A 57,671-nucleotide genomic window follows, 5' to 3' on the forward strand; every position below is an offset into this window, starting at 1 on the left:
GCAATGTGGTCGGCGGAATGACGCTCGAGCAGACGCTGACCTCGCGGGATTCCATCAACGGCCAGCTGCGTGGTGTCCTCGACGAGGCCACCGGCCGCTGGGGGCTGCGCGTGGCGCGCGTCGAACTCAAGAGCATCATGCCGCCGCCGTCGATTCAGGAATCGATGGAGAAGCAGATGAAGGCCGACCGTGAGAAGCGGGCGACCATTCTCGCCGCGGAAGGCCAGCGCGAGTCGTCGATCAAGACCGCCGAGGGCAGCAAACAGAGCCAGATCCTGGCCGCTGAGGGCGCCAAGCAGGCAGCCATTCTCGCCGCTGAGGGTGACCGACAGTCCCGCATCATGCGTGCCCAGGGTGAGCGCGCGGCCGTATACCTCAAGGCGCAGGGCGAGGCGAAGGCCATCGAGAAGACTTTCGCGGCCATCAAGGCAGGCCGGCCGACGCCGGAGGTGCTGGCTTACCAGTATCTGCAGCAGATCCCCGAGATGGCCAAGGGGGAGGCCAGCAAGGTGTGGGTGGTACCCACCGACTTCGGATCGGCGCTGCAGGGCTTCGCGAAATCCTTTGGCGCACAAGGTGCTGACGGCGTCTTCCGCTACGAGCCGCCGCGTGACGAGGCCCCGGTGCAGGTCGACGAGTCCGAGACCGAGGACTGGTTCTCGCTGTCCTCGGATCCCAAGGTGGCCCAGGCGGTCGCCGAGGCCGAGGCCGTCGCTCGCAAACCGGTGGAGCCGCAGGTCCCCGCCCGGGCGGCGCGGGAGCTGTCGTATGACGCCGCGCCGGAATCACCGCAGTGATGAATGTCAGTGCAGTAGTAGATAACCGACGCCGGACATGCCGGCCGCCCACAGCACCGACGCGAACGTGCCCATGATGAACTGCTCGCTCGCCTGTGGCGCGCGCAGTTCGGGGTAGCGGGCGAGGCTCTTGACCGCCAGGATCACCGCCAGCCCTTCCGGCCAACCGGCCAACAGGGTGCCTGCGACGGCGGCCCGCTCGAGGTAGCCGATCACCCGGCCGCCGCGCAGCGGACCGTCGGACGGCGTCGGGTTCTGCCCGATGACGCCACCTGTGCGCAGCACCAGCCGCACCACGAAGCCACCTCCGGTCACGGCCGCTGCGGTGGCGGCGCAGACGGTGACCACCCGGCCTGTCCCGGCCGCTGGTCCGCCGGCGACTCCCAGCAGGGCCGACGCTCCGGACAGCAGGAGCATCGCCGCCACGGTGCCGGCGTCGACCACGACCCCGGATCGGGGGTGCGCACCGAGCGCGAGCCGGTGACGGGTGCCTGCCGACACAGCAGGGAGCAGCGCGGTCGCCGCGAGCAGCGCGATCGCGACGCCGATCATGTCGTTGTCTCGTTCGCGGTCGCGAGCAGATCGGCCAGTAGCGCGTAGCCGTCGTCCTCGATGTCCCAGCGGGCGCTGCGCAGTCGCTGTGACATCGCCTGTGGGCTGATGCCCAACTGCTGTGCGGCCTCGGATTGGGTGATGCCCGATCGCATGAGCGTGACCGCTTCGGTGCCCTGTTCGCTGCGCTGGGTGATGACGTCGGCGACTAGCCGGGCGGCGGTCTGGGCGTGGGTGCACCGCCGGGTATCGGCGCCGCGCACCGCCAGCGGGATGCGCTGGGACTTGGCGGCATCTACGGCCTCGCGCGCGAACTCGAAGGCAGGCCCACGTCCCGCACGCGTCGACTCCGGCAGCGGTTGTTCGACGACGCCGACCCCGACGCCGACGCTCCAGTGGCCGTCGGTGGACAGCTGGACGCAGAGGCGCGCCACTACGGTGGGGTCGTCGAGGACGGCCTGGATCTCGTCGCCGGCCGTCCGTTCGAAGGGGCGGACGGTGGCGGTGTCGGCGAGTGTGTCGAGTACGGCATCGACGCGATCGATGTCGCGTCGACTGCCGCGCTGATCAACAGTCATCACAAACATGATGAGAGCACCTCCCACTGACAAGACCTTCAAATTCAAGGTAACAGGCTTGTCTTTGTCAAATCAAGCTTTGAGACTTGATTGTCGCGGCGATGGTCAAGTCAAGAGACTTGATGTTCCCCAGGTAAGGTGCTGGGCTTGACTGCCGACTCGGCGGCGTCGGACACCGGCAGCCGCGCATCGAGCAACAGACCGATGACCCCGACCGCGAACAAGCCGGCGCTGAACAGCAACAGCTTGGGATCGCGCTGCCCGGTCAACGCATCGCCCAGGAACACCACCGCAGCGGTGCCCGGGGCCATGCCCACCACACTGGCCAGAAGATAGGGAATGGTCCGCACCGACGACAGCCCCGAGCAATAGTTCGTCACCGAGAACGGACACGCGGCGATCAGCCGGAGCGATCCGACGGCCAGCCAGCCGCGACGTTCCAGTCGGTATTCGACGGCCCGGACCACAGGTTTGTTCAGGTAGGGCCGCACCCGCTTCCGGCCCAGCTCACGGACCAGCCAGAATGCGGCGACCGCGGCGATCGTGGACGCGATCATCGCGCCGGTGAATCCGACCGCGGGCCCGAACAGGACTCCCGACATGACGGTGAACGCCGATCGCGGGAAAGGTGCGACGGTGATGAGGGCGTAGGCGGCGAAGAACGCCCACGCGAACCCCGGGCCCAGGGCCACGCCCCAGTTGCGGACGCTGGCCACCGACGGGATCGGCATCAGGTAGGAGCAGATGAGAACGCCCGCGACGATGGCGCAGAACAGCAGTGCCCGACGCAGCACCCGCGAGTCCACGCGGCGGCGTGTCGTCGGGGAGGTCTCGGTAGGCGTCGCGGGCACTCGGACACTCTACCTGCGCCGAGTAGACCGTCAGTGCAGCAAACCGGCCGGTGTGAGCGTCCGTAGGAGTGCAACCGTGTTGTCCCGCTTGGGTCGGACCCCGGCGGAGAACCGAATCGTCAGAGCCGCGTCGACCTGACTCCGACGGCCCATCCCGAACCAGTTCCGGGTGGGCAACGATGCCTCGAATGCGGCCACACGCGGTGAGGGTGCCGGCACGAACACCAGGTCGCGGATGGTGGCGTTCGACGATCGTGTGGTGCGCTGATGGATCATGAGCATCTCGGCCCAGGTCCAGGAGCGGAACCTTTCGTCACGGATGCGCATGAAGGTGACGCCGAACCGGTCGATCCGGGCGATGGCTCCGGTGGCCAGAACTCGACGGCCGAACGCGATACTCGCCCAGGTCAGGAGGATGCCGAGGGTCAGGAACACGAGACCGCCGACCACCATGGTGCCGCCGAGCAGTACCGACAGGCCCGCCAGCGTGAACATCAGTGCCATCAGGCCATTGAGCACCAGAATGACGACCGCACCGAATGTGCGGTGCTGCGTGACCTCGATGCCCGTCGACGCCCAGTGGTCGAACCCGCTCTGGTAGTACGTCACAGGTGCATGCTATTCAGTCGGCGGACAGCCACACCGCCATCCCGTAGACAGGTTCACTCATAACCGCGTGACCACTCGCATAGGGGCCAGCACACGGAGTTGGGCGACGGTCTCGTCGAGATCGGGGCGCATCCCCGCAGTGAACTTGATCATCGTGGCACGGCCGAGTTGGGTTTGCCGCATGAAGCGGCTTCTGCCAGGGCCGGCCGATCCCGATGCGCTCAAGGCGGCTGTGCGATCAGACGCGACAAGGTGGAACAGCAGGTAGCGTGACGGCGTCGCCTCGAGCCGCGTTGTCTGCGATTCGACGTAGGCGATCTCCGTCCATGACCAGTGGCAGAATTGCGGGTCTCGGATCCGCCCGAAGGTGACCCCAGTGAAGTCGATCCGCGCGATCAGCGTGCGCGTGAAGAGGTCACGTCCGATCTGGACAGTCCCCGCGATACCGATCACGGCGAGGATGAACACGTATCCGCCAACGGAAATTGCACCGTTGGCCAGCGCCCTCAGTCCAAAAGACAACATCAAGACCGTGACCAGTGCGCAACCGATGAACTGCAGGAAGGCTACGACGGTCAGGGTTTGTCGGATCTCGATGACATCGTGCACGGCGTAGGACGGTATCGGGTCGGCAGCCGATACGTATCACCCGCACCAGAACCCGCACGGTGAATCATTTCGATGACAGACAATGGACAGCGTCGGGTCGTGGTGAGTCACTTCACAACCATGACCGCACGCTAGGTACCGAGCGAGCGTTCGGCTAGGCTGACACGACGAACTCGGCCCATATGCTTTGCCCCACACCCTGGGCATCACGGAGGTGCGACACACACATGCCGCAGACCACACAACCGGACGCGGTCCCCGGCGATCGGTCGCTGGACGAGGCCTACGCGGCCTGGTCCGACGCCGCCGCCGCGGTGCTGGCGAAGGCCCGACGGGTCTCCGCCGACGAGCTGCCAGACACCGCAGAGGCGCTGCTGTCCACCGACACCCTCGACGGCCTCACCGTCCGGCCGCTCTACACGCGCTGTGACGAGACCGAGGAGCCGGGGCTGCCCGGCACCTTCCCATTCGTCCGAGGCGCCGACCCGGAACGCGACGTCACCATGGGCTGGCGCGTCACCGAGCGGTTCGGCGACGACGACGCCACCGCCGCCGACACCAATCAGGCGATCCTGTCCGCCCTGGACAACGGGGCCAGCGGACTCTGGCTGGCCATCGGTGCCGGCCTGGCCGCCGACGACCTCGCGACCGTCCTCAAGGGCGTCTATCTCGACCTTGTCCCGGTGACCCTGGACGCCGGCGCCGACGGCATCGCCGCCGCCCGCGCGCTCCTCGCCGTGCGCGCCAATGCGGACGCGGCTCCGCAGGCCGCGGCACCCACCGCCGCGACGCTGACGTCTTTCGGCTTCTCCCCGCTGACCGCTGCCTTCGCGGAGCGTCCGACTGTCGACGCCGCCGAAGCTACCGCGCTGGCGACCGACCTGCCGGCCGGGGTGCGGGCCTTCCGCGTCGACGGCACCCACTTCGCCTCCGCCGGCGCCGACAACGCCTCCGAACTCGGACTGGTCACCGCGGCCGCCGTTGCGCACCTGCGTGATCTCACCGCCGCCGGCCTGTCCGCATCGGATGCGTTGGGGCAGATCACGTTTGCCCTCGCCGCCGGCGACGACCAGTTCGGCTCCATCGCCAAGTTCCGGGCCCTGCGCAAGATCTGGGCGCGGGTAGCCGAAGTCGTCGGCGCGCCCGAGGCCGGTGCCGCGGTCACCCACGGTGTCACCGACCTCGCCATGACCAGCCAGCGTGACCCGTGGGTCAACATGCTGCGCACCACGATCGCCGCGTTCGGCGCCGGTGTCGGCGGTGCCGACCAGGTGACCGTGCTCGGTTTCGACGCCGCGCTGCCCGTCGATCGGCGCACCTCGAGTGCGACGTTCTCCCGGCGCATCGCCCGTAACACCCAGCTGCTGCTGCTCGAGGAGTCCAACATCGGTCGTGTCCTCGACCCGGCGGGGGGCTCCTGGTTCGTCGAGTCACTGACCGACGACCTCGCCGCCGCCGGCTGGGCGGTCTTCACCGAGATCGAGACGGCCGGCGGTTACCGCGCTGCGCTCGACGCCGGCTGGATCGCCGACCGGGTCGGTGCCGCACTGGCCCGCCGCGACGATTCGGTCGCTCATCGTCGTACCTCGGTCACCGGCGTCAACGAGTTCCCCAACCTCGATGAACGTCCGCTCGGGGCCGGCGTCGCCGACACCACCGACCTGCCGCTGGGTGGACCCAAGCTCGCTCGCGTCGGCCGCGCCTACGAAGAACTGCGCGACCGTTCGGATGCGGTCCTGGCCGCCGACGGTCGTCGTCCCAGTGTCCTGCTGTTGCCGCTGGGATCGGTTGCCGAACACAACGGGCGCACCACCTTCATTGCGAATCTGCTTGCTGCCGGCGGTATCTCGGCGGTCAACCCGGGTCCGCTCGCGGCTGACGGTATCGCCGCCGCGGTGAGCGAGGCGGATACCTCGATCGCAGTGCTCTGCGGCACCAAGGCGCGCTACGCCGAGGACGGCCCGGCCGCGCTCGCCGCGGCCCGCGCCGCCGGACTCGACCGCGTGCTGTTGGCCGGACCGGACAAGGAATGGCCCGCGGGGGACGACACCCCGGACGGCTCGCTGCGCGTCGGTATCGACGCGGTGAGCACCCTGACCGACCTTCTCGACCATCTGGCCCCGGCGGGAGTTTCGAAATGACCCAGACCGAACCCACCCAGACCGGCTCGATCCCGAGCTTCGCCGACGTCGAGCTGGATCTGACGACGCCCCGGGCGCCGTCGACCACCTCGGCCGACGCCACCGACGACAGCGTGTGGAACACGCCAGAACAGATCGACGTCCGGCCGATCTACACCCGTGCCGACCGCGACGCCGTCGCCGAGGGCGGCGAACATCCGTATCCGCTCGACTCCGTCCCGGGTGAGGCGCCGTTCATCCGCGGCCCGTACCCGACGATGTATGTCAACCAGCCGTGGACGATTCGGCAGTACGCCGGCTTCTCCACCGCCGCCGAGTCCAACGCCTTCTATCGCCGCAACCTCGCGGCCGGGCAGAAGGGTCTGTCGGTGGCCTTCGACCTGGCCACCCACCGCGGCTACGACTCCGATCACCCGCGCGTCGCCGGTGACGTCGGTATGGCCGGTGTGGCGATCGACTCCATCCTCGACATGCGTCAACTTTTCGACGGCATCGACCTGGGCAATGTGTCGGTGTCGATGACGATGAACGGTGCGGTGCTGCCGATCCTGGCGCTGTATGTGGTGGCCGCCGAGGAGCAGGGGGTGCCGCCGGAGAAGCTGGCCGGGACCATCCAGAACGACATCCTCAAAGAGTTCATGGTCCGCAACACCTACATCTATCCGCCGAAGCCGTCGATGCGGATCATCTCGAACATCTTCGAGTACACCAGCCAGAAGATGCCGAAGTTCAACTCGATCTCGATCTCCGGCTACCACATCCAAGAAGCCGGGGCGACAGCCGATCTCGAGCTCGCCTACACCCTCGCCGACGGCGTCGAGTACATCCGCGCCGGTCTCGAGGCGGGCCTGGACATCGACAAGTTCGCGCCCCGACTCTCGTTCTTCTGGGGCATCGGCATGAACTTCTTCATGGAGGTCGCCAAGCTCCGGGCAGCGCGTCTGCTATGGAGCGAACTGGTCGCGCAGTTCGACCCGAAAAACGCGAAATCGCTGTCGCTGCGCACACATTCGCAGACCTCGGGCTGGTCACTGACCGCGCAGGACGTCTTCAACAACGTGGCCCGCACCTGTGTGGAGGCGATGGCCGCGACCCAGGGGCACACCCAGTCGCTGCACACCAACGCCCTCGACGAGGCCATCGCGCTGCCCACCGACTTCTCCGCGCGCATCGCCCGCAACACCCAGCTGCTGCTGCAGCAGGAGTCGGGCACCACCCGGCCGATCGATCCCTGGGCCGGCTCCAACTACGTGGAATGGCTGACCTATCAGCTCGCCGAGAAGGCGCGCGGCCACATCGCCGAGGTCGAAGAGGCCGGCGGCATGACCCAGGCCATCAACGAGGGTCTGCCGAAGCTGCGCATCGAGGAGGCCGCCGCCCGCACCCAGGCGCGCATCGACTCCGGGCAACAGCCACTGATCGGCGTCAACAAGTACCAGGTGACCGACGACGAGGAGATCGAAGTCCTCAAGGTCGAGAACTCCAAGGTGCGTGCGGAGCAGCTCGAGAAGCTGGAACGGCTTCGCGCGCATCGTGATCCGGCCGCGGTGGAGAAGGCGCTGGCCGATCTCACCCGCGCCGCCGGCAGCGCCGAGGGCGGGATGGAGAACAACCTGATGGCGCTGGCCATCGAGGCCGCCCGGCATCAGGCCACCGTCGGAGAGATCTCCGACGCGCTGGAAAAGGTCTATGGTCGCCATCAAGCGGAGATCAAGACCATCAGCGGGGTGTACCGACATGAGGCGGGCGACGTGAGCAATGTCGACGCGGCGACGCAGATCGTCCGGCAGTTCGCCGAGGCCGAGGGACGACGTCCCCGTGTCCTCGTCGCCAAGATGGGACAGGACGGCCACGACCGCGGACAGAAGGTGATCGCCACCGCCTTCGCCGACCTCGGCTTCGACGTCGACGTGGGCCCGCTGTTCGCCACCCCGGAGGAGGTTGCCGCGCAGGCCGCGGACAACGACGTGCACGTCGTCGGCGTCTCCTCCCTCGCCGCGGGTCACCTCACTTTGGTGCCCGCGCTGCGCACGGCCCTCGAAGAGGTCGGCCGTCCCGACATCATGATCGTCGTCGGTGGTGTCATCCCACCGGGTGACTTCGACGAGCTCTACAACGCCGGCGCGGCCGCGATCTTCCCGCCCGGCACCGTGATCGCCGACTCGGCGGTCGAGCTGGTGGGCAAGCTCGCCGACAACCTGGGTCTGGAACTGGCCGGGGTTGCCGCCGAGTGATGGCCGAGCAGTCACGGTCCACCTCGGTGGCGCGTCGGCGCGTGGACGTCGACGCCCTCACCGAAGGCGTCCTGGGTGGGAGACGGGCAGATCTGGCGCGCGCCATCACCCTCGTCGAATCCACCCGTCCCGATCACCGGCAGGCGGCGCAGGAGCTGTTGCTGCGCCTGACGCCGAACGCGGGCAACTCCTTTCGCGTCGGCATCACCGGCGTGCCCGGGGTGGGAAAGTCGACCACCATCGAGGCGCTCGGCATGTACCTCATCGAGCAGGGCCACAAGGTCGCGGTGCTCGCGGTGGATCCGTCGTCGACGCGAACCGGCGGCTCCATCCTCGGTGACAAGACCCGCATGGGCCGATTGGCCAGCGCGCCAGAGGGTTACGTCCGGCCGTCACCCACCTCGGGCACACTGGGCGGGGTGGCGAAGGCGACCCGGGAGACCATCGTGCTCGTCGAGGCGGCCGGCTACGACGTGGTCCTCGTCGAGACGGTCGGCGTCGGCCAGTCCGAGGTGACCGTCGCCAACATGGTCGACACCTTCAGCTTCCTTACTCTGGCCCGCACCGGGGATTCGTTGCAGGGCATCAAGAAGGGCGTGCTGGAACTCGCCGACGTGATCGTCGTGAACAAGGCCGACGGCAAGCACCTCAACGAGGCGAAAGGCGCTGCGCGCGAACTGCGCAACGCGCTCGGCCTGCTGTATCCGCACGATGCGCTGTGGGTGCCGCCGGTGCTGACCATGAGTGCGTTGGAGAACACCGGCGTCGACGACTACTGGAATGCGGTGTGCCAGCACAAGAAGGTGCTCACCGACGCCGGGGAGTTCGACGCGCGGCGCACGCGCCAGCAGATTGACTGGACGTGGGCGATGGTGCAGGACACCGTGCTGTCACGGCTCGCCTCGAGTGCGCCGGTCAAGGCCATCCGCAGGGACGTCGAGGCGCAGGTGGCGTCGGGGGATCTCACGCCCGCCCTTGCGGCGCAACGGATTGTCGAGGCGTTCGACGAGCGTTAGGGGGTGATCGGTATCGGCACCGGAACCTCCGCCAGCTCGTCGAGCACCGCGATGTTGTGCGCGACGTCGCGGCTCTCCCGGGCTGCGATGGCGTCGACGGCCACATCGATCGCGAAGCCGGGCGGATCGAAGATCAGCGCCGACTGATGGGCCACCTGTAGGTCGCGAGCGAGAATGGCCGGCCCCCAGAGGAATCCAGGTGTCAGCGCGAGAACGGACGCGAATCTCCAGGCACTGTCGCGGAAGGCGACCACCGCCTCGTTGATGACGAAGATCTGATTCTGTTGCAGCACTGCGTAGATGTCGGCGAGTGCGGGGGAGAGGTCGTTGATCTCGGTGATGACGGCACTGACCTGTCCGGCGATCACCGCATTGATGCGGTCGTAGTCGCGACGCATCGCGGGCAGTCCACGACGGCCGGCTACCTTCACCGTGGCGATACCGAGGTCGAGGCCGATGTGACTGGTGATACCGGAGAGCATGTGCTGCACCAGGATCGGGTCGGTGTCGTCGGCGTGGTCGAAGGTGGTGCGCCAGGATCGCGTCGGCGTCGGAAACTGTCCGGGGTGGAAGCGGCCGTTGACCGCGTCCAGATAGCGCGCGGCGAAAACCACGTCGAGTCGTTCCATGCGGGGGCCGTCGTCGAAGACGTCGTCGGCGATGGCTGTCTGCACCGCAAGCGTGATGCGCTTGTAGAGCGCGGCGAAATAGCCGAGGCGACTCGGTCGCGACCCGGCCCACTCGATGATGCCGTCGAGTGCCGCCACCACGTCGTCGATCGTGGCGACGGGCGGGATCGGAGCGGGACCGGTCGAGGTCGGCATGGGTTCGAGTATCGGACGCACGCGGCCAATTGGCCACGGTGTGCGAGTGGAATTCAGCTCATGGACCGACGACGACGCCGCAGGCTTCCGATGGATCGTGTCGCCGGTGTTGGCCGTCTGTGATCCGCCTGTTACCTTACTTAGGATCACCTAAATCGTGGTGGTCCTCGTCGTCGGATTCCGGGGGACTCCACGGCGGGTTTGGGGAGTGTGGGTCAGAGAGGTTGGACGTTGCTGCGCCGTCTAACGATCATTGCGATGGCTTTCGTCATCTGCGTGGGGCTTGTCGATAATCACGGTTCGATCGGCGCGAGCGCGAACGCGGCGCCGTCGACCACGCAACCCAACACGACGTCGCCGTCGTCGAAGGAATGTGTCGGCTCGGACTTCGCCACGATGGGCAAGATCTACGACGCGATCTTCGATTCGGTGGTCGGCTATCTCCCGCCGAACATCCAGCGCGACAAGGCCAAGATCAAGGCCCAGACCCATCGGGACATGGACCGGCTGCGCATCTCCAACATGCTGGTCTCCAACCATCCGAAGCAGATGGGTGCCGCGCAGAACGACCCGATCATGAAGTACCGCGACCCGATCTCGCAGTACGTCGTGTCGCAGTTGCTGAACATCCGGCACGGCAAGCAGTTCCAGGCCATCCCGGTGGAGAACCTCACGCTTGCCCAGGCCGTGGAGACGGTGTGGCTGCTGATCCACGTCACGGTCATCATCCCGCTCACCGTCGCTCTGAGTGCGGTCCCCGGCATCGCTCAGATCTGGGGCCCGATCACGGTGAAGTTCCTCATCACTGCGCCCTTCTACATCGCCATGTACGGCGCGGGTTACCTCTACCGCAGCATCTCGAGCGCCCTGGTCAACTCCTGCCTGGTGTCGATGACCAAAGAGGAGAAGGACCGCGCCGGTAAGCCGGTGAAGGATCTGCGGTTCGCCGGCTCGGTGCCGCAATGGATCAACGAGATGGCCGGGCAGGTCGATCTCGCCGACCGTAAGGGATGCAAGCCGATCGGCGATGCGCCGATGTCGCGCATCATCGACCGCACCACCAACTACCTGCGTGACACCAATAAAGACCCGGCGACCAAGGCGGCCATCACCGGTATCTCCAAGGACGTGGAGAACCGGATGCGTAACACCTGGGTGCCGGTCAACCTGATCCCCGCCGACCCGGCCGATTACAACCAGATCGAGTCGCTCATCTCGTTGCTCGGCGGCTACCTGGCGCCCGACATCCCGATCGGTGACATCTCGATCGGCACCGCAGGCGCGCCGCTCGACATCATCATCGGCCTGATCCACAACATCAACACCGGCCAGAACATGGGCAAGATGGTGCGCCTGTGGGATCTGCCGGTCACCAAGACGATGACCGCGGCGTACTACACCATGTACTTCAGCATCTACGTGACGCAGGTGATCTACACGAATGCCCTCGTCATGACCATCCCGACCGTCGCGCCGTACTTGCCGCGTCCGTTCGGTCTGTTCTACGCGCCGCTGAACTTCGGGTGGAACGCCTATCACAACGTCTTGCGGGACATGTGCTTCTCCGAGGACAAGAAGGTGCAGGCAGCAGTCGCATGAGAATCGCAGGGTTGACGGCGATCTTCGCCGCAGTGGTCCTGGGCATTGTCGGGCTGGTGGCGGCGCCGCACGTCGACGCCGCGCCGCAACGCGCCGGACAGCTACTCAGCGCGACCGACATCACCGCTCGGCCCGACGCGAAAGTGGGCGGTGCCCAGCGGGTCTACTCGATCACCTATCTATCACCGAACAGCGCGGGTGCGCTGGTACCGGTCCGCGGAACGGTCATGATTCCCGCGAAGTCCAACCGTCCGGGCGGCTGGCGGGTCTTGGGCTACGCGCACGGCACCGCCGGACTCGGCGACCAGTGCACGGTCACCGACCGGATGGGGCATCAGGGCCGATACGACGATTGGCTCGGTCCCTGGCTGCGCGACGGGTACGTCATCGCGGCGACCGAGTACGCCGGCATCGGCGGCCCGGGTGAGCACGCCTACCTCGACGGCGAGGTCGCCGGTAAGAACGTCATCGACATGGTCCGTGCCTCACGACAGTTGATCGCCCAGCAGGGGGGCCAGGTGTCGACCGGATACCTCACCTCCGGAGCCTCCCAGGGTGGTCACGCGTCCATCTGGGCCTCGCACCTGGCACCCTCGTACGCACCAGAACTCCGCAATGTCGGGTCCGTGGTCAACTCGCCCCCAGTGGGCATCGCCGACTACTTCCAGATGTTGGCCCCGGGCTTCCCGCCGGTCGCCGTGCCGGACTACGTCACCTATTTCTCGTACGTGCTGGCCGGACTGAAGGTGGCGCGACCCGACGTCGACGTCGACTCCTATCTCACTCCGTTGGGCCGCACCGTGATCGCCAACGCCAAGACGCTCTGCTACCCGAACCAGGGACGGGCGACCAAGGGCATGACTGTTGGTCAGCTCATCGCACGGCCACTCAACCAGGGTCCGCTGATCCCGGCGTTGCGCGAAGTCACGCGTGTGCCCACCACCGGATTCCGTGCCCCGCTGCTCGTCCAGCAGGGTGGAGTGGACGTGGTGGCATGGGCGCCGTTGACCGCGCAGTGGGTCGAGCAGACCCGCCGCGCCGGGGCCAACATCGACTTCCGTGAGTTCACCCAGGCCGGTCACGGACTGGGGGCCTGGTCCGAGACGAATGCTCTCACTTGGTCGGACACCTTGGGCTGGCCGCGGTCCTGACCGACTGCCGCAACTGACCCCCGGGGCTGGCGGGGTGACCCCCCCCCGCCGGGCGGGCCGCCCCGCGGGGCTGCCGGCCCCCACCCGCGCGGGCCGGGCCTTCAGCCCCGGTCTCGTTGTACCGGTATCGTCGTCGCACTATTAGGTTCTCAAAGAGCTTGCGCGGTCCCGACTTTCATCGGATGCGCGAGGAATGTGCTGCGCTGGACTATCTCTCTGTCAGGCCTTCCTCCTTGACCCGCACGCACCATATCTCCTGCCACCGACAATCTTGACCGGGCACGATGAGCCTTTCTGAGCCGTCCGAACTTGTCGGAGGTGCGCGCTATACTGGCGGATTTCGATGTATCCGACACGCGAAAAATGCTGGTGCACAGTCTGTTTGCGTGGATCAAAACTATTGACTCGAACGTGTGTGCGAGTAGAATTGGGGTATGCCCTCCACCACCGCTCCCACTCCCGTCGACCTGCTCGCTACCGCCCGGGACCTGACCGTCACCGGGATGACCCTATGCCTGGCCTTCGACACCACCCGCACGATCATCGACCTGTCCAACACCCTCGGACACCTGCTGTGCGTGTGCGCCGCCGAGATGGACCGCCTCGGGGTGGCCGCCCAGTCCGGCGGCAAGATCAAACCCTTGCTCATCGAGATGGGCTTGGCACCGGCGGTGGCCGACCGAGTCCTACGGATTGGGCGCGGACTGCCGGCCATGCAACTACTGCCCGGCTACGCCGAAGACGGAGTGTTCCCGATCGAGCACCTCGACGCTATCGTCGCCGGACTTGGGTCACATGGAGCGCCGTGCGCTCGATGGACTGTGCGACGAGGAGAAACGAGAGGTGGGATCGGCGTTGATCGCCCAAGCCGCCTCCGGCGCGACGCCCACCGAGATCACCGACAAAGCCCGCGCAATGGGCAACGAGTACGCCACCGAGACCGGTGGACTGCCGGCGGCCGAGGACCACACCCTCAACGAACTCACCCTCATCAAGGTCGACGGGCGGATCCGCATCCGCGGCGACCTCGACATCGTGACCGGGGAGAAACTGATGGCCGCCATCAGTTCACTGTCGAAGAAACGGCCCGAACCCGACGGCTCGGAGGACGCCCGCAGCACGGCGCGCCTCCAGAGCGACGCGCTCGACCAGATCGTGGATGCCGCCGCGGCCACTACCAGCCCGTTCCTGACGCGCCCGAACAATCACGTGAACGTGATGATGCCTGCCGCCGACCCCACGATGTCGTATCTGCAATCCAACGGGCCGGTCACCGCGGCCACCGCCGCCCTGCAACTGGAGGGAGGTCCGACGGACCTGGAGAATGGGTGCCTGCTGTGTCCGTCATGTCACGCCGACGTCCACCACCTGGGTTGGGACATCATCATGGGTGCTGACGGGCACCCCTGGTTGATCCCGCCGGCGTCGAGAGATCCACGCCGACAACCTATTACCGCCTACAACAGGCGCACCATGGTCCTCGACGACCGGAGTGCCGCATGAGGACTTCGACACGCCACTCCTTCGCAGGGGCCGCTCAGTCAGCGATGAGTAGAAGCCCACCAATGACGGGAGGTTTCGACACGCCCCTCGCCTGGCGGCTCGGGACGGCTCAACCAGCGGAGCGACTCAGCACATTTCGCGCACCCGACGACGATCGGGACCGCGCACGATCTTTGACAACTCCACAGTGTGAACAAGCAGGCAGGCACGCGGGCTGCCTGCCGGACCATGGGCGGTCCGGCAGGCAACCTACGCGGCCGTCAGAGTCGTGCGGCGATTGGGTTGAGCAGGTTGATCACATAGCCGACGGACGGTGCGCTCGGGACGCTGAACGCGGCGGCGTTGTCGTTGGTGATGTAGGCGACGGTGTCGTTCTTGACCGCCTTCAGATTCGACCAGCCGGGCACCTGTTCGATCGCACTGCGGTCGGTGAGCGTCCACGCGACGATCAGGTCGGAGTCGATCAGGTCGATGCGCTCCGGGGAGATGACGGTGCGGGTCGGGCCACCTTCTTTGTATTCGGCGGCCAGCTTCGGGTTCAGGGTGAAGCCGAGTTGGGCGAGCAGTCCTGCCGACGAATCATTCGTCGTGGTGACGGCACCGAAGCCGGAAGCTCCGCGGAACTGGGCAAAGGTGAAGGTCTTGCCCATGGCGTTGGGGTGTGCCTTCTGGAAGTCGGCGATCTGGGTATTGGTCTTGTCCACCAACGCCTGTGCCTCGTCCTGCTTGCCGAAGATCTTGCCGGTCGTGGTCGCGACGTCTTCCCACGTGTCGACCGTGGCGCCTTGTTTCATGACCGGGATGGTCGGCGCCAACTTCGAGAGTTGGTCGTAGTACTGCTGATCCGGGACGTAGCCGGCCAGGATGACGTCGGGGTTGAATCGGGCGATGTCATCGACCTTCGGGACCTCCGATGCCCCGACGACAACGACCTCCGAGTCGTGCTGCGGCGTCCATTCGAAGTGATTGTTGGGACCCGCGTAGCCCTGCTGGACGAACTCCGCGGTGATCGGAACATTCAGTGCCGCAAGGGTGTCGGTCCAGTCGCTGGACATCGTCACCACCCGGGTGGGGCGCTTCGGGATCGTCGTCTCACCATACTGGTGGCTGATCGTCACCGGGGCGTACTCGGCGTCGCTGCTCGACGACGCGTCGTCGTCGGGTGCCGAGCACCCCGCCACCAAGGCGACCATCAGGGCAAGCACCGCGGCCACAAAGGGTAGACCGATCCGGCGATTCTTTCGCACAGCATCTCCAATCATCGTCATGGTTCTCACATATCCAGGGTGGCGCCACCGTCGACGCGCATGTCGTGCAATGTCACGTGCCGAGCGGCGTCCGACGCGAGAAACAGCACCGATTCGGCGATATCCGCAGGATCCGCGATGCGGCCGAGCGGAATACCCAACCGAAACTGGTCCGGATCGCCGGCCAGGACGGCCGCCCGATCGTCGTCGGGTGAGGTCCACATGCCGCGCAGCATGTCGGTGTCGGTCGACCCCGGCGACACAACGTTGATCCGGACGCCTGCGGGTGCGACCGCGAGCCCGACGCTGCGGGCGTACGAGGTGGCGGCGGCCTTCGACGCGGCGTAGGCGGCCAGCGCGGTGCGGGGGATGGCCCCGGCATTGCTGGAGATCACCACGATCGATCCCCGTTTCCGTGCAGCCATCGCGGGGCCCGCGACGTCGAGCATGTTGCGGACGCCGCCGGCGTTGACGCACATGCAGAGGTCCCAGTCGTCGCTCAGCACGCCGGCCGCGTTGATCAGCAGATCGACGGGTCCGTGGGTCTCTTCGGTTGCGCGCCAGGCATTCACCACCGCGTCCCGATCGGCGACGTCGACGGTGCGGATGCCCGGGGCATCGGTCACATCCCAGGGATCGACGGCCGCTCCCGCACGGTGCAGGGCGTCGACGACCGCGCGTCCGATGCCTCCGGCCGCCCCGGTGACCACGGTGGTCCGGCCAGTGATGCCGGCGATCTCACTCACTGGTCAGCGGGCCACGGCGGAGGCGTGCACGTCGTCGGCCACGTCGATGCGGCCGGCCTCGAGGGCGGTGATCACGTCGGCCGTGGTCATGACGCGGCCGGCGCGCTTGCCGACGTAGGTGGCAGCCATCTCGTGCTCGTCGCGGCTGAAGTCGCTCATCGCGTCGACGACGAAGAAGGGCGCGACGTCGCTCATGAAGGCTTCGGTGGCACTGATCATGCAGCCCATGTGCGCGTACACGCCGACAACGATGAGCTGATCGCGGCCGTGGTGGCCGAGCAGCTGCCGCAAATCCGTGCGCTGAAAGCCGGAGTACCGCCACTTGGTGACGGTGATGTCACCGTCGCGCGGGGCGAGCGCGTCGACGACCTCTTCGTCGCGACCGCAATCAAGGCCCTTACCCCAGAAGTCGGCGAGGATGCCGCGTCGTGAGGGATGCTGGTCGCCGGGCTGCACGGTGTAGACGACCGGGATGTCGGCGGCTTCGCAGGCCTCGCGGATCCGCGCCATGTTCGGTAGGGCGGTGGCCATCGGTTGCGCGTCGACGTCGTAGGCGTCGATGAAGTACTTCTGCATGTCGTGGATGAGCAGCGCGGTGCGATGCGGGGACAGCGTCCAGTTGACGCGCTGAGGAAACGGGCCGGTCGGGATCTCGTACGGGGCGATAGCAGGTATGGCCATAGCGTTAGGGTAGCCTCACCTGCGTGAAGGTTGCACCATGGCCCCCGGAACTTGTCGATCACTACCGCTCCGCAGGGCTGTGGCAAGGGCAGACCTTTGACGACGTGCTGCGTGAGCGTGCCGCGGATCCCGAGGTCGCGGGACGCACCGCCGTCGTCGACATCGACCGCCGCCTGACCTACGCCGAGCTGCATGAGCGGGTCGACCGACTCGCCGCCGGCCTCGCGGCACTCGGCATCCGGCCCGACGATCGGGTGCTGCTGCAGATCCCGAATCGGGTCGCCTACGTCGAGACGGTGTTCGCGGTCTTCCGGGCGCGCGCGATCCCGGTGTTCGCCCTACCCGCGCACCGGGAGACCGAACTCGTCGGAATCGCGCAATCAGCGGGAGTGGTGGCGATCATCGCGCCGCGCACCGACGGCGGATTCGACTATCGCGCCTTGGCCGACACGGTTGCGGCACAGGTGGATTCGGTATCGCACATCATCGACTGCGATGACCTCGAGACGCTGTTCACGGAACCGGTCGACCACGGTCGCGCCGATCCGGGTGAGCTGGCGTTCCTGCAACTGTCCGGCGGCAGCACCGGCATCCCGAAGCTCATCCCGCGCACCCACGACGACTACCTGTACAGCGTGCGGCGCAGCAACGACGTGTGCGGCGTCAGCGCCGACACCGTCTTCATGGCGACTTTGCCGGTGTCGCATAACTTTCCGATGAGTTCACCGGGTATCCTGGGTACGCTCTACGCCGGCGGTGTGGTCGCTCTGACCGCCTCGCCGCAGCCGTCTGTGGCATGGGAACTCGTGCAGCGCGAACGCGTCACGATGACCGGCCTGGTTCCCCCGTTGGCCCGGTTGTGGACCGAAACCGCCGAACGCGGAACCGAGCACGACATCTCGTCGCTGGAGACGATCCAAGTCGGCGGCGCTCGCTGCCCCGACGAACTCGCCCGCCGCTTCGGCCCGGCACTCGGCGTCACGCTCCAACAGGTGTTCGGCATGGCCGAAGGACTGGTCTGCTACACACGCCTCGACGACCCGATCGACGCCGTCACCACGACGCAGGGCCGCCCGATGTCCGACGACGACCAGGTGCGCCTCGTCGACGAGGACGGCGAACCCGTCACCTCGGGTCCGGGTTTCCTGGAAACCCAGGGGCCGTACACCATTCGCAGCTACTGGCAGGACGCGAGTCCGTCGTCGTTCGCGCCCGACGGTTGGTACCGCACCGGTGACATCGTGGAACTGACGGCCGAGGGCAACTTCATCGTCCGCGGCCGCGGCGGCGATCGAGTCAACCGGGGCGGTGAGAAGGTGTCGGCCGAGCAGATCGAGGAGCAGCTCCTCACCCATCCGGCGGTGCGGGACGCGATCGTGGTGGGGGTGTCCGATGAGTATCTCGGCGAACGCACCTGTGCCTACGTGATTCCCGCCAATCCCGACGAACCGCCGAACGTCGCGACGATCCGCAAGTTCGTCCGTGAGGCGGGCTTGGCCGAGTGGAAGCTGCCCGACCTGGTCAAGGTCGTCGACGGATTCCCGGAGACCGGCGTCGGCAAGGTCAGCCGGAAGAAGCTGCGACAGCTACTCGCCGGCTGAGACCCGGCCCCGAGGTGACCCGGCCCGTTTAGGGCACCGGCGTCTCGGTGACCGGCTCCTTGCGCACGGCGCGCAGGGTGCCCAGCGTCAGCGCGGCGATCACCGCGAGCACACCCATCACGATGCCGTAGTAGACAACCGCGTCCGACGCTGCCCAGATGCTGCCGAATACACCGGCAACGAGCGCACCGATGGTCACGCCGCCGACCTCCTGGGCCATCCAGATGCCGTTGACCCGCCCGAGCAGCGGGCCGGGGGTGTGATGCTGGATCAGTGAGTAGCGCAACACTTCTCCGATGGCCTCGAACACGCCGATGACCACCAGCAGGCCCAACGCCAGCCACAGCCACGGGGTGAGGCCGAACAGGATCATCACCGCGAACACGGCGATGACGCTGCACATAAGCAGGCGACCGGGTCGTTGGACCGCGGCGAGCCAGCCGCTGGTGACGGCGCCGACCATGGCGCCGGTGGCGACTGCGGCGAACAGCAGACCCGTGGCGCGGGCGTCGCCGTCGAAACGTTCGGCCACCAGCGCGGGCAGCAGTGCGACCACACCGGCCGCGAACATCGTGAGAACGCCGATGATCATGACGCCCAGCACCACTCGTTGTTCGGCGATGAACCGCAGCACCGACACCTTTTTGGCAGGCGCGGCGTCGTCGCCGGATGGGGTTGGGGGAGCGGTCGGTTCGCCCAGCACGGGGGCGGTCGGTGGCATCGACGGCAGACCCAGCAGGATCAGCACGGTGATGGTCGCGAGGATCGCGGCGATTGTGTACGCCCACTCCACGCCGGCGGCCGCGATGATGAAGCCGGCGATACCCGGTGACACCGCCGACCCGATCCGCACGGTCAACGCACCCAGCGCACCGACGGCCACCAGCTGTTCGCGGGGGATGAGTGTGGGCACCGCGGCCATGAGTGCCGAGGTGGAGAGCGCACCGATGAGGCCGTCGACGCCGGCGAGCACATAGAGTGCCGGCACCGAGGGGCCGCCGAGGAGGCCGAACGCGTTGATCGCCAATCCGGCGAAAGCCAGTGCGGCGCCGGATCGTCCGACCAGGATGAGGCGTTTGCGGTCGAACCGGTCGGCCAGCGAGCCGCCGACCAACATACCGACGAAGGTGGTGATACCGGTGACCGCGCTGGCCACACCCACCTGCGCCGAGGACCCGGTGAGATCGAACATCTGCACCGGTACCGACACCAGCAGCAGGCCGATCCCGACGAGCGAGATCAGTCGGGCGACGAAGATCCGCCGGTAGGGGGCGCTCTCCCGCAGCGGGGTGATGTCGACGAGCACGGACCGTGCGGCGGTCATCGGGCGACTCCGTCGGCGAGGTCGCGTAACGCGGCGACCCAGCGCTGCGTGAGCGTGTCGATCCTCGAGGCGTCGATCACCCCGGGTTGGTAGGTCCAGGTGGCCTGCATTCGGGTTCCTTCCGGTCCGTCCAGGGTGGTCACGTCGACGATCAAACCGTAGCCGCCGGGCATGTCGTCGTCCGGCCCGATCTCGGCCGACTCGGGCGCCATGCCCCAATCGCCGAAGTCGAAGGACCGGTAGCGCCCCAGATAGTTGAATTCGATGGCCGCGCCGGGCAAGTCGACACCCTGCAGATACCGCAGGATGCCGTAACCGAGTCCGCCGTCGGGCAGCAGCGACCGTTGCGCGACCAACTCGCGAACCTCATCGGTCGGCGATCCGCCGCCGCCCACCCGCACCGGATGCACCGCGGTGAACCAGCCGACGGTGCCGGACAGGTCGGCACCCGGCACCACGTGCTCCTCGCGGCCGTGCCCCTCCAGATCGACGAGCGTCGGCACCCCGGCGGCGGAGCCGAAGGCACCGAGCAGCACATCGTCGACGCCGGCGCCCAGCGCACTGGGCACCGGACCCAGCAATGCTGCGGCGAGGTCGGGATCGATCTCCACCCGCTGCCGCACCACGTCGCCCTGCCGGTCGGTCGTCGGATCGAGTGGCCGGGTGAACAACTCGGCCGGGGTGGCATCGGTGCCGTCGACGACGTCGGTCCACACACCGAGCTCGCTGCGCCGGTCGAGCCCGGTGAGTTCGCGTGCCCAGGCAGCGAAGGAGGTGGGTGCCGGCGGCAGCGACACCGCAGGCGGTGCGGCGCCCTCGGTGAGTTGGGTGTAGATCGCCAGCAACTCGGGTACCAGCGCCCGCCAGGACACGCCGTCGACGACGAGGTGGTGCACCTGCAGCAGGAGTCGGCCCGGCTCCTCGCCGTGGTCGATCCAGATCGCGGTCATCATCACTCCGGCCCGCGGATTCAACCGGGCGCGTGCGCGGCGGGCGACCGACTCGACGTCGGCACTCTCGAGACCGTTCTCGCGCACCAGGATCGGCCCGGTGGCCGACTCGGGGACGTCGAAGCGCCACGGGCCGTCGTCGGTGATCAGGCGCGCCCGCAGCATGTGGTGGCGTTGGCCGAGCATGGTCAGCGCCCGTTGCAGCGCGCCCACGTCGATGCCGGCGGGCACGCGGAGCAGCGCCGACTGGTGGAAGCCGTCGATGCTCGCGATGTTGTCGGAGCGGCCGCTGTCGGTGGCCAGTTCCTCGAGCCACCGCACGATCGGTGTCGCGGGTACCGGGCCAGCGGTGATCTCCGGCAGGGCGGCGATCTGTGCGCCGGGATCGCCGATGGCCGTGGCGAGTTCACCAGCGGTGCGATGGGTCATCACGTCCCGCGGTGCCAGGGTGAAACCTTCCGACCGCAACCGTGCCACCAACTGCATCGCGACGATCGAGTCGCCGCCGAGTTCGGTGAAGTCGTCGTCGAGTCCCACCTGCTCGGCGGGCAACCCGACGACGTCGGCGATCGCCCGGCAAATGCTGCGCTGCGCATCAGTTTCCGGCGCACGGACCGCGGCATCGAGCACCGGTTCGGGCAGGGCGCGCCGGTTGATCTTGCCGTTGGCCAGCGTCGGGAACTCGTCGAGCACCACGACCTGGGCCGGGATCATGTAGTCCGGCAACGTGTCTCGCAGCCCGCTGCGGACGGCTGCCGAGTCGGGGGTGCCGACGACATAGCCGATCAGGCGGCCGGACCGGGCGACGGCCAGCGCGGCACGCACACCCGGCTGGGCGGTGAGGGCGGCTTCGACCTCCGCCAGTTCGACGCGGTGCCCACGGATCTTGACCTGATCGTCCCCGCGTCCGCGGTAGGCGAGCTGACCGTCGCGTGTCCAGCGGACAGTGTCGCCGGTGCGGTACATGCGGGCGCCGTCCGCGGTGAACGGGTCGGCGACAAAGCGTTCCGCGGTCAGCTCACCGCGCCCCAGATAGCCGCGCGCCAGACCGGCGCCGGACAGGTAGAGCTCGCCGTCGACACCATCGGGCACCGGACGCAACGACGCATCGAGCACGTAGGCGCGAGTGCCGTCGACGGGTCGGCCGATCACCGCGGTCTCGGTGTCGGCGGCACGCGCCACCAGCGCGTCGACCGTCGCCTCGGTGGGGCCGTACAGGTTGTAGGCGTCGGCATCGGGGAGCGTCCGATACTGCTGCCACTGCGCGTCGGCGACCGCTTCGCCGCCGAAACCGATGGCAGCCATGGTGGTTTCGGCGCCATCGAGCTGCTGTAAGTGCGACGGGGTCAGTTCCAGGAAGTCCCATCGCTCGCTGCGCAGCTGCGCCGCCAGCGCCTCGGCGTCGCGCTGGGTGTCGGCGTCGACGATGCTGACCTCGTGCCCGTCGAACAGCCACAACTGCGGCTGCCACGACGCGTCGAAGGCCAGCGACCAGGCGTGCCCGACACGGAGTCGTTCGCGGCCGGTGCGAGCCTTGGCCGGGTCGTGCAGCATCCGTCGGTGGCTGGCGAACAAGTTGGTCAGTCCGCGATGCGGGATCACCACGCCCTTGGGGGTACCGGTCGAACCGGAGGTGAAGATGACGTAAGCGGGATGCTCGGGCCGCACCTCGGCGGGGCGTCGAAGCGATTGTGGTGTTGCACTATTCGCAAGCACAGCGTGATTGAGCGAGTCGATGACCAGCTTCGGTCGCGCCACCGACACCATCGCGTCGACCCGCTCCGCGGGCGCATCCGGCTCGATGGGCAGATACGCGGCACCGGCGTAGAGCACACCGAGAATGGCCTCGAGCGCCACCACACTCCGCGGCAGTCGTACGACAACGACGTCCTCGGGTCCGATGCCCTGGGCGGCCAGCGACCCGGCGATGGTCGACACCCGCTGGGCGAGTTCGCCGAAGGTGCGGGTGCCGTCCGGACCGCGCAACGCCGGTGCCGACGGGTCGCGGGCGACGACGGCGTCGAACAGGTCCGGGATCGTCGTCGGAGCCGGGCCCGTTCGGAACAGGTCGCGGTGTTCGGTGGCCACCCGGATGTCGAGGTCGTGTAGCGACGAATCCGGCTGCGTCGCCATGAACTCCAGGATCGCGGTGAGGCGGGTGGCCATCGCCTCGACGGTCGCGCGGTCGAAGAGGTCGGTGCTGTACTCGATCACACCACCGACGCGCGGCGAGCCGGACGTCGAGTCCTCGGTGAAGTCGAAGGAGAGATCGAACTTGGCCGTCGTCGGCGCCGGGAGCGAAGCGAGCGGGCCGGATGAATCAGTCGCAGGAAGCGCAGCGCCACCGGTGTTTTCGACGTCGGGGAGTTGTCCGTCGGCGTAGACGACCATCGTCTGGAACAGCGGGTTCATCGCCGAGGACCGTCGCTCGGTAACGGCGTCGACGACCTGCTCGAACGGGATGTCGCGATTGTCGAAGGCGGACAGGTCGATTCCCCGGACCCGGCCGAGCAGGTCGGTGGGGGTGGGATCGCCGGACACGTCGGTGCGCAGCACCACGGTGTTCAGGAAGAAGCCGACCAGCCGATCGAGCCGGGCGTCGTTGCGGACAGTGACCGGACTGCCGAGCGGGATGTCGGTGCCGCCGCCGAGCCGCGAGAGCAGTACCGCGACGGCGGCCTGCACCACCATGAACATCGACGTACCGGTGGCATCGGCCAGGGCACGGAGGCCGGTGACCAGTTCCGGTGCCAGACCGAGGAAGACGCCGTCGCCACGACCCGACGGACGCGGCGGACGGGGACGGTCGTACGGCAGCGCGAGTTCCTCGGGTGACCCATCGAGGGTCGAGCGCCAGAAGTCGAGTTGCTGATCGCGACGCGGACCCGCGAGGAGTTCCCGTTGCCACGCCGCGAAATCGGCGTACTGCAACGGCAACTCGTCCCAGACGGGAGCACTTCCGCCCAGTCGGGCGCGGTACGCGACATCGAGATCAGCCCGCAGCGGTGCCGCCGACCATTCGTCGGTCGCGATGTGGTGGATGACCACCACTACGATGTCGGCGGTGGCGGTGACCCGGATCGGGATCTCGGCAGCCAGGTCGAACGCATACGTTCCGGCGGTGAACAAGTCGGCCGGGTCGGCGGCGAGCACCACCGGCACCTCGGGATCGGACTCCACCAGCGGAATCTGGTCGGGGTAGCGGGTCCGTAGCACCTCGTGACGCGCGACGACGTCGCCGATCGCGGCACGTAACGCAGGGTGATCGATCTGCTCGGTGCCCGTCGGGCCGCCCGGGCGCCACAGCATCGGCACGTTGTAGGTCGCCGTCGGTCCGGCGACTGCGTGCAGCGTCAGCATCCGCTCCTGCCCGAACGACAGCACGGGAGCGGTGTCGGTGCGGCGGCGCAGGTCGGTGACCGTTGCTGCGGCGGAGTCGAATTCGTCGGAGGTGAGGTGGTCGGCGAGTTGGGCCACCGTGGGGTTGTCGAACAGCACCCGCAGCCCCAGCTCGTAGCCGAGGGTGGCCCGGATGAGGTTGATCACCTTGATCGCCAACAACGAATGTCCGCCCAGGGCAAAGAAATTGCCGTGGATGTCGGTGACCTCGGCGTCGAGGGCGGCGCCGAAGATCTCGGCGAGATCGGACTCGAGTTCGGTGCGCGGTGCGGTACCGGTCGCGGAGCCGAGCGCCGGCATCGGCAGCGCCCGCCGATCCAGCTTGCCGGTGTGGTTGAGCGGGAACTCCGCCAGCACGGTGATCGGCGCCGGAATCATGTAGGCGGGCAACGTGGTCGACAACGCACGGGTGATGGCGTCGACGACCTCGGAATCCGCGGCGGCACCAGGTTGTGTCGGCACCACCCAGGCCAGAAGCCGATCGCCGTCGACCGCGACGGCCGCCCCGTCGATGTCGTCGAGCGATCGGATGGCGGCCTCGATCTCACCGATCTCCACCCGGTTGCCGCGGACCTTGACCTGGGAGTCGCTGCGGCCCAGGTATTCCAGCATGCCGTCGCGGCGGCGGACCAAGTCGCCCGTGCGGTAGACGCGGGCACCCGGGTGCTCGCCGGTCGGGTCGGCGACAAAGGAGGCGGCGGTGCGGCCCGGACGTCCGAGGTAGCCGCGGGCCAGCGCGGTTCCGCGGACGTAGAGCTCACCGATCATGCCGTCGCCGACGCGGCGCAGGGAACCGTCGAGCACCAACAGATCGGTGGCCGCGACCGGTCGGCCGATCGGCACGGTCCGGGTGGGTGTGTGCGGCGCCGCGGTGTGGTCGGTGACCACGACGGTGGTCTCGGTGGGTCCGTACGCGTTGATCAGCTGCAGCTGCGGGGATGCCGCGACGGCGGTGGTGGCGAGTTCCGCGGTGAGGGCCTCGCCGCCGGCGATGATGTGCCGCAACGTCGGAACCTGCGGCAAGTACTCGGAGAACAGCGCGAGCAGCGACGGCACGAACACCGCGGCATTGATCCCGTGGTCGGCGATGATCTGCGCCTGCCGCGCCGGATCCCGCTGGGCGCCCGGCTCGGTGACTAGAGCGGTGGCCCCGGAGATGAAGGGCAGCAACAACTCCCACACTGCGCCGTCGAAACCGACCGGCGTCTTGACCAGCATCACGTCGCCCGGACCGAAGGTCCCGGTCCCGGGCATCGTGGTACGACGCCACTCGATGACGTTGGCCGCCGCGGCATGAGAGACCACGACACCCTTGGGACGACCGGTCGAGCCGGAGGTATAAACCACGTACGCCGGGTTCTCCGGACGGATCCGTGGCGTCCGAACCGGACCATCGACGTTGGTGTCGGCCTCGACCGTCGAATCTTCGAGGACCAGCCGGGGCACTTCGGGCGCATACGGCGAGTCGGCGCGGTCGACGATGGTGGCGGCGACGGCACTGTCGGCGAGCATGAACTCGATGCGCTCGGCGGGTAGATCCACGTCGACCGGCAGGTAGGCGGCCCCGGCGCGCAGCACCGCGTGCAGCGCGACGAGCTGCCCGATGCTGCGGTCGGCGATGACGGCGACCACGTCCTCGGGACCGATGCCCAAGGCACTCAGGTGGCGGCTGAGCGCTTCGGTGGCTCGATCGAAGTCACGGTAGGTCAGTGAGTGCCCGGAGGTGTCGCGCAGCGCCACCTCGTCCGGATGAGCGGTCACCGCGCGTGCGACGAGATCGACGACGGTCATCGACTCGGCAGGTGACGCCGGTCCCGACTCGATAGACCGCAGCGCGGCGACGTTCGTTGCGTCGAGCAGGTCGATGGTGTCCACCCGCACCCGCGGGTCGGCGGCCACCGCGTCGAGCACGCGGGTCAACTGATCGAGCAAGGTGTGGGCGGTGGCGGCGTCGAACAGGTCGGTCGCGTACTCGAGGGCCACCGTCAGTTCGCCGGTCGCGGTCACGTCGACGACGGTGAACGACAGATCGAACTTGGCGGCCACCGCGGTCAATTGCTCGAACGTGGCCGGTGCACCGAGGAACTCGCCGGGTACCGAATCGAGCGGCAGATAGCCGACGCTCACCTGGAACAGCGGATTGCGTCCGGTGACGCGCGCCGGCGCCAGACGTTCGACGACCTGCTGGAAGTCGACGTCGGCGTTGTCGAAGGCGGCCAGATCGGTCAGCCGCACCCGTTCCAGGAGCTCATCGAACCGCGGCCGCCCGGACAGGTCGGTGCGCAGTACCTGGGTACCGACGAAGAAGCCGATCAGGTCCTCGAGGGCCGGGTCGTTGCGTCCGGAGATCGGGGTGCCCAGCGGGATGTCCTCGCCGGCGCCCGCCCGATGCAGCAGGGTCGCCACCGCGGCCTGTACCAGCATGAACATGCTGGCGCCGCCGCGGCGGGCGGCCTCGGCGAGCCGGGTGCGGGTGGCGGCGCCCAGGGTGATGGTCTCGGTCGCGGCCGGACCGGCCGGCCCGGGGCGACGCGCCCGATCCCGGGGCAGCGCCAGTTCATCCGGCAGGTCGTCGAGGGCCTCGGCCCAGAAATCGAGTTGTGCCGTACCGCGTTCGGCGATGCGTTCCCGCTGCCAGATGGCGTAGTCGGCGTACTGGACCGGCAGTGGCGCGAATTCCGGTGCGACACCCGCAGTTCGGGCCGCGTAGGCGATTGTCAGGTCGGTGAGCAGGGGCCGATCCGACCATTCGTCGGTGGCGATGTGATGCATGGCGAGGGTGAGCACCCCGGCGTCGCCGGCGCGGCCCGCGCCGCCGACCTCGTCCCACCGCACCCGAATCGGCGGTGCGGTCCGCAAATCGAACGGTCGGGTCAGGAACTCGCGGGAACGAGTGGTGATCTCGACGATCACCTGCTCAGCGTCAAGTCCCGCGGTATTGATCCGCCCGGTCTCCACCACATCGGGCACGTCAGCGGCATCGATGATCCGTTGCGCGGGTTCGCCGTCCACCTCGTCGATGAGGGTGCGCAGCGACTCGTGCCGCGCCAGAACGTCGCCGACCGCCGCGCGCAGCACGTCGACGTCGAGCGGGGCGTGCAACCGGACCACGTGTCCGTAGTGGTACGACACATCGGCCGGGTCGAGGGTGTGCAGAATCCACAGCCGTTCCTGCGCCGGCGACAGCGGAATCCGTTCCGGCCGTGGGCCGACCACGATGTCGGTGGTGGACCCGGTCAGGCGGGCGCGGGCGGCGATGTCCGCCGGAGTGCGGGCCTCGAAGAGATCACGGATGGCGAGTTCGGCACCGAGGTCACTGCGCAGGGCCGCAACGAGTTTCATCGCGGCCATCGAGTGCCCGCCGAGTTCGAAGAAGTCGTCGTCGATACCGACGGCGAGGTCACCGTCGGTATCAAGGCCGAGGACGTCGGCGAAGATGTCACACAGGCGGCGTTCGAGATCGGTGCGCGGCGCCCGCCGGGTACCGGTGCGTTGCGGCTCCGGCAGCGCCTTGACGTCGAGTTTGCCGTTGACGGTCATCGGGAAGTCATCGACCGTCGCGAACAGGGTCGGCACCATGTAGTCGGGCAGGGACACGCCGAGGCGTCGCCGAATGTCGGCGAAATCCGGTGTCGACGACGGATCGGCCGGGATGACGTAGGCAACAAGCCGTTTCACGTCCGGTGCGGCCGGATCGGCGGTCGCCACCACCGCCGACGACGCGATCTCCGGCAGGGCGGTGAGCGCGGCGTCGATCTCTGCGAGCTCCACCCGATACCCACGAACCTTCACCTGGTCGTCGGTGCGGCCGAGGAAGTCGAGGTTCCCGTCGGGCCGCACCTTCATCAGGTCGCCGGTGCGGTAGAGACGTCCGGCGGTGGAGAACGGGTCGGCGACAAAGCGTTCCGCGGTCAGATCCGGACGACCCAGATAGCCGCGCGCCAATCCGGCACCGCTGATGTAGAGCTCACCGGCCACCCCGTGCGGCACCGGCCGCAACCACGGGTCGAGCAGATGCGCGGTGGTGTTCCAAATCGGTGTACCCACCGACGACGTCGGCGATTCGTCGGTGCCGATGCCGAGAGTGTTGATGGTGTACTCGGTGGGCCCATACAGGTTGTACCCGAACGTTTCCGAGTTCTCCCGCAGCCGCGTCCATACCGGCTCGGAGACCGCCTCACCACCGAGCAGCACCAGCGGCGGCACGTGTGCGCCGTCGAGGAGACCGTCGGCCAACAACTGGGCGGCATAGGTGGGGGTGACGTTGATGACGTCGATGCGATGGGCGGCGCAATAGTCGACGAGCGCAGCCGAGTCACGCCGCAGATCCTCATCGCAGACATGAACCTCGTGGCCTTCGACGAGCCACAGTAGTTCCTCCCACGACATGTCGAACGCGAACGACACGGTGTGCGCGATCCGCAGTCGTCCCTCGATGCCGGCCGCGCGGGCGACCGCGATCGCCGGCTCGAACACCTTCTCGCGGTGGTTGAGCTGCATGTTGGTCAACCCGCGGTACGGCGTGACCACACCCTTGGGTTTGCCGGTGGAACCCGACGTATAGATGACATACGCCGGACTGTCCGGATTCACCTGCGGCGCCGACCATTCGACGCGCACCGGGGTGGGCAGGTCCTCGATCTGCAACTGCGGCAGGTCAACCGGATCGAAGCGGTGCGCCACCGTGCCGTGCGTAAGGATCAGGACAGGTGCTGCGTCATCGATGATGCCGTGCAGCCGATCGTCGGGGTGATCGAGTTCGAGCGGCAGATAGGCACCGCCCGCCCGCAGGATCGCGAACAACGCGACGACGGTGTGCATCGTTCGGGGAACCGCGAGCGCGACAATCGATTCCGGTCCGACGCCGTGGTCGGCGAGGACGTGCCCGGCGCGGTCGACGGCCGCTTCGAGTTCGGCGTAGGTGAGGCGGTCGGCGCCGAACACCAGGGCGTCGGCGTCCGGGATGAGTGCGGCCCGCTCGGACAGTAGACCTGAGACGGTGGTCGCCGGCAACGGATGCGCCGGTCCGACGAGCGGCCGGTCGGCCGGCAGGGTGAGATCCAGTGCCGCAACGGGTGCCGACAGGTGGGTGCCGAGAGTCTCGAGGAGCCACCGGAATCGGGTGACGAACTCGTCGGCGGCCACGTCGTCGACGAGATCGTCGCGGTATTCGAGGCGGAACCGGATGTCGTGGCCCGGGGTCACGACGAGTGCCAGCGGATAGTGGGTGTGATCGAGGCTGCCCTCACCGGTGACGTCGTGCAGCGCAGACTGTTCGCGCTCTTCGTCCTCGGTGCGGAAGTTCTGCAGCACGTAGAGGACGTCGAAGAGCACCGGATGGCCGGTCTCCTGCTGTAGGTGGGCGAGACCGATGTGATCGTAGGCCATCACGTCGACGCGGTCGGATTGCATGCGCGCCAACAGGTCCGCGACGGTCTCGGCGGGCTGTAGCACGGTCCGCACCGGCACGGTGTTGAGGAACAGTCCGATGACGGTGTCGAGGCCGGGTACCTCCGTCGGGCGGCCGGCGACCGTCGACCCGTAGGCGATGTCGGTGCGCCCCAGCACCCGCGCCAAGGTGAGGGTCAGCGCCGTCGACAGGACGGTGTTCAGGGTGACGCCGGCGGCCCGCGCGTCGCCGCGCAACCGATCCGACAGCCCGGCACCGAGCTGCACCTCGATGCGCTTGGGCGCCCGCGGTGCGCCGCCGACCGCACGTGGTGCGATGAGGGACGGCTCGTCGTAGCCGGCGAGGTGACGCGCCCAGGTGTCGACCGCGGCCGCGTCGTCGGAGCGGGCAATCCAGGCCAGGTAGTCGCGCAGCGACGCCTCGCGCGGCGGCACCGGGGTGCCGTCCAGGTGAGCGAGCAACCGCGACACGAACAGTCCGCCGGACCAGCCGTCCCACAACAGGAAACGACGATTCACGATCAGGCGCGTGCGCTCGCCGGGCAGCGTGACCAGCGTCATCCGCCACAGCGGTGCCTCATCCAGCGCGAATCCGCGGGCGCGGTCGGCCACCAGGACGTCTTCGAGGGCGGTGTCGGCATCGGCGGAAGCCGAGAGGTCGACCCCAGACAGATCCACAGCGGTGATGTCGGGTTCGACCTCCTCGACGATCAACGCGAGCGGCCGGCCGTCGTGCTCGACGAACGCGGCCCGCAGTTCGGGGTTCTCCCGCAGCAGCATCCGGGCCGCATCCCGCAGCCGATCCGGCTCGATCAGATGCCCGAAGTCCAGCCAGAACTGCGCGGTGTAGATGTCGGCCTCGGCGTCGACCCGCGCCTGGTAATACAGGCCTTCCTGCAGCGGCGTCAGCGGCCACACGTCGGCGATCTCGCCGTGGGTGGCGGTGAAGTCTGCGAGCACATCGTCGTCGAGCACCACCAGTCGGCCGGCGATGTCCGCGGACACCGCGTCGGCGATCGCGGGCACCAGAGCGTCGGCGCCGGCGATGCGCGCAGGGTCGGCGGTCACCCGCAGGATCCACGCACCGGTGTCGTCGCGACGGACCGCGACACTCAGGGCGTGATCGGTGGGTAACCCGTAGTCGCCCACCAGGATCTGCGGGTCGACGATCTCGCCTGCGGTGGTCGCCGCGGTGAGGGCGGCGGTCACCTGCGGAGAGAGGAACCGCAGCACGTCGAAGGCCGGGCCGGCCGGCGTGGCGTACTCGAGGTTGCTCAGGTTCATGCGGGCGGGGCGCAGGGCCTGCAGCGGTCCGGCGGTGCGGGCGGCCCCGTCCGGACGGAGATCGCCGACGACGTCGAGGAGCAACGCCTGCGGTGCCCTGTCGCCGAGTACTCCTGCGATCGCGATTGTCACGGCTCGGGCGAGACGCTCCGGTGTGGCCGGAAGTGGTTGTGACCCATCGGCGAGGGGGACGACATGGTCGATCACCACGGTGTCGTCGGGCAGCGTCGCGGGTGCCTCCAGGGAAGCGCCGGGCGCGAGGATCTGCAACCACGTTGCGAGTGCCGACACGTTCCCTGCGGTCGCGGTCAGGTCGCCGGCGATGCGCTGCACCGAGTTCGGTACCGGATCGATCTCGACGTGCCGTCCGGCCGCGTCGTCGTCGAGGGCACACTGCAGGTCGGCGGCCAGCAGTTCCGCGGACACCGGGTCGACGAGCACCGGATCCACCCCGACCGTCAGGTCGCCGGTTTCCGGGGTGTAATCGACCGTGCCGGTGAACGCGGCGGTCTCGGCGGGTGCGGTGGTCACGGTCCACAGGATGGGCACCGGACGCGCCAACTCGGTGCGTAGTACGCCGTGGCGGGCGACGAGCGTGGCCAGGATTCGATCGATGGTCTCCCGACTGGTGCCGGCTGCCGCATGCGCCCGCAGCCTTCGCGCGGGCAGACTCGTCGGGTCGATGGCCGCGGTGCGCAACCGATGCAGCACGGGAGTCAGTGCCATCGGGCCGACGGACTCGTCGTCGGGGTCGGGTTCGGTGCCCGCGGCGAGGTGACTCAGCCGCAGATCGGTTCGCACGGACAGTGTTTCGAGGAACGTCGCGAACTCCTTCGCGATCGTCTGCACCTCGGCGGCCGCCTCCGGCACCGCGCGCAGCACCACCTCGGCGGGTTTGTCCTTGCGCCGCAGCTGGATCTGGATCTCCACGTCGGAGACCGGTCCCGACGCCAGCGCGTGCGCCGATGCCTGGTGGCCGCCGATCGTCTGGCGGGTGGTGTTGGACATGACGTTCACGCCGAGCCCGAACATCCGGTACGGCGTGCCGGGTTCCGCGGTGGCGGCCAGCGCACGGCCGAGATCCTCACCCCGGAACCGGCTGTGCGACAGCAGCCCGAACAGCGCACGATCCACCCGCTGGGCGAGATCGGTGATGGTGTCCCGATCGCCGGCGGCAACCCGCAACGGCAGCACCGAGGTGACCATGGACGGAATCGTGCGTGCCGCCCGGTCGAGACGCCCGGTGACCGGCAGCGCGAACACGAGATCGTCCCGCCCGGTGCGGATCCGGGCGAACGCGGCGACCGCGGCGATCATCAGGACCGCCGGACGTACCCCGGCCGCCGACGCCACCGCACGCAACGGGACCAGTTGGTCGACGGGAACCTCGAAGCGGGCGTGGAGTTCTCCGGTCCCCGGAGGTAGCTCGGCGTCGAGCAGCCGCACCGGTTCGGGACGGTCGGCCATCCGCTCAAGCCAATAGTCACGATCGGTGGTGAACTCGTCACCGCTGCGGTAACCGTCCTCGGCGGCCACCACGGTCGCCAGGTCCCACGCGGTGGTCGGATGCTTGCCGTCGTAGAGCTCCTGCACCCGCTGCACGAAGTGAATCAGTCCGACACCGTCGCACACCAGATGGTGGACCTTGATGTAGCCGAGAATGCGGTGATCGTCGGTGTGCAGCAGGGTGAACTCCGCCAGCGGACCGGTGTGAATGTCCATCGGCACGGCCATGTCGGCGCGCATCCAGTCGGCGGTGTCGGCCGCGGTGATCTCGCGGTCGCGCAACTGCCACCGGTCGGTGGGCAGGATGTGCTGCCGAAGTTCCCCGGCCTCGTCGACGAGGAACACCGCCCGCAGCGCCTCGGCGGAATCGAGGGCGGCCAGGAAGCACGCGCGTAGTCGCTCGGCGTCGAGGTCGGCGGGGAAATCGAGGTAGAGCCCCGTGTTGTAGAGCGTGGGGTCGGTGGCGACCTGCATGGCGAGGAAGATGTCGCGCTGCCCGGCCAGGGCGGGCAGGGTGCGCAGAGACGTTGAGGTCACGGCCGAACTCCGATCTGTGCCGGCAGCGACGTCACCGCGTCGTGCCACGCGACGGCGAGCCGTCGCACGGTGTCCTCGTCGAGCGAGTCGGGAAGGTAGGCGAAGCTGGCCGAGAGCACCGGACCGGACGCCTCGTCGCGGCAGACGATGTCGATCTCCAGCGGATACCCGCACCCGAGATCCGGGTCGGGGGTGGCATGCAGCGCGGCCGACTCGGCGGCCGGCTGCCACGGTGCTCCGCCCCCAACGGTGAAGCGCCCCAGGTAGTTCAGCAGCACCGACGGCGATCCGAGGCCCGCCAGCGCCGCCGACAACTGCGGATTGAGATAGCGCAACATGCCGAAACCGGCGCCGGCCGAGGGCATCTCGTTCCATCCGCGTTCGGCAGCGTCGATGGCGGTCACGAGATCGGGACTCGGCGTGAGCCGCAGCGGTGCAACCGTGGTGAACCAACCGACGGTATGCGAGAGGTCGAGCGTGGCGCCGAGGCCCGCGAGATCGGTATCGCGGCCGTGGCGTTCGGTGTCGACGACGAGATCGGCGGTGCCGAGAGCACTGGTGGCGGCCGAGCGCAACGCGCCCAGGAAGATCGACGTCACGCCCACGTCGAGGTGGGCCGGGATCTCGGTCAGGAGCGCACGGGTGATCTCGGTGTCCAGGGTCACGACGTGATGCTGCTGATCTCCCACCCGTCCGCCACGCACGGGCACACCTGGTACGAGTTCGCCACCGGGGGCGAGGGTCTCGGCCCAATGCTGCGCTTCACCGAGCAGTGCGGGATCGCCGGCACGGGCGGTGACGGCGTCGGCGAACTCCGGCAGAGACGTGATCTCCGGGAGCGCGGCGACGGCGGTGCCGGCCACCAATGCGTCATCGGCGGCGGCGAGGTCGTCGAGGATGATGCGTCGCGACACCCCGTCGACGGCGAGGTGATGGATCACCAGGATCAGCCGGCCGGTCTCACCGGGGGCCGGCTCCAGGTAGGTGGCTGCCAGCATGCGGCCCGCGGTGGGTGCGAGTCGACCTGCGGCGCGGTCGGATTCGACAGTGATTGTCTCGAAAGTGGTGCCGTGCGCGTCGATGGCCACCGTCTCGAGGATATCGTCGGCGGCGACTGCGCCGACCGGCTCGGCCTCGATTGTCCAGACCGTCCCGGCGACCACCGTCAGCCTGCTGCGCAGGGCTGCATGCGAATCCAGCACCGACTGCAGTGCCCGGCCCAGTCGGTCGTGGTCGAGTCCGGCGGGGGTGTCGACGACGAGCGACTGGTTGAACCGATCGATGGCGCCACCGAACTCGCGCAGTCGATGCACGACCGGCAGCAACGCGATCGGAGTGCGCCCGGCGGTGGTCTCGGCGGCCGGGACCTCGCCGGTAGGGGTCTCCACACCGTCGATCCACTCGGCGACGGTCGCCAATCCGGCGACCGTGCGATGCGTGAATACGTCGCGCGGGGTGATGCGCAGGCCGCGGCGGCGAGCCCGGTTGACCATCGTGGTCGACACAATACTGTCCCCGCCGATCGCGAAGAAGTCGTCCTCGGCGGCGAGTTCGGGGACACCGTCGGCATCGCGGGGAAGGCCGAGACTGTCGGCGAAGATGTCGGCGAGCGCGATCTCCAGCTCCCCGGACGGTCGTCGTCCGGCACCTGCCCGCAACTCTGGGTCAGGCAGCGCCGCGGTGTCGGTCTTTCCGTTGACGGTCAACGGGATTCGGTCGACGGCCACGACAGCGGCAGGCACCATGTGCTCGGGCAGACGAGCGGTCAGAGCCACCCGGATCGCATCGGTGTCGACGGCGGCATCGGTGTCGCCGACGATGTAGGCGAGGATGCGGGGCGTGCCGTCGGGTCCCGGTCGGGTGATCACCGCGACGTCCCGCACTCCATCGAGTGAGGCTGCCGCCGAACGGATCTCACCGAGTTCGATGCGGAAGCCCCGGATCTTGACCTGCGCGTCGGCGCGCCCATCGTACAGCAGCCGGCCGGCGACCCGGCGGAACAGATCGCCGGTGCGGTACAGCAACGTTCCATTGCCCCGCGGGTCGGCGACGAAGCGCGACGCGGTCAGACCCCGCCGATGCAGATAGCCGGCCGCCACCTGCGGACCCGCCAGGTACAGTTCGCCGGTCACGCCATCGGGCACGGGGCGGAGGTACTGATCAAGCAGGGCTCCGCCGAAGCCGGGCAGCAGTGCACCGATGTCGGAACCGGTAGCGCCGGCGATGTCGTCGGCGGTGAGCGCGAGATGGCTGGCGTGCACGGTGATCTCGGTGATCCCGTACATGTTGACCAGCGTGATGTCGGGGTGGCGGGCGGTGAACCCCTGCAGGCGGCCGAGGTCGAGTGCCTCGCCGCCGAAGATTACATATCGCAGCGACGACAGGTCGAGATTCTCGGCCGGGGTGTCAACGGAGTCGAGCGCGAAGAACGCCGACGGCGTCTGGTTCAGCACCGTGACACCCTCGGCAGCAACGAGAGCGGCGAACTCCGCGGGTGAACGCGTGACCTCCCGATCGGGGACGACGAGGGCGGCGCCGGTGGACAGCGGCCCCCACAGTTCCCACACCGAGAAGTCGAAGGCATACGAGTGGAACAGCGTCCACACATCGTCGGGCCGGAAGTCGAAGAGTCCCGCGGTGTGCTCGAGCAACGCGACGACGTTGGCGTGCGAGACCACCACACCCTTCGGGCGCCCGGTGGATCCCGAGGTGAAGATCACGTACGCAGGATCGGTGGACAGCGCTTCGGAATAGGCTGTAGCAACAAATTCGGGTGTCGCGAAAGCAGCGTCCAGGTAGTCGGGGTCGATGATGACCCGCGGCGCGACATCGCCGAGGATGTCGTCGATGCGCGACTGCGGATAGTGCGGGTCGATCGGCACGTAGGCGGCGCCGGCGCGGAGCACGGCGAGAACCGCGGTCACCTGATCGGACGAGCGGGGCAGCGCGAGCGCGACGAAGTCCCCGCGGCCAACCCCATCACTCTGCAGCCGAGCCGCGAGGTGCGCACTGCGCGTGTCGATCTCGCGGTACGACAGGCGTGTTGCGCCCCAGGTCACGGCGGTGCGATCGGGGTGGGCGGCGACGGTGTCGGCGAACACGTCGACCAGGGTGCGCGACCCGCCCCGTAGTTCTGGTGCCGCCGGGGCCGTGTCGTCGGCAAACCGCAGGTCCGCCAGTCGCGTGCCGGGTGTGCGAGAGAGACTGTGCAGCACCGCGATCACCCGATCGGCGAGCGCCTCGGCGGTGGCGGCGTCGAATAATTCGGTGGCGTACTCCAGGCGCAATCGGACACCGCCCCGATCCTCGAGTTCGGCGAACTCGAAGGTGAGATCGAACTTCGCGGTGGTGGTCAGCGGGAACACCGGCGTGGCCCGCAGACCCTCGAACGCGGGTGCCACGATCGGATCGCGATACTGCACCATCGTCTGGAACAGCGGATGCCGACCCAGCGATCGTTCCGGAGCAAGCGCGGTGACGACGGCATCGAACGGCACATCGGCATGCTCATAGGCGGTCAGATCCGCCCGCCGCACCTGCGCCAGAACGTCATCGAGCGTGGGATTCGCCGATAGGTCGGTCCGCAACGCAAGGGTGTTGACGAACATGCCGATCAGCGTGTCCGCGGCAGCGGCGCCACGTCCGGCGATCGGGGTGCCCACGACGATGTCGTTCCCGGCGCCGGAGGCCGACAAGGCCACGGCCACCGCGGTATGCACCACCATGAACATCGATGCGCCGGCCGCCCGGGCGTGGTCACCGAGCGTGCCGAGCAATTCTGCGTCGAGGACCCGATCGACCTGGGCGCCACGATGATCGCGGTCGGTGCCGCGGGGCCGGTCATAGGGTAGAGCGAGCTCGTCCGGGGCGTTGGCCAGCACGTCGCGCCAGTGTGCGAGCTGACGGGCCGCGAGGGAGGTGGTGTCCGCGGCGTCGCCGAGGCGGGCGAGCTGCCACACGGTGTGATCGGCGAACTGGATCGGCGGGGCGGTCACCTCGACGCCGTTGTAGCCGGCGGCGAGCTCGTCGAACAGTCGGCCGGCCGACCATTCGTCGGCGGCGATGTGGTGCACCGTGATCAGCAGAACCGCAAGCTCCGGTCCGGACCGGATCAGATCGGCCCGAATCGGGGAGTCACTGGTGAGGTCGAATGGCCGCGCGACGAGGTCGGCGATCAGATGATCGGCCGCCGGGGTGTCGTGCTCGGCGATCGGGACGGTTGTGACGCCAGGTGCGTCGATGACCTGTGCCCCGTCGACGATGCGGGTGCGCAATGCCTCGTGCCGGGCGACGACGCCCTGCAACGAGCGTTCCAGCCGATCGTGATCGACAGTCCCACCGACCAATTCGACGGCGAATGGCACCGTGTAGGCCGAGTCGTCGATGCCGCTCTGGAACCAGAGCCGTCGCTGCGCGGGGGAGAGCGGAATCGGGTCCGGCCGCACGTCGAGCGCCGTCGGCTCATCCGCAGCGGTCTCGGCGGCGTGGGTGCCGGCGGCATCGAGCAGTGCGGCGAGATCGCCGAGCGTGGGCCGATCGAAGATCTGCGCCACGCTCAGCGTGCTGCCGGTGGCAACCCGCAGTCGGGTGAGAACCCGTGTTGCGGAGAGCGAATGGCCGCCGAGATCGACGAAGTTGTCGTCCAGGCCGGGTTCGTCGATGCCGAGGACCTCGGCGACCGCGGTCACCACGGTCCGCTCGACATCGGTGGTCGCGCGCCGGTGCGGGACGGAAACCCGATGCGGGGCAGGCAGTGACCGTCGGTCGAGTTTCCCGCCGGGGGTGCGCGGGATCGATGTCAACCGGGTCCAGGTCGACGGAAGCATGTAGCCGGGTAGCGACGCGGCCAGTCGGGCGGCGATGTCGGCGGGCGCCGACGTCCCGACGACGTACGCGTCGAGCCGTTGTGTCCCATCGTTATCCGCGCCGGCGATCACCGCGGCCTCGTCGACCCCGTCGACGGCGAGTACGGCGGATTCGACCTCACCGAGCTCCACCCGGTTGCCGCGGATCTTGACCTGGGTATCGCTGCGCCCGAGCAACCGGAACCGGCCGTCGGCGGCATAGACTGCGCGGTCGCCGGTTCGGTACATGCGGTCACCGGCGGCTCCGGCGTTCGGTGGCGCTGCGACGAAACGACTTGCGGTCTGGGCTGATTGGCTGCGATAGCCGCGTCCCACCTGCACTCCGGTCACATACACTTCACCGGGTACACCGGCCGGAACCGGCCGCAGATGGCGGTCAAGAATGATCATGCCGGTGCCAGGCACGGCGGTCCCGACATGCACGTCATCGGCGATCACCCCCATGCTGACGTCGCCGGCCACCTCCGACGACCCGTACGAGTTGATCACCTCGGCAGCACTGCGGCGCAACAACTCTGCGGTCGGCTCGGGCAGCGGCTCGCCGGAGACGATCCACCGCTCGAGACGCAGGGCGGGGACGGCGTCGACCATGGCATGTGCCAGCGACGGGACGGCGGTGACCTGGTCGGCGGCAGTGTCGAGCGCCAGGCCGGCGAGCGCGGCGGCGTCACGGGCGGTGACGTCGTCGGCGAGAACGACGGTCGCGCCTGCAGTCAGAGCACCGAGGATCTCCGTGCTGCCGTCGATGAATGCGATCGAACTCTTCGCCAGAACCGTCGAACCGGTCCAGCGGCTTGCGGCCCAGGCGATCCGGTTCGCGAGTGCAGCCGCGGTGCCGACGACACCCTTGGGCCGACCGGTGGAGCCGGACGTGTAGATCAGGTACGCCGCGGCCGCGGGATGCGGCGTGACGGGCGCGGGAGTGGCGGTGTCGGCGGTGATGTCGCTGCGCAGCGCGGCCATCGCAGCGGGATCGAGTATCAGGTCGGGTCGTGCATCGGCCCGCATGAAGGCAATCCGATCGGCCGGGTAGCCCGGGTCGATCGGCAGGTAGGCGGCGCCGGTCCGCAGCACCGCGAGCAAGGCTGCGACCAGCTCGATACGGCGAGGCAATTCGAGTGCCACCACCGATTCGGGGCCGATCCCGCGACGCGTCAGTGCGGCGGCGAGTTGTCCGGCGAGCGTGTCGAGTTCCCGGTAGCCGATCCGCTGGTCGCCGCAGACGACGGCGGTGCGGCGCCGACTGCGTGCCGCGGTATCCGAAAACTGTTGTGCCACCCCGACATACGGCAGCGCGGGCGCGGCGACATCAGCAACGGCGGCAGTGGCGTCAGCACCGGTGTTGTCGGTGCGCGGCAGCCGGCCGATCGGGGTGTCGGGATGCGTGACCAGCGTGGTGAGCGCGACGAGCGCTTGGTCGAGCAGGGCGGCGTCGGCCCCGCGATGCTCCAGCAGCACCCGGATCTCCGGCTCATCCTCCACGAGAAGTGTTGCCGGATAGGTATTCTCATCCTCGATATGCGGGCGCACGTCGCCGCGCGGGAAGCTCTCGAAGACGACCAGCGAGTTGAACAGCTCGCCGATGCCCATCGCGGACACGATGTCGGCGAGCCCCGTGTGATGGTGCTCGAGCAGGGCCAGCTGTTCGCGCTGGAGACGCGCGAGGGTGTCGCGGACCGAGTCCGCGGGATCGATCCGCACTCGCACGGGAATGGTGTTGACCAGCATGCCCACCATCTCGTCGACACCGGCGACGGCGGGATTGCGGCCGGAGACGACCGCGCCGAAGACGACGTCGTCGGTGTCATTGTGCGCGGCGAGCACCTGCGCCCACGCCAGTTGGAAGACGGTGTTCAGGGTTGCCCCGGCCGACCGCGCCACCTCGCGCAGACGCGCCGAGTCGTCGGCGGACAACGTGTGGCTGATGACCGTGGACCCGTCGGCGGGCCCGATCACGGGCACCGTGGTGGGGCTCTCGAATCCGGCGAGAGCAGATGTCCAGGCGGCGATTCCGGTATCGCGCGCGCCGAGCCAGCGCAAGAAGTCGCTGATCGGACGGACCGGCGGGTGTTCGGTGCCGCGGTAACTGCGGACGATCTCGTCGAGCAACAGATGCAGGGACCATCCGTCCACGGCCACGTGATGGGCGACGACGAGCAGCGTGCCCGACGTCGGCGCGATAACGAACCGGACCGGCGGGGCGCTCGTCAGACTGATCCCGGTGACCCGCTCGGCCTGCCTCATTGCCTCGAGGTCCATGTCGCCGTCGACTATCCGTAGCGGGACGTCGACGGTGGTATGCACCCGTGCCACCGGTTGCCCGGTGCGCCGCCGCGTGTACGAGGTGCGGAGCGCCGCATGGCGATCGAGGACGACCGCGATCGAGGCGCGCAGCCGGGCCGGATCGACGGGACCGACGAGGGCGGTGAGGTCGAGGTCGGCGAGGATCAGATACGGGTCGGTCACTCCGTCCGGCCGAGGCCGGGTGGAGTGATAGACGATCGCCTCCTGCAGTGGCGTCAGCGGCAGCACATCGGCGAGTTGCTGCGTGGTGGTCGGCGCGGAAGTCGTTGTCACAGCAAGTTTCCGTCCATCAGTTCGTCCATCTCATCGGCTGCGAGACCGGCGGTGGTCAGGCCGGTCGACTCCGCTGCCGCGGGCGTGGGACTGCCGGCGTCGGCGGTCACGGCGGTGGCGACCGCGGCGAGCCGGGCGACGGTCGGATGATCGAAGACCTGCAGTGGTGTGACCGCCCAGCCGGCCGCCGCTGCCGCGGCCACCACCCGCACCGCGGTGATGCTGTCGCCGCCCAGGACGAAGAAATCGTCGTCGGCACCCACCGTCGGCACGCCGAGGACGTCGGCGAAGCCGCGCGCCAACGCCTGCTCGGCCGGCGTGGCCGGAGCGCGGGAATGCCCGGCGAGAGCGGCGAAATCCGGACGCGGCAGCGCTTTTCGATCGATCTTTCCGTTCGGTGTGAGCGGGAGTTCGTCGATGGCGACGACCGTTGCGGGCACCATGTAGTCGGGGAGGAGACCACCGACGTGTCCGCGTAGTGCGGCCGCGTCGATCTCCTGCCCGGCCGCTCCGATGACGTACCCGACCAGCCGGCCGTCCACCGTGGATGCGACCGCACGGTCCACCGAATCATGCTCGGCCAGCGCCGTTTCCACATCGCCGAGTTCGATCCGGAAACCACGAACCTTGACCTGGTGGTCGGTGCGGCCCAGGCAGGTCAGAGTGCCGTCGGCCGCGATCCGGGCCAGGTCACCGGTGCGGTACATGCGTGCGCCGTCGGCGCCGTACGGATCGGCGAGGAAGCGGGTCGCGGTCAGATCCGCACGCCCGCGGTAACCCCGCGCGAGCCCGTCGCCGGTCAGATAGAGTTCGCCGACCTGCCCCACCGGTAGCGGCGCCAGGCGTGAATCGAGCACGCGCACACCGGTGTTGTCGATCGGGATGCCGATGTGGATCGGCTCGCCTGCGTGCACCGGAGCGGTCGTCGACCAGATCGTCGTCTCGGTGGGCCCGTACATGTTGCGCACCGACCGGGCGGCCCGCGCCAGGCGGGTGCCCAATTCGGGTGGCAGTTGCTCACCGCCGACCAGCACATCGAGTTGTGCCAGCGCGGCCGCATGTCCGGCGTCGAGCACGGCCGACCACAACGACGGCGTGGCCTGCATGACCCGCACCCGATGCCGGTCGATCAGCGCGGACAGCCGCGCCGGGTCGTGGACGTCGTCGGGCGTCGCCAGCACCACGGTCATCCCGGCGGCGAGCGGCACCAATGTCTCCAGGATGGCGATGTCGAACGAGATGGTAGTCACCGCGAGCAGGGATTCGCCGGTGCGATAACCGATCTCGCGGATCATCGACTCGGTGAAGTTGGTGAGCGCACGATGGCCGATCACCACACCTTTGGGCACGCCGGTGGAGCCGGAGGTGTAGATGACGTATGCGGGGGAGTCCGGTGACGGCACCGACCGGACGGGTCCTAACGACCGGATTGGCCGCGCGGGCCGCAGCCGGCGTACCGACGGGCCGTCGATGTCGGGCTCGATGACGGCGATCGGGTCGGCATCGGCGAGCGTCGCGGCGATCCGATCGGCGGGGAATCCCGGATCCAGTGGCAGGAAGGCGGCGCCGCTGCGCAGCACCGCGAGCAGTGCCACGATGAGGTCGATGCCGCGCGGCATGGCGACGGCAACGATGTCCTCGGCGTCGCAGGTACCGAGTTGGTCCGACAATTCGGTTGCACGCCGGTGTAATTCGGCATAGGTAAGGGCGTCGTCACCGCAGATGACCGCGGTCGCGGCGGCAGGTGCGGCTGTGATGCGCTCGTGGATCGGCGTCGGATCGGTGGCCACCCAGGTGCCGCGGTCGGCCGTGTGGATGCCGGCGACCAACTCGGTGGTGGACGCATGAGCGATGGCGCCGAACGGAATCGACGGTTCGGTGAGTGCCGTGCCGAGAAACATCGTGAGGTCCGTGGCGATGTCGTCCAGTCGCGTGGCGTCATAGAGATAGGCGTCGGCATCGAGCAGGAGTTCGAGGTCGCCGTTGTCGAGCCCGAGGGCGGTGACCGACAGGTCGACCACGGGTCCGCGGGCCAGTGATTCGACGTGGGCGGTCAGGTCTCCGAACGGCACGCTCGCACCGAACGGTTTGATGTTGATGGTCGGTCCGGTCGCGCCGTCCACCCCCCGCCGACGCAGGTCGCGGACGATGTCCTCACCGCGATAACGACCGTGCGGCGCGATGGCGCGCATCTGCTCGGTGACGCTGGCTCCGAGCTGATCGGTGGTGTGGTGTGGCGCCACCGGCACCCGCAGTGGGACCACATTCACGGTGGTGCACGGGACATTTGCCGCTGGTGAACCCAGCCGGTTCATCAGGGGGAAACCGAGCACCACGTCGTCGGTCCCGGAGCTCGCCGAGCAGAACGCGGCGAGCGCGGCCACCAGTTGATGCGGCCGGCGCGTCACACCACCCAGCCCGTCGAGGGTGGTGCGGACGGTGTGCACCGATCGGGCGATGCGATGGTCGCGGGGGCGGTCGGCCAGGGTGAGCGGGCCGTCGACGCCGGCGAGGTAGTCCGACCAGAACTGCGCGGCGTGCGGGGGTGCGGCGTCGAAGTCGTCGGCCAGCGTGGTGACCGACCGCAGTCCGCGGTCGTCGTCGGGGTCGGCGTAGAGCTGCCCGATCCGGCGATCTAGCAATCCGAGACCGTAGGCATCGAGCACGATGTGATGTGCGATGACCAGCAACGAGATTCGTCCACCGGCGCGGAGCACGGTGGCCGCGGCGCACGGGTCGACCGCGGGATCGATGACCACGTCGACCGCGGTGCGGGCATGGGCGTCGATCGCGCGGGGATCGTCACCGAGGTCCAGGAATGTGGCGATCATCGGGTCGCCGGCCTCGACGAACACGTCGCCGCGGTCGCCGGCACGGAACCGTGATCGCAAGCCGTCGGCTTCGTCGAGCGCGGCTTGTACGGCACGGAGCAGGCGATCGGGGTCCGGACCGCTTTCGGGAGTGCTGCCGGTGAAGTCGAGGAGCTGCCCGACGGTGAAGACCGGCGACGGTGTGGAGATGGATTGCGCGAACCAGAGACCTTGCTGCGCAGAGGACGCGCGCTTCACGCTCGCGCATCCGCGGATGCGTGAACTCGTCCACCACGGGGCACGGTCCTGACAGTCGACACAGAAGCTTAGCCTACCCATCCTCGAAACACCCGACGTCACTGCATCACGAACGACGGGCGCCGACCCCCGGACTTGGGAGTATCGGCACAACAAAGGTTAGGCTATCCGATGTATCAAACGCGATTCCAACGAGCGAGACGATCCACGCCGTCGGATTCACTGGAGGAGAGTCTATGGGAACCAGCGCCAGCACGCTGACACGCGATCGCATCATCGGCGACATCGCCGAGATCCTGCAGGTCGATTCGTCGGAGATCGCCGACGACACCAACGTCCTCGATTTCGGTCTGGACTCGGTCCGCCTGATGTCGTTGATCGAGCGCTGGCGGGCCGCCGGTGCCGAGAAGGCAGACCTGGTGGCACTGGCCTCCGACCCGGTCGTCGGTGCCTGGGTCCGTGAGCTCACCGAGGAGGCGTCGGCATGAGCAACGCGACCCCCACCACCGAAACCGTCGACGTCGTGGTCATCGGCGGTGGCCCGGGCGGTTCGACGACCGCGACCATGCTCGCCAAGTCCGGGCACCGGGTGATCCAGCTGGAGAAGGAGACCTTCCCCCGTTACCAGATCGGGGAGTCGTTGCTGCCCTCGACAATTCACGGTGTCTGCAAGCTCCTCGGAGTCGACGAGAAGATCAAGGACGCCGGTTTCATGCGTAAGCGGGGCGGCAGCTTCCGCTGGGGCAAGAATCCGGTGCCGTGGAACTTCCTGTTCGCCATCTCGCCCGAGTTCGCCGGTGAGGGCTCCTACGCGTACCAGGTCGAGCGGATGAAGTTCGACCAGATCCTGCTCGAGAACTCTGCCGATTGCGGCGTCGACGTCCGACAGAACTGTCGCGTCAACGGAGCCGAACGCGACGAGAACGGCCGGGTCACCGGCGTGACCTACGTCGACGCCGACCGGGTCGAGCACCGCATCACCGCGCGCTACGTCGTCGACGCCTCCGGCAACACCACCCGGATGTCGAAATATGCAGGTGGAGAACGCATCTACTCCGACTTCTTCCAGAACATCGCCGTCTTCGGCTACTTCGAGAACGGCAAACGGCTGCCCGCTCCGGACAGTGGCAACATCCTCTGCGCAGCATTCGACGAGGGCTGGATGTGGTACATCCCGCTGTCGGACACGCTCACCAGCGTCGGCGCGGTGCTCTCCCGCGACAAGATCGACGACGTCATCAACGCGCAGGAAGAGACGCTGCACCGCTACATCAAGCGCTGCGCGATCGTCGACGACATGCTCGCCGACGCCACCCGGGTCACCGAGGGCACCTACGGCGAGATCCGCCTGCGCAAGGATTACTCCTACGCCAACACCACGTTCTGGGGCAACGGCATGGTCCTCGTCGGGGACGCCGCCTGCTTCATCGACCCGGTGTTCTCCACCGGCGTTCACCTGGCCACCTACTCCGGGGTGCTCGCCGCGCGGTCGATCAACAGCGTGCTGAGCGGGACCATGACCGAGGAGCGGGCATTCGACGAGTTCGAGGGCCGCTACCGCCGCGAGTACGCAGTGTTCTACGAGTTCCTGTCGGCCTTCTACGACATGGAGCAGACCGAGGACTCCTACTTCTGGAAGGCCCGCAGCGTCACCAACTTCGACCGCGAGGACATGGCCGCTTTCGTGTCCCTGGTCGCCGGCGGCTACTCCGGGGAGAGCGCACTGACCGACCCGGACGCGATCATCGAGAAGTTCACCGCGTCGACCAAGGCGCTGACCGAGGCGACCAACAAGACCGGCGGCATGGACACCGACTCCGGTCAGCGGATGGGCCACATGTTCAGTGCCCCCGTCGTCCGTGACGTGATGGAGGAGATGAACGCCTTCCAGGCCCGCGGCGCCACCGGCGCGGCGACCGTCGAGGCGCCGCTACTCCACGGTGGCCTCGTGCCCACCGACGACGGCCTGGCCTGGGCCGAACCGGCCGTGGTCGACGCCTGACGTAGATCACCCGAGGTAGGCCCGATGTTGACGCAACTCGCCGTATTGCTGGCCGTGGCCTTGCTGTTGGGCTTGCTCGCCCGACGGCTGGGCCTACCGGCAATGGTCGGCGAGTTGCTGGCCGGCGTGGTCCTCGGGCCGTCGATCCTCGGCTGGGTGTTCCCCGGTCTCCACCATCGGCTCTTCGGTGCCGGCGGCCCCAACGAGATGGTGAACTCCATTGCGCAGCTGGGGATTCTGTTGCTCGTTGGGCTCGCGGCCGCCGAACTCGACGCGCGTGTGCTGCGTCGTCGCGCCCGAGTGATCGCCTCGGTCAGTGTGTGGTCGTTCGCCATCCCGCTCGCCTTCGGGATCGGTGTGGGGCTGTTGGTGCCCGAACGATTCCACGGCGACGGGTCGACGTGTGCCGAGTTCGTCATCCTGCTCGGCACCGCGATGTCGGTCAGTGCGATCCCGGTGATCGCCAAGATCCTCACCGACCTCGACCTGCTGCGCAAGGACTTCGGTCAGGTGATCCTGGCGTCGTGCACCGTGATCGACATCGGGGCCTGGATCCTGCTGGCGGTCGTCTCCGCGATGGCCACCGTCGGCCTGCGCGGATGGCAACTGCCGCTGACCCTCGTCTCGCTCGCCCTCGTCGTGCTCGTGACGTTCGTGTTGCGCCCGACGGTCGGCCGGGCCATGGACCGGCTCGAGGCGTCCGCCGTGCCCGGCGCGGTGACCGCACCCACGGTGTTGCTGATCATCGGCTGCGGCGCGCTGACCAGTGCGCTGCACCTGGAGGCGGCGCTGGGTGCGTTCCTGGCCGGGGTGCTCATCGGCAAGCGAACACCGGAGTCGTTGGCGCCCTTGCAGATCGTTACCTCCGCGGTGTTCGCGCCGGTGTTCCTGGCCACCGCCGGGCTGCACCTCGATCTCACCCAGCTGGCCCACCTCGACACCGCACTCGTCGCGCTGGCAGTGCTGGCCGTCGCCGTCGTCGGCAAGCTCGCCGGCACGTATGCGGGTGCACGGCTGGCCGGCATCGGCCACTGGGAGTCGCTGGCGCTGGGCTCGGGACTCAACGCGCGCGGACTGGTGGAGATCATCCTCGCCACCATCGGTCTGCAGCTTGGAGTGTTCACCCCGACGGTGTACATGATCATCGTGCTGGTCGCTTTGGTGACATCGATCATGGCGCCGCCGTGTCTCGGATTCGCCCTGCGCAGGTCCGGCATGGACCGTGGGGGAGCGCGCAACGGACTCATCGACGACCTCGACCGGGCCGAGTCGTCACCCACCCAGACGTTAGGTTAGGATTACCATGCCCGCGAGCGGGTGTTTGCACCAGTGACGATTTCGACAGGAGTGCGTGTGCGTCAGTCACCGCTGGTCGACGTGGTGGGTGTCGGATTCGGACCATCGAACCTGGCCCTGGCCATCGCGATCGAAGAGCACAATCAGGCCGTTGACGGAACAGATGCGGTCACCGCGCATTTCTTCGAGAAGAAGCCGGAGTTCAGTTGGCATCCGGACATGCTGCTGCCCGGCGCGACGATGCAGGTGTCGTTTCTCAAGGACCTCGCGACGCAGCGAAACCCGCAGAGCGCGTACAGCTTTCTGAATTATCTTGCGGATCGCGGACGGCTGACCGACTTCATCAACCGGCAGGACTTCTTCCCGCTGCGCGACGAGTTCCAGGATTATCTTTCCTGGGCGGCGCGCCGGGTGGCGGTGCCGGTCGACTATGCGAGCACCATCGAGAGCGTCCGCTGGGTGGACGATCACTTCGAGGTGACCTCGCCGCAGGGCACCATCGCCGCGCGCAACGTCGTCCTCGGCGGTGGTCTGCGTGCGAAGCTCCCGGTCGGCGTGACGCCGGGTCGTCGGGTGTTCCACAACCATCAGATGCTGGCCAAGTTCGAGGCTCTCGGTCCGGCCACCCACAACCGGTTCGTGGTGGTCGGCGCCGGGCAGAGCGCGGCCGAGGTCGTCGGATACCTGCACGACCGCAACAACACTGAAGTGCACGCGGTGTTCGCCAAGTACGGCTACACACCCGCCGACGACAGCCCTTACGCCAACCGGGTGTTCGACCCGCACGTGGTCGACGAGTTCTTCGGTGCCGAGCCCGTGTGGCGCGATCGCCTGATGAACTACCACCGCAGCACCAACTACTCGGCGGTTGATCCCGAACTGATCCACGAGTTGTACCGACGGGAATACGCTGAGCGGGTCAGCGGACAGCGTCGGCTGTTCGTACACGGCGCCTCCGAGGTCATCAGCATCGACGAACATCGCGACGGCGTCACCGTGCGGGTTGCACACCGACTGTCCGGCACCGAGAGCGTCTTCGATTGCGACGCGGTGATTTTCGCCACCGGCTTCGAGCCGACGTCGGTCGCCGACATGCTCGGAGATCTTGCCGAGCAGTGCCGGACCGATCGGCACGGGCGACCCGTTCTCGACCGGCAGTACCGGCTGCAGACCGCACCTGCGGTCACCGGCCGAATCTTCGTGCAGGGCAACACCGAACACACGCACGGCCTGACGTCGACGCTGCTGTCGAACGTGGCGATCCGCTCCGGCGAGATCGTCCAGGCGATCGTCGACGAGTCGGCGGCCAACCTCGACGGCGGATCGCATCCCGGTATCCGTCACAACGGCGCCGCCGCACCGCGCCATCTGGATCGACGAGCCGAAGGGTCATTGATGACGCAACCGGATCTCACGCCGCACGCCAGCGAACTCCGACTGATGATGTACGACCTGGTGCCGCGCACCGTCGAGGTTGTCGCGGTCAAGGATCTCTCGCCGGAATTGCGGCGCGTCACCTTCGAGATCTCGTCACCGCAAGACTTCTGGTACGTCGACATGGCGCCCGACGATCACGTCAAGCTGTTCTTCGCCGACCCGGAGACCGGTGAGATCACCATGCCCGGCGTCGGGCCGGATGGCATGAAATTGCCTGCCGAGGGCCATTTCCCGATCTACCGCGACTACACGGTGCGCGGCTACGACCGCGAACTCGGGCGCCTTGACATCGAGTTCGTCCTGCACGAGCACGGCGTCGCCGGCGCCTGGGCGGGGGCCGCCGCGGCCGGCGACCGACTCGGGATGCTCGGTCCGCGGGGCTCGCACAACTATCCCCCCCGCTACGACACCTACGTCCTCGGCGCCGACGAGACCGCCGTCCCGGCCCTCGCCCGTTGGATGGGGGACCTGCCCGCCGACAAGCGTGTGATCGCGTTCGTCGAGGTGGCGGGACCCGAGTCCGAGGTCGAGCTGCCGGAACGCGACGGAGCCGAGGTGCACTTCGTGCACCGCAACGGCGCCGATCCCGGCAACAGCCCGCTCATCGACCAGGCGTTGCGTTCGGCCGACCTGCCCGACGACAACTTCTACGTCTGGGTCGCCGGAGAAGCCAACTCGCTCAAGCCGATCCGCCGGTACCTGCGCCGCGAGCTGGGTCTGCCGAAGGAGCGGGTCAAGGTGGACGGTTACTGGCGGTCCGGCACCGTCAACCTCGATCACCACAGCCTGGAAGAGGACTGACCTCCTGCGCGTTTGCTCAGTGAGAGGGGACCACCTTCGCCAGGGTTTCGCCGAGCAGTGAAACACGGCCCGGCACATGGCCGTTGGCGGGTGCGTTGACGGTGAAGCCGTCGAGGCCGGCGACCTTCAGCGCCTCGTAGGCGCCGGCGACCTCGTCCGGGTCGCCGACGATGGTGGTGCCGCGACGGGGCTCGGCGGCCGGATTGCGTTGGAAATACGCGTCGAGTTCGGCGACGGCTTCGTCGTGGGTGGGGGCGATGCAGGCCGAGGTCTGCAGGGTCACCGTGATGTCGGCGGGGTCGCGGCCGTAGGTTTCGCAGTGTGCGGCGAGCGCATCGAGCTTGCGGCCGATCTCGCCGGGTCCACAGATGATGTTGGATTCGTCGGCGTACTGGGCAACCATTCGGAGCGTCTTCTTCTCGCCGCCGCCACCGATCATCACCGGGATCTTCGACAGCGGCGCAGGCACATTCAGTGCTTCGTGCACGGTGTACCACTTGCCGTCGAGGGTCGGCTTCTCGCTGCGCAACATGCCGAGGATGATCTGCAGGGCCTCCTCGAGCTTCTGGAAGCGATCGGTGAAGGTGCCGAATTCGTAACCGAGAGACTGATGTTCGAACTCGTACCAACCGGCACCGATGCCGAGTTGCGCGCGTCCGCCGGAGACGAGGTCGAGCGCAGTCACGGTCTTGGCGAGCAGCGTCGGATTGCGGTAGGTGTTGCCGGTGACCAGCGACGACAGCCGTACCCGCTTGGTGTGCTGCGCGAGTGCGGACAACAACGTGTAGCACTCGATCATCTCCTGGTCGGGAGTGCCGAGCAGCGGTAGTTGGTAGAAGTGGTCCATCACCAGAACGGTGTCGAAGCCGGAGGCCTCGGCCTCCACCGCCTGGGCAACGATGGTCGGGTACAGCTGATCGGCGGAGACGCCGGGGTAGGTGAAGTTGGGGATCTGGTAGCCGAGTCGAGTCACCTCCTCGACGCTACGCCTGACCGGACGCGGACGTGGCAGTTGTTCGGGCGAGATCGGCGATGCGCTCGAGCAGTTCGTCGAACACCGCGTCGACGTCGGTGGCGGTGGCGATGCGCGCGTTGGGCTCGCCGGTCATGGCGCGCTCGTCGGCGACGGTCATGCCGCGGGTGAGGGTGCCGACGAGTTCTACGTCGACCCGCGCCGGGATGGTGGTGACGATGTCGGGTGCGAGGGCCACCAGGGCGGCGAACGGATCATGCAGGTGCGCAATGTATCCCTCGTCGTGCGCCTGATGGAACTCCAGATAGAACCGGAGCGCGTCCACGACGTGCCGGATCACGACGTTGTCGGCGACCGACCGCAGGCCGGGTTCATCGGCGGGGTCCGGGCATTCCAACGGTGTACTGCCGGCCGCTGCGGCGAGCCGGACCAAGTGGTCGGGGGTCAGCGCGATCTGTTCGGTCAGGTCGAGTGGGCAGACGATCGGCGGTGCGGCACCGTCGCGACCGAAGGCGCCGAACACCTCGGCGGCGGCTTCGGGGTCGACGGCGATGTTCCACTCCGTCGTCGGCGTGGTGTTGCCGTGCGCCCGAAACGCTCCGCCCATGATGACCAGACGAGCGAGTCGGGTGGGCAGCGCCGGGTCGCGACGAATGGCGGTGGCCAACGAGGTGAGCGGCCCGGTCACCAGGCCGATGAGCGCGCCCGGGTGTTTCCGCGTGGCGTCGATCCAGGCGTCGGCGGCGTCGACGTGACTCGCCGGTGTGGTCGGCAGTGGGAGTTCGGCGTAGCCGACGCCGAGCGGTCCGTGTGTCTCCTCGGTGGTGCGCATCTGCGCCACCAGTGGTTGGGCTGCGCCGATGTGCACCGGGATGTCGGTCCGTCCGCACACCTCGAGCCAGGACAGGTTGTTGGTCGCCACGACGTCGACGGGGACGTTGCCGCCGGTCGAGGCGATGCCGACCAGGTCGATGTCGGTGCGCGCCAAGAGGTAGAGGAGCGCGAGTGAGTCGTCGATTCCGGTGTCGCAGTCGAAGAAGAGGCGGGTCACCGCACCATTATGGTCGGTGCCGCCGCGGTCAGACGCAGCGGAAGTTCCGGGTGCTCCAATATGGGGCGTTGATCGTGTCGGGAGTCCGGAGTGCGTACGTCAGGGTTCGGATGTAGGTGGCGCTGTTTTCGACGTCCCCGCTCTTGGTGGCGTGGTAGACGACGACGCATCCTGCGCCCTGACCGGGTGTGACCGCCTTCTGGTAGGCCGTCACCGCACCCGGATTGATGGCTCCGAGGATGCCCAGCCGATAGGCATCCCGGGTCTGGGATTTGGACAGCAACGTCCCCGTCCAGCCCCAACCGTTCACCGTCGTGCCGTTCTGGAGCAGCGGAAACGTCGCCGACCGCGGCGCCGCATCGGCCTGCCCGATACCGATCACCGCCCCGCCGACGACCGTGAGCGCAGCCACCGCAGCCACCGATGCGTTCGTCCACTTGGTCATGAGCAGCATCGTAAATATGTTTCGGTGTGGTAAACGCGGAGTTCGCCCGATCGTGATGCCTTTGTGAAGTGAGACTGGCCGTTCCTACTTTTCGGCCACGATCTGAATGAGATTGCCGCACGTATCGTCGAACACCGCGACCATCACGGCGCCGACGTCGGTGGGTCCCATGGTGAACACGACGCCGTTTGCGGTCAGACGGGCATATTCGGCCTCGACGTCGTCGACGGCGAACTGGGCGAGCGGTATGCCGTCGGCCTTGAGTGCGTCGCGGTAGGGCGCGACGGCTGGATGTCCGGCGGGTTCGAGCAGCAGTTCCGGACCGTCGGGCGCGTCGGGGGAGACCACGGTCAGCCACGACGCCTCGCCCAACGGGATGTCATGGTGCACCCGAAAGCCGAGTGTGTCGGTGTAGAAGGCGCGGGCGGCGTTCTGGTCGTCGACGAAGACGCTGGTGAGATTGATTCTCATGGGTCGTTCCTCTCGCTGATGGGCCACCGTCGCGCGATCTCGGCGAGGGGACCCGGGGTGAAGTAGTGATATTTCGCACGTCCGCGGCGTTCGGTGACGATCAACCCGGCCGATTCGAGGACGCCGAGATGCTGGGAGATCGCCTGCCGCGTCAGGTTGCGGCCGTGCTGCATGGTGAGTCGTGAGCAGATCTCGAACAGCGTCTGACCGTCGTGAGCGGCGAGTTCGTCGAGAATGATGCGCCTCGTCTCGTCGTCGAGGGCGTGGAACACGTCTACCACGAACCCACTATAGGCAAGCTGACACTTGCCTATCAAGTGGTTTGACGCTGTGTGGATCATCCGTACGGTCGTAGGACATGACCGCTCAACAGCTTGCCTTCGAATGGACGGACACAAACCGCGAGTGGCTGATCGAGAACCCGATCCGGATCGTCGCCTATGTGGTGGCCGCGTTGGTGATTCGCTATCTCGCGCACCGAGTGATCAACCGGGCCACCCGCCGCCCGTCGGGTGATCGCAAGCCGCCTGCGCTGGTGCGCCACCTGCGGGATCGGTCGGGTGTCGTGCGGAATCCCGCGATTGCCGAACGTCGCGCCCAACGCGCCCAGACCATCGGGTCGGTCATGAAGTCGACGGTGTCGATCGTGCTGCTCGTCTGGGTGGTGCTGTCGATCCTGAGCGTGCTCGGTGTCAACATCGCACCGTTCCTGGCCTCGGCCGGCATCGTCGGCCTGGCGATCGGCTTCGGCGCGCAGAACCTGGTGCGGGACTTCGTGTCCGGTGTGTTCATGCTGCTCGAGGACCAGTACGGCGTCGGCGACGTCGTCGATCTCGGCGAGGTGTCGGGCACCGTCGAGTCGGTCGGACTGCGCATCACCACCGTGCGCGACATCGACGGCACCCTCTGGTACGTGCGTAACGGCGAGATCCTGCGCGTCGGCAATATGAGCCAGGAGTATGCGGTCGCACGCATCGAACTGCCGGTGTCGCTCACCGCCGATCTGGATCGCGCGCAAGAGGTGGCGCTGCAGGCCGCCCACGACGCGGTGGCCGATGACGCGCTGGCTGCGGATGTCCTGGGCGAGCCCGAGATGCTCGGTGTCCAGGACGTCACCGCGGACCGGGTGGTGTTGCGGATGACCGTCAAGACCAAGCCGAACGCCCAGTGGGCCACGGCCCGGCAGCTTCGGCACTCGATCCTGCGGGCCTACGAGAAGAACGGCATCGAACTGCCGTATCCGGCGGCGCGGTTGGCGGGAGCGCTGGCCGACAGCGAATGATCAGCTGGGCGCGAGCCACCAGGCCGCGTAGGGCGACACCCAGTAGCTGTTATCGCCGCCGACGCAACCGATCTGTGCGGACTCGGCGAACCAATCGGGTCGCAAGATCCGCTCCTCGTCCAACACCCGCAATCCAGCACGCACTGCGCCACCGAGAGCAGGTCGTCGTTACTCGTGGCGTAGACGCGGAGACCTTCGAGCAGATCCGGTCCCCAGCGGCGTGAGCCGAACTTGTCGGTGGGGTGTTCTAGAGTGGTGTCACCGGATCGAACAAGAATGAACGACGCGAGCTGAGGCCTTGTGGGCCTTGGTCTTTCAGACAACACGATGTGGGCAGATCGATCCTCCCTGTCCTGTTCGTGTGTTTGGAAGGTCGTTGGTCGTGGATCCGTTGTCGGCGTGGTGGAGGGTGGCTTCGCCCTGGCCGGACCTGCCACCCTTCTACACCGGTCAGGTCCACGCCTCCGATATCGCCGACGCCGGGATCAATGATTTGGTCGGTGGACTGATCTCCAGCGTGCGTGGCCAGTCGTATCTGGCGTGGCATGAGTATCAGATCGCTGCGGAACTGCATGCGCGTTTGGTCGGCGACTCTGACCGTGCCGACGACCTCTTGTTGAAGGATGGGTTCGCTGATTGCGCCGCCCGGGTTTCGTTGTCGTTGTGTGTGGGCCAGGGGAGGCCGAGAAACTGCTGCACCGCGCCCTGGCGCTGCGCGATCGCCTCCCTCAGGTGGCCGAGCGGTTGAAGATCGGGCGGATCACTGCCGAGGCGGTGCGGAAGATCGTCGCGCGTACCGATCTGGTCGACGGCCAACCGTGTGCCCCGGACGTCGACGCCGACATCGTCGCCGAACTCGACCTCCACGACGGGGCATGGTCGATGCACCGGCTGCAGACGATGTGCGATCGCATCGTGTTCCGGCATGATCCGGACGCGGTGCGTGAAGCGCGGCGTCGGGCGAAGGATGCGCGTCGGTTCTGGACGCGGCCCACCGCCGATGGGATGGCCCAAGTATCGGCGACGATGACCGCCGAGAACGCGCTCATCGCCAAAGCCGCCGTCAACGCACTGGCCACCGCGACGTGTGAGCAGGATCCGCGCACGCTGGATCAACGCCGCTCGGATGCCACCTTCACCCTGTTGACCGGCAACGTCTTCGAGTGCCTGTGCGGTCGGGAGGACTGCGACGCGGAGATCCCCGAACCGGGTACCGCCCCGGCCAGCACGGTGGTCATTCATGTGGTGGCCGATGAAGGCACCGTCACTGGGGCGAAGCAGAATGCGGGGTTCATCGCCGGGCAAGGCGTGATCTCCGACGAGCAAGTGCGGGATCTGGTGGCCCGGCCGGATGCGGTGATCCGCCCGATCGTTCCGAAAGGGACGCCGATGAACCCCGACGGCACCTACACGCTGCCCGCAACCCAACCGGCCAACCCCTACCGCCCGTCGACCGCCCTGGACACCTTCGTCCGAGTCCGCGACGGCTACTCGGTGATTCCCGGGGACACCACCTCGGCGTTCGACGCCGACCTCGACCACGTCGAGGAGTTCGATCACGAGCATCCGGGCGCGGGTGGGCAGACCACCGACCTGAACTTGAATGCGAAAGGCCGCTTCGGGCACCTGCTCAAGACGTTCGGCCGATGGATTGATGATCAGTTCCGTGACCCGATGACGGGGCGGCTCAAGCAGGAGTTCATCACCCCGGAAGGCCTGGTGATTCCGGGAGATCCGGAGAACCTGGAGCAGTTGCTGCCCGGACTACGGCGGATTCGGTTCAAGGTGCCCGAGGCCCTTCGAGACGCTCGCTCGGCTGGCGCCTCGCGGGCTCCTCAGGGACCAGAAACACCGCCCACTCGTTCGCAGAGTCGGGTGGCAGCCAAACACGCCCGCAGACAACAAGAGCGGGAACGCAACCGCCGTAGGCGAGAACTGGAGGACAGCTAGCCAACCTACTCACCCCACCGGCGCGAACTCACCCATCCAGTCACACGCGGGAGCGGTTGGCGCAGCACCGAATTCGATGCCGGGCAGCGACCGTAGGCCAACCGGAATCGTCGGCGGATCGAGCGCTCCGGTCACCGACTGGCCGGGCGGCAGCGGGGTGGCGACATACCAGTCGCCCTCGATCTGCAGCAGCGCGACGAGTCGACCGCCGAAAGTGGTTGCCGCACCGACGTGTAACCCCAGCGCGCCGGCGAGCGAGAGATACACACACTCGAACTCCTTGGCCGAGGCGGTGCCGTCGACGAGGACGGTGGCGGCCGCCCGCAGCGGCCCGCGCGCGGCGCCCTCGGTGACGGGCAGTAGCCGACCCAGGTTGATCCGCAGGGTCGCGGCGCGCGTCACCGCATCGGGGCGACCGGGCGCCAGCGCGGCGGCGACGTCGGCGAGGTGCGGGTCGGGGGCGGCGTGCGGGAGGAGTTCGGCAAGAGTTCGGCGGCGCTTGCCGGACCCGCGCCGTTTTCCGCCGCCGTTGGTCGACGGTGTCGGCTCGAGGTCGGTGAGCAGGTCGCGGGCGGCCTCGACGGGATCGCGTCCGGCTGGTTCCTCATCGACGGGCAGGTCGGTGACCAGGTTCTGGTAGGCGAAATCGCCGTCGCGGGTGTACACGAAGACGTCGGCCGCCAGGTCCGTGGCCACCGGCGAACTCGGGTGCGGCAGGGGCAGCGATCGGGGCGCCGGCACGGCGGTCGACCGGTCTCGGAACGGTCCGGCGGTGGTGAGCACCGTCAACCGTGCCTCGACCGGCGACGCATGATGCTCGAGGACAAGGCCTTCTGGCGGCTCGATGTCGAGCACCGCGCGACCGTGCGCGACGACGTCGAACTGCTCCGGTGAGACGTCTACCCCGCGTGGGCTGCGGTGGATGCGATCGGGGGTGTCGAAACCGGCCCGCCGGGCGCGCCGATACAGGTCGGGCATCCCCGTCCGTCGATTCTCCGGATCGAGAAGCCGCTCCAGGAACCACAGCAGCCGGCCCGCGCCGCGCTCGGGGTGCGGCGAGAGATGCCACCAGGTGAGCCGCCGCGCGAGATCGCCGGCCACCGCCGGCGCCCAGTCGCCCTCGCCGAGATACCCCAGGGCCGCCGCCCACGAGAGATAGCGAGGGAGGGTGTCGATGACGCGGCGGATTTCGGCGGGTGTCGCCCCGGGTGGGAGGTTGCGACCGATGCGGGCCGGATCCCGCACCGCCGCAAGGGCGGCGGCCAGGGCGAAGGACGGTCCGAACTCGTCGTCGGGGAATCCGGCCGACGCGTCGTAGGTGTACAGGATGTCGTCGGCCCAGGTGCGGTAGAGGCGCGGGTTGACCGGCCACTGATGCAGTGGCGCAACATTGTTCACCACGATCTCGAGTACGATCCGCTCGGCGTCGTCGGCATCGAGGGGTCGTTCCGGTGACGTGATGGCCTGTCGCAGCCCGCCGGCCGAGGCGGCGTCGATCATCAGGCGGGTGGTCAAGGCTCCGATCTCGGTCACCCCGAGTTGGCCGTCGGCGTCGGCGACGAGGCCGTGGTCGACGAGGAAGGTGATCGCCGCACCGAGGTCGGTCTGTTTCTTGGTCTGCGCGTAGGCGAAGGTGCTGCGGAACCAACTTTCCGCGCTGGCCCGATCGGTGATCGATCCCAGCAGGATCTCGGCCAGAAGGACGTCGGCGAGCTGACCACGCACCTGGCTGCGGACGGTGTAACCGAGGTCGAGTTTGGCGCGCCACTCCGTCTCCCGATGCCGCGGGACCAGCACGTAGCCGTACCCGTGGGACTCCTGCCCGGCTCGGCCCGCCCGGCCCAGCATCTGCTGGGCCTGACTGACCTCCAACGGGGAGTCCAACCCCAGCACCAGATCCCGGATCACGACCACTCGCGCCGGCGTGTTCACCCCGGTCGACAATCCGGTGGTCGCCACCAGCATCGGAATCTGCCGGGCGTTGAACGCCCGCAGCGCCCGCGCGGCCTGCGGCGCGTCGCGGTAGTGCATACCGACCCCGGCGGCGAAGGCGCTCTCGGCGAGGACCTGCTCGTCGCCGTCGCGGTGGAACGGCAGTCCGGCCAGCAACGCCGCGGTGCGTCGGACGGCCAGTTTGCTGCCGCAGAACACGAGGAGGCTGCCGCTGTCGTCGAGGCCGGCGACGAGCCGCGTCAGCGCCTGATCCTTGCCCTCCTGCTCGGCCTCGTATTCGGATTTGCTGTCGCCGTCGTCGAAGGGCACCACTTCGGTGGTGAGAACTGTTGGTCGCCAATCGGTTCGGATC

35 protein-coding genes and 1 pseudogene (2 of these 36 running past the window's edge) are annotated in these 57,671 nt (G+C 68.0%); 16 read left to right on the top strand and 20 right to left on the bottom strand.

Annotation, left to right across the window (positions count from 1 at the left end):
• Nucleotides 1–797, top strand: the 3' portion of a protein-coding gene (locus AAFP30_RS12845) for an SPFH domain-containing protein (protein WP_419230308.1). Its footprint begins 367 nt before the window's first position; 797 of the gene's 1,164 nt are visible here — the last part of the coding sequence; its start codon lies beyond the left edge, outside the window; the stop codon is at nucleotides 795–797.
• A gap of 6 nt (nucleotides 798–803) precedes the next feature.
• Here AAFP30_RS12845 and AAFP30_RS12850 read toward each other — a convergent pair whose 3' ends face one another.
• The 5 genes from AAFP30_RS12850 to AAFP30_RS12870 form a co-directional block, all read right to left on the bottom strand.
• Nucleotides 804–1,349, bottom strand: coding sequence for a hypothetical protein (locus AAFP30_RS12850; RefSeq protein ID WP_419230309.1), 546 nt, complete (start codon nucleotides 1,347–1,349; stop codon nucleotides 804–806).
• Nucleotides 1,346–1,936, bottom strand: a complete 591-nt coding sequence (locus AAFP30_RS12855) for a hypothetical protein (protein WP_419230310.1) — start codon at nucleotides 1,934–1,936, stop codon at nucleotides 1,346–1,348. The genes AAFP30_RS12850 and AAFP30_RS12855 overlap by 4 nt, the downstream gene beginning before the upstream one ends.
• A gap of 101 nt (nucleotides 1,937–2,037) precedes the next feature.
• The gene (locus AAFP30_RS12860; RefSeq protein ID WP_419230311.1) at nucleotides 2,038–2,778 is read right to left on the bottom strand and encodes a TVP38/TMEM64 family protein; all 741 of its coding nucleotides are present in this window, start codon (nucleotides 2,776–2,778) and stop codon (nucleotides 2,038–2,040) included.
• A gap of 30 nt (nucleotides 2,779–2,808) precedes the next feature.
• Nucleotides 2,809–3,387 (bottom strand): hypothetical protein, encoded by a 579-nt coding sequence (locus AAFP30_RS12865; RefSeq protein ID WP_419230312.1) that lies wholly within the window; start codon nucleotides 3,385–3,387, stop codon nucleotides 2,809–2,811.
• A gap of 57 nt (nucleotides 3,388–3,444) precedes the next feature.
• On the bottom strand, nucleotides 3,445–3,996 hold the full coding sequence (locus tag AAFP30_RS12870) for a hypothetical protein (protein ID WP_419230313.1): 552 nt from the start codon (nucleotides 3,994–3,996) through the stop codon (nucleotides 3,445–3,447).
• A 227-nt stretch (nucleotides 3,997–4,223) separates the two neighbouring features.
• Between AAFP30_RS12870 and AAFP30_RS12875 the strand changes: the two genes are divergently transcribed.
• From AAFP30_RS12875 to meaB, 3 genes are read left to right on the top strand one after another with little or no spacing between them, the layout of a single operon-like run.
• A complete protein-coding gene (locus tag AAFP30_RS12875; RefSeq protein ID WP_419230314.1) occupies nucleotides 4,224–6,137 on the top strand; it encodes a methylmalonyl-CoA mutase family protein in 1,914 nt (637 codons plus the stop codon).
• Entirely contained in the window at nucleotides 6,134–8,371 is a 2,238-nt protein-coding gene (scpA, locus tag AAFP30_RS12880; RefSeq protein WP_419230315.1) for a methylmalonyl-CoA mutase, read from the top strand. Before AAFP30_RS12875 ends, scpA begins: the two co-directional genes overlap by 4 nt.
• Nucleotides 8,371–9,387 (top strand): methylmalonyl Co-A mutase-associated GTPase MeaB, encoded by a 1,017-nt coding sequence (gene meaB / locus AAFP30_RS12885; RefSeq protein WP_419230316.1) that lies wholly within the window; start codon nucleotides 8,371–8,373, stop codon nucleotides 9,385–9,387. Before scpA ends, meaB begins: the two co-directional genes overlap by 1 nt.
• Here meaB and AAFP30_RS12890 read toward each other — a convergent pair.
• Entirely contained in the window at nucleotides 9,384–10,211 is an 828-nt protein-coding gene (locus AAFP30_RS12890) for a DUF5995 family protein (protein WP_419230317.1), read from the bottom strand. The two genes, meaB and AAFP30_RS12890, sit on opposite strands and share 4 nt — an antisense overlap.
• A gap of 258 nt (nucleotides 10,212–10,469) precedes the next feature.
• On the opposite strand from AAFP30_RS12890, the gene AAFP30_RS12895 reads away from it, so the two are divergent.
• The 3 genes from AAFP30_RS12895 (at nucleotide 10,470) to AAFP30_RS12905 (ending at nucleotide 14,464) form a co-directional block, all read left to right on the top strand.
• A complete protein-coding gene (locus AAFP30_RS12895; RefSeq protein WP_419230318.1) occupies nucleotides 10,470–11,810 on the top strand; it encodes a hypothetical protein in 1,341 nt (446 codons plus the stop codon).
• Nucleotides 11,807–12,961 carry a lipase family protein gene (locus tag AAFP30_RS12900; RefSeq protein WP_419230319.1) on the top strand — a complete coding sequence of 385 codons (1,155 nt, stop codon included), beginning with the start codon at nucleotides 11,807–11,809 and terminating at the stop codon, nucleotides 12,959–12,961. The genes AAFP30_RS12895 and AAFP30_RS12900 overlap by 4 nt, the downstream gene beginning before the upstream one ends.
• A 786-nt stretch (nucleotides 12,962–13,747) precedes the next feature.
• Nucleotides 13,748–14,464, top strand: a complete 717-nt coding sequence (locus tag AAFP30_RS12905) for a hypothetical protein (protein ID WP_419230320.1) — start codon at nucleotides 13,748–13,750, stop codon at nucleotides 14,462–14,464.
• A 260-nt stretch (nucleotides 14,465–14,724) separates the two neighbouring features.
• On the opposite strand, the gene AAFP30_RS12910 is transcribed toward AAFP30_RS12905, so the two are convergent.
• Genes AAFP30_RS12910 through AAFP30_RS12920 form a run of 3 tightly spaced genes read right to left on the bottom strand, consistent with a single transcriptional unit; the run spans nucleotide 14,725 to nucleotide 17,138 of the window.
• Nucleotides 14,725–15,711 (bottom strand): ABC transporter substrate-binding protein, encoded by a 987-nt coding sequence (locus tag AAFP30_RS12910; protein ID WP_419230321.1) that lies wholly within the window; start codon nucleotides 15,709–15,711, stop codon nucleotides 14,725–14,727.
• 26 nt (nucleotides 15,712–15,737) lie between these two features.
• Nucleotides 15,738–16,457, bottom strand: a complete 720-nt coding sequence (locus AAFP30_RS12915; RefSeq protein ID WP_419230322.1) for an SDR family oxidoreductase — start codon at nucleotides 16,455–16,457, stop codon at nucleotides 15,738–15,740.
• A gap of 3 nt (nucleotides 16,458–16,460) precedes the next feature.
• The gene (locus tag AAFP30_RS12920; protein WP_419230323.1) at nucleotides 16,461–17,138 is read right to left on the bottom strand and encodes an isochorismatase family protein; all 678 of its coding nucleotides are present in this window, start codon (nucleotides 17,136–17,138) and stop codon (nucleotides 16,461–16,463) included.
• Nucleotides 17,139–17,161: 23 nt separating this feature from the next.
• On the opposite strand from AAFP30_RS12920, the gene AAFP30_RS12925 reads away from it, so the two are divergent.
• Complete coding sequence (locus tag AAFP30_RS12925; RefSeq protein ID WP_419230324.1) at nucleotides 17,162–18,739, top strand: (2,3-dihydroxybenzoyl)adenylate synthase; 1,578 nt, start codon at nucleotides 17,162–17,164, stop codon at nucleotides 18,737–18,739.
• A gap of 28 nt (nucleotides 18,740–18,767) precedes the next feature.
• Here AAFP30_RS12925 and entS read toward each other — a convergent pair whose 3' ends face one another.
• Genes entS through AAFP30_RS12945 form a run of 4 tightly spaced genes read right to left on the bottom strand, consistent with a single transcriptional unit; the run spans nucleotide 18,768 to nucleotide 43,658 of the window.
• Nucleotides 18,768–20,063 carry an enterobactin transporter EntS gene (gene entS / locus AAFP30_RS12930; RefSeq protein ID WP_419230325.1) on the bottom strand — a complete coding sequence of 432 codons (1,296 nt, stop codon included), beginning with the start codon at nucleotides 20,061–20,063 and terminating at the stop codon, nucleotides 18,768–18,770.
• A complete protein-coding gene (locus AAFP30_RS12935; protein WP_419230326.1) occupies nucleotides 20,060–33,148 on the bottom strand; it encodes an amino acid adenylation domain-containing protein in 13,089 nt (4,362 codons plus the stop codon). Before AAFP30_RS12935 ends, entS begins: the two co-directional genes overlap by 4 nt.
• Nucleotides 33,145–40,590 (bottom strand): amino acid adenylation domain-containing protein, encoded by a 7,446-nt coding sequence (locus tag AAFP30_RS12940; protein ID WP_419230327.1) that lies wholly within the window; start codon nucleotides 40,588–40,590, stop codon nucleotides 33,145–33,147. Before AAFP30_RS12940 ends, AAFP30_RS12935 begins: the two co-directional genes overlap by 4 nt.
• Nucleotides 40,587–43,658, bottom strand: coding sequence for an amino acid adenylation domain-containing protein (locus AAFP30_RS12945; RefSeq protein ID WP_419230328.1), 3,072 nt, complete (start codon nucleotides 43,656–43,658; stop codon nucleotides 40,587–40,589). The genes AAFP30_RS12940 and AAFP30_RS12945 overlap by 4 nt, the downstream gene beginning before the upstream one ends.
• A 236-nt stretch (nucleotides 43,659–43,894) precedes the next feature.
• On the opposite strand from AAFP30_RS12945, the gene AAFP30_RS12950 reads away from it, so the two are divergent.
• From AAFP30_RS12950 to AAFP30_RS12970, 5 genes and pseudogenes are all read left to right on the top strand, one after another.
• On the top strand, nucleotides 43,895–44,146 hold the full coding sequence (locus AAFP30_RS12950; protein WP_419230329.1) for a phosphopantetheine-binding protein: 252 nt from the start codon (nucleotides 43,895–43,897) through the stop codon (nucleotides 44,144–44,146).
• Entirely contained in the window at nucleotides 44,143–45,660 is a 1,518-nt protein-coding gene (locus tag AAFP30_RS12955) for a tryptophan 7-halogenase (RefSeq protein ID WP_419230330.1), read from the top strand. The genes AAFP30_RS12950 and AAFP30_RS12955 overlap by 4 nt, the downstream gene beginning before the upstream one ends.
• Before the next feature lie 24 nt (nucleotides 45,661–45,684).
• Nucleotides 45,685–46,956: a cation:proton antiporter gene (locus AAFP30_RS12960; protein WP_419230331.1), complete on the top strand. Its 1,272-nt coding sequence runs from the start codon at nucleotides 45,685–45,687 to the stop codon at nucleotides 46,954–46,956.
• Between the two features lie 51 nt (nucleotides 46,957–47,007).
• Nucleotides 47,008–48,249 (top strand): annotated as a pseudogene (locus AAFP30_RS12965) (lysine N(6)-hydroxylase/L-ornithine N(5)-oxygenase family protein); the annotation flags it as partial.
• 150 nt (nucleotides 48,250–48,399) lie between these two features.
• On the top strand, nucleotides 48,400–49,194 hold the full coding sequence (locus AAFP30_RS12970) for a siderophore-interacting protein (protein ID WP_419230722.1): 795 nt from the start codon (nucleotides 48,400–48,402) through the stop codon (nucleotides 49,192–49,194).
• A 16-nt stretch (nucleotides 49,195–49,210) separates the two neighbouring features.
• On the opposite strand, the gene AAFP30_RS12975 is transcribed toward AAFP30_RS12970, so the two are convergent.
• From AAFP30_RS12975 to AAFP30_RS12995, 5 genes are all read right to left on the bottom strand, one after another.
• Nucleotides 49,211–50,167: an LLM class F420-dependent oxidoreductase gene (locus AAFP30_RS12975; protein WP_419230332.1), complete on the bottom strand. Its 957-nt coding sequence runs from the start codon at nucleotides 50,165–50,167 to the stop codon at nucleotides 49,211–49,213.
• A gap of 10 nt (nucleotides 50,168–50,177) precedes the next feature.
• Complete coding sequence (locus tag AAFP30_RS12980) at nucleotides 50,178–51,218, bottom strand: nucleoside hydrolase (protein ID WP_419230333.1); 1,041 nt, start codon at nucleotides 51,216–51,218, stop codon at nucleotides 50,178–50,180.
• A 28-nt stretch (nucleotides 51,219–51,246) separates the two neighbouring features.
• Nucleotides 51,247–51,663, bottom strand: a complete 417-nt coding sequence (locus tag AAFP30_RS12985) for a hypothetical protein (RefSeq protein ID WP_419230334.1) — start codon at nucleotides 51,661–51,663, stop codon at nucleotides 51,247–51,249.
• Between the two features lie 84 nt (nucleotides 51,664–51,747).
• Nucleotides 51,748–52,134, bottom strand: coding sequence for a VOC family protein (locus AAFP30_RS12990; protein ID WP_419230335.1), 387 nt, complete (start codon nucleotides 52,132–52,134; stop codon nucleotides 51,748–51,750).
• Nucleotides 52,131–52,406 (bottom strand): ArsR/SmtB family transcription factor, encoded by a 276-nt coding sequence (locus tag AAFP30_RS12995; protein ID WP_419230723.1) that lies wholly within the window; start codon nucleotides 52,404–52,406, stop codon nucleotides 52,131–52,133. Before AAFP30_RS12995 ends, AAFP30_RS12990 begins: the two co-directional genes overlap by 4 nt.
• A gap of 86 nt (nucleotides 52,407–52,492) precedes the next feature.
• Between AAFP30_RS12995 and AAFP30_RS13000 the strand changes: the two genes are divergently transcribed.
• A complete protein-coding gene (locus AAFP30_RS13000; protein WP_419230336.1) occupies nucleotides 52,493–53,416 on the top strand; it encodes a mechanosensitive ion channel family protein in 924 nt (307 codons plus the stop codon).
• Here the strand turns inward: AAFP30_RS13000 and AAFP30_RS13005 are convergent, their stop codons facing one another.
• Nucleotides 53,417–53,560, bottom strand: a complete 144-nt coding sequence (locus AAFP30_RS13005) for a hypothetical protein (protein WP_419230337.1) — start codon at nucleotides 53,558–53,560, stop codon at nucleotides 53,417–53,419.
• A gap of 238 nt (nucleotides 53,561–53,798) precedes the next feature.
• Between AAFP30_RS13005 and AAFP30_RS13010 the strand changes: the two genes are divergently transcribed.
• Both AAFP30_RS13010 and AAFP30_RS13015 read left to right on the top strand, forming a co-directional pair.
• The gene (locus tag AAFP30_RS13010; RefSeq protein ID WP_419230741.1) at nucleotides 53,799–54,164 is read left to right on the top strand and encodes a hypothetical protein; all 366 of its coding nucleotides are present in this window, start codon (nucleotides 53,799–53,801) and stop codon (nucleotides 54,162–54,164) included.
• Nucleotides 54,080–55,366: a DUF222 domain-containing protein gene (locus AAFP30_RS13015; protein WP_419230338.1), complete on the top strand. Its 1,287-nt coding sequence runs from the start codon at nucleotides 54,080–54,082 to the stop codon at nucleotides 55,364–55,366. The genes AAFP30_RS13010 and AAFP30_RS13015 overlap by 85 nt, the downstream gene beginning before the upstream one ends.
• Nucleotides 55,367–55,375: 9 nt before the next feature.
• Here AAFP30_RS13015 and AAFP30_RS13020 read toward each other — a convergent pair whose 3' ends face one another.
• Nucleotides 55,376–57,671, bottom strand: the 3' portion of a protein-coding gene (locus AAFP30_RS13020) for a DEAD/DEAH box helicase (protein ID WP_419230339.1). Its footprint extends 605 nt past the window's final position; the window shows 2,296 of its 2,901 coding nt (coding positions 606–2,901); its start codon lies beyond the right edge, outside the window; the stop codon is at nucleotides 55,376–55,378.

The organism is Gordonia sp. CPCC 205515 (assembly GCF_048537925.1).
In the GTDB taxonomy this organism is placed as follows: domain Bacteria; phylum Actinomycetota; class Actinomycetes; order Mycobacteriales; family Mycobacteriaceae; genus Gordonia.

Excerpts from the sequence above, each read along its gene's own strand:
- AAFP30_RS12850 (WP_419230309.1), bottom strand. The coding sequence starts at position 1,349 with ATGATCGGCGTCGCGATCGCGCTGCTCGCGGCGACCGCGCTGCTCCCT.
- AAFP30_RS12855 (WP_419230310.1), bottom strand. The coding sequence starts at position 1,936 with ATGTTTGTGATGACTGTTGATCAGCGCGGCAGTCGACGCGACATCGAT.
- AAFP30_RS12875 (WP_419230314.1), top strand. The coding sequence starts at position 4,224 with ATGCCGCAGACCACACAACCGGACGCGGTCCCCGGCGATCGGTCGCTG.
- scpA (WP_419230315.1), top strand. The coding sequence starts at position 6,134 with ATGACCCAGACCGAACCCACCCAGACCGGCTCGATCCCGAGCTTCGCC.
- meaB (WP_419230316.1), top strand. The coding sequence starts at position 8,371 with ATGGCCGAGCAGTCACGGTCCACCTCGGTGGCGCGTCGGCGCGTGGAC.
- AAFP30_RS12890 (WP_419230317.1), bottom strand. The coding sequence starts at position 10,211 with ATGCCGACCTCGACCGGTCCCGCTCCGATCCCGCCCGTCGCCACGATC.
- AAFP30_RS12895 (WP_419230318.1), top strand. The coding sequence starts at position 10,470 with ATGGCTTTCGTCATCTGCGTGGGGCTTGTCGATAATCACGGTTCGATC.
- AAFP30_RS12900 (WP_419230319.1), top strand. The coding sequence starts at position 11,807 with ATGAGAATCGCAGGGTTGACGGCGATCTTCGCCGCAGTGGTCCTGGGC.
- AAFP30_RS12920 (WP_419230323.1), bottom strand. The coding sequence starts at position 17,138 with ATGGCCATACCTGCTATCGCCCCGTACGAGATCCCGACCGGCCCGTTT.
- entS (WP_419230325.1), bottom strand. The coding sequence starts at position 20,063 with ATGACCGCCGCACGGTCCGTGCTCGTCGACATCACCCCGCTGCGGGAG.
- AAFP30_RS12950 (WP_419230329.1), top strand. The coding sequence starts at position 43,895 with ATGGGAACCAGCGCCAGCACGCTGACACGCGATCGCATCATCGGCGAC.
- AAFP30_RS12955 (WP_419230330.1), top strand. The coding sequence starts at position 44,143 with ATGAGCAACGCGACCCCCACCACCGAAACCGTCGACGTCGTGGTCATC.
- AAFP30_RS12960 (WP_419230331.1), top strand. The coding sequence starts at position 45,685 with ATGTTGACGCAACTCGCCGTATTGCTGGCCGTGGCCTTGCTGTTGGGC.
- AAFP30_RS12970 (WP_419230722.1), top strand. The coding sequence starts at position 48,400 with ATGTACGACCTGGTGCCGCGCACCGTCGAGGTTGTCGCGGTCAAGGAT.
- AAFP30_RS12985 (WP_419230334.1), bottom strand. The coding sequence starts at position 51,663 with ATGACCAAGTGGACGAACGCATCGGTGGCTGCGGTGGCTGCGCTCACG.
- AAFP30_RS12990 (WP_419230335.1), bottom strand. The coding sequence starts at position 52,134 with ATGAGAATCAATCTCACCAGCGTCTTCGTCGACGACCAGAACGCCGCC.
- AAFP30_RS13000 (WP_419230336.1), top strand. The coding sequence starts at position 52,493 with ATGACCGCTCAACAGCTTGCCTTCGAATGGACGGACACAAACCGCGAG.